Consider the following 54,612-nt stretch of genomic DNA (forward strand, 5'->3'; position numbering starts at 1 on the left):
TATTGACGTGTTTACTGTTCAGTTTTCAATGTCCCTGTGCCCTCTCGTCGAGTGCTCATCTATAATACCATCTATCCTCTACCTTTGCAAGTCTTTTTTTTACTTTTTTTCGTTTTTTTTATTCCTCTTTTTACAAAATTCTATTTTTCATTGGATTTATCAATGTTTTTTTATTTGTAATTTTATAAAGATTCACTCATAAATTTAAAAAATAAAACCCCATTAACTGAGTTAATCCTCCGTCATTGGGGTTTTGCTTGAATCACTAATCTTTTAATTATTTGATTTTTTTATAAAGATCAATAAATTCTTGTGCTAAATCAATAACAACTAATGCAGTCATTAAATGATCTTGAGCATGTACCATTAATAAGTTTAATGGAGCTTTTTCTCCTCTAATTTCAGCCTGAATTAATTCAGTTTGTGCATGATGTGCTTCATTTACAGTTTCTTTTGCATTTTGTAATGATTCATCAGCCTTATCTAAATCACCAGCTTTTGCATATTGAATAGCTTCGATAGCAGAGCTGCGTGCACTTCCACTGTTTACGATAAGGTTAATAACTACTTGTTCTTGTTCATCCATTTTCAATTTCTCCTTTAACAAACAAATTCAGAATTACTCTGTATATTTATTTTATCAAATCAACTTTATAATTTCAACTATAAACACTAAAGAAAAGAAAAATGTTTAAGTGCTTTCAATATACCATCGCAATCAACATTATCCGTAATATAATCGGCAACTGCTTTTGTTTCATCAGCAGCATTACCCATGGCAATTCCTAATCCAACAAAAGAGATCATTTCAATATCATTTCGTCCATCTCCAAATGCAATCGTATCTTTAATATTTTTGCCTAAAGCTTCAACAAGCTTTTGAATTCCTTTTGCTTTAGATTCACCTTTTAAAGTTAAATCAAAAGATAATCCACTTTGATGCTGTTGAATATCAAAATAAGGTGATAATGTTTGATACATTATTTCTCTATCATCAAGAGAATTTAAAACAATCATCCCAATATATGTTTCAATCTCATCAATTTGATATGAATCAATAATAATTTCATCTTTCATTCCCCAATTATTCTTAAACTCAATATGTTTAGGATTTTGTTTATTTAAAACATAAATATGATCATTGCCCTCAAAATAGTATGCCAGGTTTCTTTCAACACATAGCTGATGTGTTTTTTCAATAGCTTCTTTTGGAACAACCTTTTTATATATTTCTTTCCCTTTATATTCTACATAAGCACCATTACAAGTTACATAACCACTAAAAGGATAATCCATAACTCCATCCACAATAAAGCATTTACATCTTCCAGTCGCTAAAAAAACATCATGCCCCTGTTTCTTTAGTTGATTCATCCCATAGCGGACATCATTTGGGATACGATATATACCTTTATTACATTCAATAAGTGTTCCATCTATATCAAAGAAAAATAATTTTTTCATACTCCACCTCCATACCCTAACATCATAACCTTTTTATAAAAAAGTGTAAACAAAAAAGGTATCATGACGATACCTTTTGTTTCAATTATTCGATAACTTCAGTAACTGTTCCAGAAGCAACAGTTCTTCCACCTTCACGAATTGAGAATTTAGTACCATTTTCAAGTGCGATAGCATGGATTAATTCAACTGTTAATTCTACGTTATCTCCTGGCATAACCATTTCTACACCATCTGGTAATTCGATAACACCAGTGATGTCAGTAGTTCTGAAATAGAATTGTGGTCTATAGTTAGAGAAGAATGGTGTATGACGTCCACCTTCATCTTTTGATAAAACGTAAACTTGGCATACGAATTTTTTGTGTGGATGTACTGATCCTGGTTTAGCTAATACTTGTCCACGTTGAATTTGATCTCTGTTGATACCTCTTAATAATACCCCTACGTTATCTCCTGCTTCAGCGTAATCTAATAATTTACGGAACATTTCGATACCAGTAGCAACTGTATTTTGAGTTTCATGAATACCAACGATTTCGATTGGGTCATTTAATTTTAATTGTCCTCTTTCAACACGTCCTGTAGCAACTGTTCCACGTCCAGTGATTGTAAATACGTCTTCAACTGGCATTAAGAATGGTTTATCAGTATCACGAGTTGGAGTTGGAATATAAGTATCTACAGCATCCATTAATTCATGAATAGCTGGTACCCATTTTGGATCTCCTTCTAATGCTTTTAAAGCTGATCCACGAATAATTGGAGTGTCATCTCCTGGGAATCCGTATTCATTTAATAATTCACGAACTTCCATTTCAACTAATTCGATTAATTCGTCATCATCAACCATATCACATTTATTTAAGAATACGATGATGTAAGGTACACCTACCTGACGAGATAATAAGATGTGTTCTCTTGTTTGTGGCATAGGTCCATCAGTAGCAGCTACTACTAAGATAGCTCCATCCATTTGAGCAGCACCAGTGATCATGTTTTTGATGTAGTCAGCATGACCTGGACAGTCAACGTGTGCATAGTGACGAGTTGCTGTTTGATATTCAACGTGTGCAGTGTTGATTGTGATTCCACGTTCTTTTTCTTCAGGTGCAGCATCGATTGCAGCATAATCCATTGCTTGAGCATTTCCTTCTTGTGCTAAAACAGTAGTGATTGCTGCAGTTAAAGTTGTTTTACCATGGTCAACGTGACCAATTGTTCCAATATTAACATGCGCTTTAGAGCGGTCAAATTTTTCTTTAGCCATTTAAGCTTCCTCCTATATAAATTTCATTAAATTTTTACATATACATTCTAAATGATTTATCTCAAAAATGCAATACTTTTAGTGGATTAATTATTTCCACCATTTTTCTTAATAATACTTTCTGCAATTGACTTAGGAACTGGTTCATAACGATCAAATTGCATAGTGTAATTTCCACGTCCTTGTGTAAATGATCTTAAATCAGTAACATATCCAAACATTTCAGATAAAGGTACACTTGCTTGTACTAAAACAGCGTTTCCTCTTTCTTCTTGTCCTTCAATCATACCACGTCTAGAAGAGATATCTCCCATAACGCTTCCTAAGTATTCAGAAGGTGCAGTGACTTCTACAGCCATAATTGGTTCCAAGATAACTGGATCACATTTTTTACCAGCTTCTTTTAATGCTAAACTTGCAGCTACCTTATATGCCATTTCTGATGAATCGACATCATGGTAAGACCCATCAAATAATGTTGCTTTAATATCTAATACTGGATATCCAGCAATCATACCATTATCTAATGCTTCTTCAAGACCAGCTTTAACAGAACCAATGTATTCTCTAGGGACAGTTCCACCAACTACAGCATCAACGAATTCAAATCCTTTACCTTCATTTGGTTCGAATTTAATCCATACATGTCCGTATTGTCCACGTCCACCAGATTGACGTACGAATTTACCTTCACAATCAGCAGTTTTTCTAATTGTTTCACGATAAGCAACTTGTGGTGCCCCAACATTAGCTTCAACTTTGTATTCTCTCTTTAAACGATCAACGATAACGTCTAAGTGTAATTCCCCAACTCCGGCAATAATTGTATCACCAGTTTCAGGATTTGTAGTGACTCTAAATGTAGGGTCTTCTTCAGCTAATCTTGCTAAACCGTTACTTAATTTATCTTGGTCTTGTTTTGTTTTTGGTTCAATTGCTAATTCAATAACTGGTTCAGGGAATTCCATTTTTTCTAAGATAATGAAATTCTTTTCATCACAGATAGTATCCCCAGTTGTTGTATTTTTAAATCCAACAGCTGCAGCAATATCTCCAGCATAAACTTCGCTAATTTCTTTACGTGTATTAGCATGCATCTGTAAGATACGTCCTAAACGTTCTTTTTTATCTTTAGAAGAGTTTAAAACATATGATCCAGATTCAATATGTCCTGAATATACACGGAAGAATGTTAATTTACCAACAAATGGGTCAGCCATAATCTTAAATGCTAATGCAGAGAATGGCTCATCATCACTTGCATGTCTTTCGATTTCGTTACCATCTTCATCTTCACCTTTAATTGATGGAACATCAGTTGGTGCAGGTAAGAAGTCGATAACAGCATCTAACATTAACTGTACACCTTTGTCTTTATAAGCAGATCCACATAATACTGGGAATAATTCAACAGCTAATACTCCTTTACGGATTGCTGCTTTAATTTCTTCTTCAGTAACTGGTTCTTCTTCTAAGACTTTCATCATTAAATCATCATCAAAAGATGCAGCTGAATCAATCATTTTTTGACGATATTCTTCTGCTTGAGCTTTCATATTTTCAGGAATTTCAGAATAAACAACGTTTTCACCCTTAGCTCCTTCAAAATGAACAGCTTTCATTTTAATTAAGTCAATAACACCTTCAAATGTATCTTCGGCACCAATTGGTAATTGAATAGCTACAGCGTTAGCATCTAATCTTTTTCCAATAGATTCAACAGACATTAAGAAATCTGCCCCAGTTGCATCCATTTTGTTACAGAAGACAATTCGAGGAACTCCATAAGTTGTTGCTTGACGCCAAACAGTTTCTGTTTGTGGTTCAACACCAGCTTTTGAGTCTAATACAGTAACAGCACCGTCAAGTACACGTAAAGAACGTTCTACTTCAACAGTGAAATCGACATGGCCTGGAGTATCAATGATGTTAACACGGTATCCATTCCATTGTGCAGTTGTTGCTGCTGAAGTGATTGTAATACCACGTTCTTGCTCTTGTTCCATCCAGTCCATTTGTGAAGCACCATCATGTGTTTCACCAATTTTATGAATTTTTCCAGTGTAATAAAGAACACGTTCAGTTGTTGTTGTTTTACCAGCATCAATGTGAGCCATGATTCCAATATTACGAGTTTTTTCTAACGAAAATTCACGAGCCATATTTTTCTCCTTTCAAATATTTCCTCTAAATCATATATTACCAACGGAAATGTGCAAATGCTTTATTAGCTTCAGCCATCTTATGAGTATCTTCTTTCTTTTTCACAGAAGCACCAGTTCCATTAGAGGCATCAATAATTTCATTAGCAAGACGATCAATCATGCTTTTTTCGTTTCTTAAACGAGAATAGTTAACTAACCATCTTAATCCTAATGTCATTCTTCTTTCTGGAGATACTTCAACAGGTACTTGATAGTTAGCTCCTCCAATACGTCTTACTTTTAATTCAAGTACAGGCATGATATTGTTGATTGCTTGATCAAATACTTCCATTGCAGGATTTCCAGTTTTTTCTTCAACTTTTTTAAATGCTTCATATAAGATGTTTTGAGCAACACCTTTTTTACCATCAAGCATGATATTGTTAATTAATTTTGTAACTACCTTAGAATTATAAATTGGATCAGGTAGTACATCTCTTTTTGCTACGCGTCCTCTTCTTGACATCAGTTTTTCCTCCTATCTCTTATTTTTTAGGTTTTTTAGCTCCATAACGAGAGCGTCCTTGCATACGATCTTTTACACCAGCACAGTCCATAGTACCACGAATAATATGATAACGAACCCCTGGTAAGTCCTTAACACGTCCTCCACGAATTAACACAACGCTGTGTTCCTGTAAGTTGTGCCCAATTCCTGGAATATATGCAGTTACTTCCATTCCGTTTGATAAACGAACACGGGCATATTTACGTAAAGCCGAGTTAGGTTTCTTTGGTGTCATAGTGGCAACACGAGTACAAACACCACGTTTTTGAGGTGAACTAATATTAGTTGGTTTCTTTAATAATGAGTTGTAACCTCTATTTAACGCAGGTGATTTTGATTTAGATGTTTTTTCACTACGTCCTTTTCTGACTAATTGATTAATTGTAGGCATGTTTTTCTCCTTTCCTTTCTTCTTAACACACAATTCCGGGTGTTTCATTTTTTGATGAGATAAAATGCACTCTTAGTCGAGTACCGAAAGCAATTATATACGACAAAATTTATAAAGTCAACACTTTTTACTCTTTTTATCAAAGAAAAACAAGATCTTTTTTAAGACCTTGTTTCTTTATTTTATTCTGTTGTTGAAAATTCTTCATCAATTTCAGTACTGCTTAACAAACTTTCTGATAAAGTTTCAGCTTGTAAATGTTCAGCTTCTTCTAATTCCTTTTCTTTGCGTGCTTCTTCTAACTCTCTAGCAATCGTTTCAGGTGATTTTAAAGGTCCTCTTAATCCTGTACCAGCAGGTAATAATTTACCAATAATAACATTTTCTTTAAGACCTCTTAATTCATCAACCTTACCTTTAATAGCCGCATCTGTTAAGATTTTTGTTGTTTCCTGGAATGAAGCAGCAGATAAGAATGATTCAGTTTCAAGTGAAGCTTTTGTAATACCTAACAAGATTGGTCTTGCAACAGCAGGATGTTTTCCAGCTTTTAAGGCTTCTTTATTTAATTCAGTAAATTTTTGAACATTAATATGAGTACCAGGTAATGCTCCAGTATCTCCACCTTCAACAATTCTCATCTTCTTCAACATTTGATGAATAATAACTTCAATGTGTTTATCTGAAATTTCAATACCTTGTAAACGATAAACTTTTTGAACTTCTTTCAAGATATAATTTTCTACAGCTTTGACATCAGCAACAGCTAATAATTCTTTTGGATCAATTGATCCTTCAGTAATTTTAGAACCAATACTAACTTCATCACCTACAGAAACTCTTAATTTTGCACCATAAGGTGTTAAATAACTCTTTGTTTCAAGTAAGTTAGAAACCACAACTTCAGCTCTACCATTGTTATCAATGATATTAGAAACTTCACCATCAATTTCAGAAATAATAGATTTTGCTTTTGGATTTCTTGCTTCAAATAACTCTTGAATACGAGGTAAACCTTGAGTGATATCGGCACCACCAGCAACTCCACCCATGTGGAATGTACGCATTGTTAACTGTGTACCAGGTTCACCAATTGATTGAGCCGCCATAATACCAATAGCTTCTCCTAATTCAACTTGTTCACCAGTTGCTAGATTACGACCATAACATTTTCTACAAATTCCATTTTTCGCTTTACATCCAAAAATAGAACGAATTTCAACTTCTTTAATACCTGCATCAGTAATATTCTTAGCAATCGCTTCATCAATCATTTCGCCAGCTTTAACAAGCGTTTCACCTGTTTCAGGATGAACAATATCCTTTTGAGAATAACGTCCCACTAAACGGTCATATAATGGCACAATAACTGAATTATCTGAAGTATTGTACAATTCTGTAACAACAAATCCCTGATCTGTACCACAATCATCTTCAGTAACAATGACTTCTTGAGCAACGTCAACCAAACGTCTTGTCAAGTATCCTGAATCGGCTGTCTTTAAGGCTGTATCAGTAGATCCTTTACGAGCACCATGTGTAGAGATGAAGAATTCAGATGCAGTTAAACCTTCTCTAAATGAAGATTTGATAGGCAACTCAATTGTTTCACCTTTTGGATTAGACATCAATCCACGCATACCTACTAACTGTGTAAAGTTAGAAATATTACCACGGGCACCTGAATCAGACATAATGAAGATTGGATTACGGTCATCAGCTTCAAACTCATCTTTAACGACAGCCTGAACCTGATCTTTAACAGATTCCCATAACTTAATAACGATATTATGTCTTTCTTCATCAGTGATTTTCCCTTTACGATATAATTTCTTGATTACTTCAAGTTTTTCATCAGCTTCATCAAATAAAACGTATTTACTTTGTGGAACCTGAATATCATAAACAGAAACTGTAATACCCGCAATTGTAGAATAATAGAATCCTTGATCCTTTAATTTATCCAACATCGCTGTTGTATCACTAATTTTTGTAGGATCAAACATTTCATTGATAATGTTTCCTAAAGCTTTTTTACCCAATGGTTTAATTAAAGGTTGTGCTTTAATATGTGCTTTAATATCAGTACCCATTGGTACGAAATATTTATCTGGTGTTGCAACTAAATTTTCTTTACTAGAATCATTGATAAATGGGAATGCCCCATCAAAAATCTGGTTAAAGATAATTTTACCAACACTTGTAATTAAATAGCTATTATTTTGTTTTTCAGTAAATGTCTTATTCTTTAAAGATTTTCCTCTAATCGCAATTCTTGTGTGTAAATGTACAGTTTTTGCATCATATGCCATTAAAACTTCATTCACATCTGCAAAAACAGTTCCTTCACCAACAGCCCCTTCATCTTCTAATGTTAAGTAATAGTTACCTAACACCATGTCCTGAGAAGGTGTAACGATAGGTTTTCCATCTTTTGGTCCAAGGATATTGTGAGAACCTAACATTAACTGTCTAGCTTCTTGAATAGCTTCTTCCCCTAATGGAACGTGAACTGCCATCTGGTCACCATCAAAGTCAGCGTTGAACGCTGGACATACTAATGGATGCAAACGAATAGCACGTCCTTCAACCAATTTAGGTTCGAATGCCTGAATACCTAATCTATGCAATGTAGGCGCACGGTTTAATAAGACTGGATGTTCTTTGATGACTTCTTCAACGATTGGCCAAATCACATCATCCATCTTATCAATTAATCTTTCAGCAGCTTTGATATTTGTTGCAATCTGCTCTCTCACTAATCCACTAATCACAAATGGTTTAAATAAATTCAATGCCATTTCACGTGGAATACCACATTGATACATTTTTAAGTCTGGACCAACAGCGATAACTGAACGTCCTGAATAGTCAACACGTTTCCCAAGTAAGTTTTGACGGAAACGTCCTTGTTTTCCTTTTAACGTATGGCTTAATGATTTTAATGGTCTTCCTCCAGCACCTGTAATTGGTTTAGAACGACGTCCATTATCAATCAAAGCATCAACTGCTTCCTGTAACATACGTTTTTCATTTTGGACAATGATTGATGGTGTTCCAAGTTCTAATAATTTCTTTAAACGATTATTACGTGTAATCACACGACGATATAAATCATTCAAATCACTTGTCGCAAAACGCCCACCATCCAACTGTAACATTGGTCTTAAATCAGGTGGAATAACTGGAAGCACATCAAGAATCATCCATTCAGGCTGATTATGTGAAGTTCTAAAAGCTTCAATAGCTTCTAGTCTCTTCAATAATTTAGAACGTCTTTGTCCCTGTGCTTCTTTTAAATCTTTTGTTACTGATTCAAATTCTTCATCTAAATCAACTTTTTGAAGTAAGATTTTAATCGCTTCTGCCCCAGTTTTGGCTTCAAACTGATGACCAAATTTTTCATAACAGTTACGATAATCTCTTTCAGATAAAACTTGTTTATATTCTAAAGGTGTACTTCCTTTATCAGTGACAACATAAGAAACGAAATAAATGATTTCTTCAAGTTGTTTTGGTGACATATCAAGAATAAGCCCCATTCTTGATGGAATACCTTTTAAATACCAGATATGTGCGACTGGAGTCGCAAGTTCAATATGTCCCATACGTTCACGACGTACAGAAGATTTTGTGACTTCGACACCACAACGATCACAGATTACGCCTTTATATCTGACTTTCTTATATTTTCCACAGCTACATTCCCAATCCTTAGATGGTCCAAAGATTCTTTCACAGAATAGACCATCTTTTTCAGGTTTTTGAGAACGATAATTAATAGTTTCAGGTTTTTTAACTTCACCATAAGACCATTCACGAATTTTTTCTGGAGAAGCTAATCCAATCTGGATTGCTGAAAAGTTATTGACATCTGCCATTCATTGTTTCCTCCTATTCTTCGTTACTTTCTTCTTCATCATCAGTGAAGAGTTCATCAATTACAGAATCCAAATCATCAAATGATTCTTCATCTTCAGAGAAATCACCTTCTACCTCAGCCACTTCTTCTTCAGTGACTTCTGGTTGTTCAGGAGTTGTATCAATTGAAGTTGGGAAACGACGTTCTTCATCTTCAATCTTTCTTGCATCTATTTCTTGACCATCTTTATCTAACATACGAATATCTAAAGCTAATGCCTGTAATTCTTTTGTTAAAACTCTAAATGATTCTGGCAAACCAGGTTCAGGTAATTTTTGACCTTTTACAATGGCTTCATAAGTTTTGACACGACCAACAACATCGTCAGATTTAACCGTTAAGATTTCTCTTAATGTATAAGCTGCACCATATGCTTCAAGTGCCCAAACTTCCATTTCCCCAAATCTCTGTCCACCGTTTTGAGCCTTACCACCTAAAGGCTGTTGTGTAACTAATGAGTATGGACCTACTGATCTGGCATGTAATTTATCGTCAACCATGTGGGCTAATTTAATCATATACATAACCCCAACTGAAATATTAGAATCAAAATATTCTCCAGTCATACCAGAAATAACTGGTTGTTTTCCATCAACTGACATTCCAGCTTCTTTCATGATATCCTCAAGATCTTTTGAGTTAATACCATCAAATGCAGGAGTTGCAAAGTACATTCCTAACTCTCTAGCAGCATATCCTAAATGTAATTCCAATACCTGACCAATGTTCATACGTGATGGTACCCCTAATGGATTTAACATGATATCAAGAATTGTACCATCTTCCAAATGTGGCATATCTTCGATAGGTAAGATCTTAGAGATAACCCCTTTGTTACCATGACGTCCGGCCATTTTATCTCCTTCAGAAATCTTACGTTTTTGAACGATATACACTTTAACAACTTTATTAACACCTGGTTGTAATTCATCACCATTTTTTCTAGAGAAGATTTTAATATCATGAACAATACCAGCACCACCATGAGGAACTCTTAATGAATTATCTTTGACTTCTCTTGATTTTTCACCAAAGATTGCTAGTAATAATTTTTCTTCAGCAGATAATTCTGCCTGTCCTTTAGGTGTTACTTTACCAACTAAGATATCCCCTTCTTTCACTTCAGCACCAATCATAATGATACCTTCGCTATTCAAGTTTTTACGGGCATCTTCCCCAACGTTTGAAATATCACGCGTAATTTCTTCAGGACCTAATTTTGTATCACGACATTCAATACTATATTCTTCAATATGAATAGATGTATAAACATCTTCTTTCACTAATCTTTCAGACATGATAACAGCATCTTCGTAGTTATAACCATTCCATGTCATGAAACCAACCAATACGTTTTGCCCAAGGGCTAATTCACCTTGCTCCATAGATGGACCATCAGCTAAAATTTCCCCTTTGACAACTTTATCTCCAGCTTTTACGATTGGTCTATGATTAATACAAGTTCCCGCATTAGAAATCGCGAATTTTGTTAAACGATACTTATGTGGACCTGTATCTTCTTCAACAATAATCTTTTTCGCATCAACATATGTGACAATACCATCTTTTTTAGCCACAACTGCAGCTCCAGAATCTCTAGCAGCCTGATATTCCATACCAGTTCCTACAAGAGGTGTGTGTGGATTTAATAATGGTACGGCCTGACGTTGCATGTTGGCACCCATCAAAGCACGAGTCGCATCGTCATTTTCTAGGAAAGGAATACATGAAGTGGCTACAGAAACAATCTGTTTTGGAGAAATATCAATAAAATCAATTTCTTCAGGCTTAGCCATAATATTTTCTCCCAAATGACGGGCAATAACTTGTTCATCCAAGATTTTTCCATTTTCATCATGTTGAACTTTTGCTTGTGCAATGACATAATTCTTTTCTTCATCGGCTGTTAAATAACGCACATCATTTTCGTCAATCACACTATGATTCACTTTACGATATGGTGTTTCAATAAATCCATATTTATTGATTTTTGCATAAGAAGCAAGTGTAGAAATTAACCCGATATTTGGACCTTCAGGTGTTTCAATTGGACAAATACGACCATAGTGAGAGGCATGAACGTCACGGACTTCATAACCAGCACGATCTCTTGATAAACCACCTGGTCCTAATGCTGATAAACGACGTTTATTTGTTAACTCGGCTAATGGATTAATCTGATCCATAAATTGAGATAACTGAGATGATGAGAAAAATTCTTTCATAGCGGCAGTTAATGGACGAATGTTAGTTAATGACTGAGGAGTGACACTATCAATTTCAGATAATGACATTCTTTCTTTAACGACTCTCTCCATTCTTGATAAACCAATTCTAAATTGATTTTGAATTAATTCACCAACAGAACGTACACGTCTATTTCCTAAATGATCAATATCATCTAATAAACCAATACGACTCATTAAGTTGACTCTATCGTCACTTGCTAAATCTAATGAATCATAAATATCAACAAGATTCAACATATATGAATAGGCAGCAATCATATCAGAAATTGTAATATATTTACAATCTAATGATAAATCTGTCCCAACAACTCTCATTTTCTTTGATTTTGTTTCATCAACATAGACTTCAAGCACTTGAATACGTCCATGTGATTTTAAGAAATCATTTGTTTTAATGTCCATTGTATGAGCTCCAGCCTGGAAAACAGGAGCTAAAAGGTCAACTTTATCTTTTGTTAATAAAGTTCCTTCTTTCATGACAACATTTCCATCTATATCTATAACATCCTGAGCTAAAACACGGTTTGTAATTCTATCTAATAAACTCAATTTTTTGCCAAGTTTAAAACGTCCTGCACGCGCAAGATCATATCTTTTTGCATCAAAAAATCTTGTATATAATAAAGTATTAGCACCTTCTAGCGTTGCAGGTTCTCCTGGTCTTAATTTATTGTAAATTTCAATTAAAGCTTCATCAGTATTGTGAGTTGTATCTTTGGCTAGAGTATTTCTAATAAACTCATGATCACCTAACACTTCAATAATATCTTCATCACTGCTTAAACCTAAAGCACGTAATAAAATTGTACCAGGAATTTTACGTGTACGGTCAATACGTACATTTAAAATATCTTTTGCGTCATTTTCAAATTCAAGCCATGTTCCTCTTGAAGGAATCATGCTTCCTGTAAAGACTGTCTTACCACTTTTATCCATGGCATCAGCAAAATATGCACCTGGTGAACGCACTAATTGTGAAACAATAACACGTTCAGCACCATTAATGATAAAAGTACCAGCATCAGTCATTAATGGAAAATCTCCCATAAAGACTTCGTTTTCTTTAATTTCGCCAGTTCCATTATTCACTAAACGTAAAGTAGCACGAATAGGAGCAGAATAATTTGCATCTCTATCTTTAGCTTCATCTACTGAATATTTTGGCTCATCAAAACGGCAATCAACAAACTCTAAAGTTAAAGTTTCATTAAAATTGCTAATAGGATAAACATCGTTAAAAACTTCTTTGATACCTTCGTTCTTAAACCATTCATAAGAATTTGTTTGGATTTCTACTAAATTTGGTAATTCTAAAGACCCACTAATTCTTGAATAATTACGACGATTAATACGACTTTTTGCCTGAGTTACATTTTTTTCCAAGCCCGCTTCACTCCTTATCAATTATCTCTATCTCCTTATTTAAAGCACGCAAAAAACACTGCTTTTTATATATGAGTAGGCATTTTATTATACTAGCATAGAGGCCAGTTGAAGTCAATACCAAATCATAAATTTCAAAATAACTTTTGAAACAGTAAAAAACAGTGTTATTTTACAGATTTTAAGATAAAGTATCCTTTATCACGTTTTATAATTTCACAATTTCCAAAAACATCTTCCATTTTTTTCTTAGCTGAAGGAGCGCCTTGTTTTTTTTGAATAACAACAAATAATTCTCCTTGATTATTTAAATGATCATATGCTTTTTCTAATATTTCAAAAACAATCTTTTTCCCTGCACGAATAGGCGGATTAGAAACAATAATATCAAATGTATCTTTCACATTTTCATAAACCGAGCTTTTATAAGCAATAATATCATTTTCCTGATTATGTTCAATAGACTCATTAGCCAATGCAATAGCACGTTCATTCACATCAACCATTTCAACATGTAACCATGGATAGACTTTCTTTAAAGAAATACCTAAAGTCCCATAACCACAACCAACATCCAATAATGTTTTTTGATGAGATTGTATATTCATGCTTTCCAATAAAACACGCGAACCATAATCAATACGTTCTTTTGAAAAAACGCCACTATCACTTATAAAAACCAGATGATGTCCTCTATATTGAAAAGAAATTTGTGTTTTTTGAGATTTTAAATCAATATTATTTGTATAATAATGTGTCATCTTCTATTCTCCTAAGATAAAAAGCCCTTTGACAAGGGCTTTTTTATTCCAAGAAATTATTTAACTTCTACAGTTGCACCAGCAGCTTCTAATTGTTCTTTAATCTTAGCTCCTTCTTCTGCAGGAATATCTTTCTTAATTTCAGCTGGAACTTTGTCTACTAATCCTTTAGCATCAACTAATCCTAAACCAGTGATTTCTCTTACTGCTTTGATAACAGCAACTTTAGTAGCACCAACATCAGTTAATGTTACAGTTACGTTAGCAGGTGCAGCATCTGCAGCAGCTTCTCCACCAGCAACAACAGCTACAGGAGCAGCAGCAGTTACATCAAATTTTTCTTCGATTGCTTTTACTAAATCATTTAATTCTAAAATTGTAGCTTCTTCTAAATAAGCTAAGATATCTTCATGTGTTAATTTTGCCATTTTATTTTCCTCCGTTCATTTTTAACTATTCAGCAGCAGCTTCTTCAGCTGCATCTCCACCTTTTGCATCAGCAACAGCTTGAATAACTCTTGCCACTTTTGCAACAGGTTCTTTCATACATGCAAGTAACATTGAGTACATACCTTCACGATTAGGTAATTTTGCCACTGCCATAACTTCTTCTTTTGGTAAGAATTTACCTTCGATATAAGCAGCTTTAATTTGTAATGCTTCATGGTCTTTTGCAAAATCAGCTAAGATTCTTGCAGGAGCCACTGCATCATCTTTACCAAACGCTAAAGCATTTGGACCAACAAGGTATTCTTCTAATTCGTTCATACCTTCTTGTTCAACAGCTCTTTGAACTAATGTGTTTTTATAAACTTTAAATCCCACATTTTCAGCTCTTAAAGCTCTACGTAATTCAGTAACTTCAGCCACTGTTAATCCACGATATTCTACAACAACTGTTGATTGTGAAGCTTTTAATTGTTCACTAATTTCAGCAACAACCTGTTGTTTCGCTTCTAAGATTTCTTTTGACATTGTTACACCTCCTATTGATTTTATATATGCAACAATATATCCGTGAAAAACTCCCTCAGTAAACACGAGGGAGTTGTCAATTCTTTGACAATATCACCTCGGCAACTTCATTAAGGTTTCCCCGTTGCTGTCTACGGTATATTGATTGCGTCTTTTTGTTATGACTTCAATTACATTGAAGCAACTTTTACTGAAGGACCCATAGTTGAAGAAACAACGATGTTCTTCATATAAGTTCCTTTTGCAGAAGATGGTTTAACTCTTAATAATAAGTCGTAAACTGTTTTAAAGTTTTCTGCAAGTTTTTCATCATCGAAAGATACTCTTCCGATTGGCATATGAACATTACCATCTTTATCAGTACGGTAAGTCACTTTACCAGCTTTTGTTTCTTGAACAGCTTTTGCTACATCCATAGTGACTGTTCCAGTTTTAGGGTTAGGCATTAATCCTTTAGGCCCTAAAATACGTCCTAATTTTCCTAATTCAGCCATCATGTCAGGTGTTGCAATCATAACTTCGAAATCAAGCCATCCTTTTTGGATATCTTCAAGAATTTCTTTTCCACCTACAACATCTGCTCCAGCAGCTTTAGCTTCTTCAACTTTAGCTCCTTGAGTGACAACTAAAACTTTTTTAGTTTTTCCAGTTCCGTGTGGTAATACAACTGCACCACGTAATTGTTGATCAGCATGTCTTGTATCTAATCCTAATTTAAATACAACATCCACACTTGCATCAAAATTAACTTTACTTGTTTTCTTTACTAAAGCAACTGCTTCATCAATTGGGTAAGCTTTACCTTTTTCAATAAGAGCAGCGGCTTCTTGATATTTTTTACTTCTTTTAGCCATTTTCTTATCTCCTCTTCATTAAATTAAGCATCTAAGCCTTCAACTTTTACACCCATATTACGAGCAGTACCAGCTACGATTTTCATAGCTCCTTCTAAATCGTTAGCATTTAAATCAGGCATTTTGTATTCAGCGATTTCTTTTAATTTTTCAGCTGATAAAGTTGCAACTGTTTGTTTAGAATCAGAAGCAGCTTTCTTAATTCCACATGCCTTTTTGATCATTTCTGCAGTTGGAGCAGTTTTTAATACGAAATCAAAACTTTTATCTTCATAGATTGTCAAAACAACTGGTACAGTTTCTCCCATACGATCTTTAGTTTGATCGTTGAAAGCAGTACAGAATTTTGGCATCTGAATTCCAGCACCTGCTAAAGCTGGCCCTGGTTTTGCTCCCCCAGCAGGGAATTGAATTTTCATAACTCTTGTGACTTTTTTACTCACGCGACACACCTCCTATAAAAATTTGTCCGTGCTGTGGTACAGGACAGTCAATCCTCCCACGCATAGTAACACATATTGCGTCGTTTAATTATTATACATAATCTATTAAGGAATGCAATAGTTTTTTATTGAATAAATCAACTTTTTTATCAAAAAAAGACCATATTTCAGGTCTTTTCATTATAATTCAACTTTTTCTAACTGAACAAGCCCAATTTCCATTAAATTTTGATTACCTAAGAAATCAATCAAAACAGAAGCTTCTTCTTTTTCATGATCAATAGATTCCACTTTTCCCTGTTTTCCAGCAAATGGACCAGAAACAACACGAACTTCATCACCAACACCAAAATCAACTTCAACTTGAGATGTTTTGATACCCATACTTTTTAAAATAGGATCAATTTCTTCCTTAGGTAATGGGAATGGTTTCGCTCCACCACCAGAAGATCCAATAAACCCAGTTACTCCTGATGTATTACGAACAATATACCATGCTTCATCTGTCATGATCATTTCTACCAGTACATAACCAGGAAACATATTTTTCGTTTTATTAATTTTTTTACCATCTTTGATTTCAGTTTCTACGTGTTCAGGAATCACAATATTAAATAAACAGTCCTGTAATCCCATTGATTCAACACGTTTTTCTAAATTTTCTTTAACTTTATTTTCATGACCTGAATATGTATTCACAACATACCAGCGTCTTCCTTCATCATTCATTCCAGACATCTTAATTCAACCCCAATGCTTTTAAAATTAATGCAATAACTGCATCGCTACCATAAAAGTAAATTCCAAACAAAAAGCAAAAAGCCAAAACAACAACTGAATTATAAGCCAATTCTTTTTTTGTTAACCAATGAATATTCTTGATTTCAGCACGAATACCCTTTAGTGTACACCATTCTTTGATTTTCATGTCTACCTCCTATTTTGTTTCTTTATGGATTGTATGTTTTCCACATTTTTTACAATATTTTCTTAACTCAAGTCTTTCTACATTTAATCTTTTATTTTTAGTGACTGAATAATTACGTGATAAACACTCACTACAAACCAAGATTACTTTTTGTTTCATGTTCATCACTCCTTTACCGTTAATATAATTTAACATATTTATTTTAGCTCGTCAATGGCAACTATTTTCTTTGAATAGCGATAAACCGCATTATAGACACTTTTTACTGAAATATGAAGCTTTTTTGCAATTTCTACTTCGTCATAACCAGCCTTTTTGTAATTCATAACCATCTTTTCACGTTGTGATGTTTTGGCATCAATCTGTAAAGCATAGTAAGTAGCTGTTTCTTTAACAATCAGATGAACTTCAGGCTGATAACGTTCATGAATATCAGCGACCAGATCTATATAGCGTGTATCTTCATCTTCACTCGTATAACTATCCAAGGAAAGAATTGTCATTCCTGCACGATAACAAACATCCTTATTCACACGCATTAAACTTAAAATACGTTTGGTAATAGCAATCTTCATAAATGTCGATAAGCTTGCTTTTTGGTCATCACGATAACTATCCAGAATATCATGAAAACCCATCATAGCCATTTGAATAAAATCTTCATATTCATAACCATTTATAAAATATTTTGTAAAAGCTAATACCCATTTTGAAACTCTGCGATAATAGCGTTTATAAAGTATATCTTGAGCTTCCTCACTGCCACATCGCATTAAATAAACCAATTCATCATCATAGTTGTAGCCTTGCATGCTACCTCCTTTCTACTTTAAAGGATGACGTGAATTGTAAATCTGATAAAGTATAATCGCTGAAGCAACAGAAGCATTTAAAGACGTAACATGTCCCGTCATAGGTAAAACAACATTCATATCACAATGCTTTTTAACCAGACGTGATATACCAAACCCCTCTGAGCCAATCACAACGACAAGAGGCATATTGTAATCAATGGCACGATAGTCCTGTGATTCATCTAAGTCACAACCAACAACCCAAAAACCTTTTTCCTTTAAATCGTCTAAAGTTCTTGATAAATTCGTCACTTGTGCAACTTTCACATAATCAATGGCTCCAGTAGATACTTTAGCTACGGTTGCAGATAATCCTACACTCCTATTTTTACCAATAATAACACCATCGACTTCAATAGCATCACAAGTTCTTAAAATAGCTCCTAGATTATGTGGATCTTCCAAACCATCAAGCATCAGCAACAATGGTTGTTTCCCTTGTGGAATAGCATTTAAAATTTCTTCAAGCGTATAATAACGATAATCTTGTACTGCTGCCACAATACCTTGATGAACAACAGATCCAACAAGTTGATTTAACTCATCTTTATGACGCACCATATGCACCTTCACATGTTTAGCTTTTGCAAGGGAAAGAACTTTATCATCTTTTGCATTTTTCATCAAATAAACCTCATAAACTGGTTTATTTCCCTTTAAAGATTCTATAACTGTGTTTTTTCCATAAATATATTGTGTCATATTTTTCACTCCATGCGTCTCAAATTTTTCTCATGTTTTTCTCATTTTCACAAACAAATAATTTAAATAACTCAAAAATTTCTGTTATTCTCTCTTGCTTCTTTAATAAATACAAATGTCCTATCAACGCTTCAAAACCTGTCGACTGATTATAAATAAATACTGATGTATTTTTCGGTACATGTCGACTCTTCGCATTTCTCCCTCTTTTATAAATACTTATTTCTTCTTCACTTAACCATTGTTTCAAAATAGCTTCCTGCATAAATGCCGCCTGAGCTTTGGCACTGACAAATGACTTAGAGGCCTGCTGTAATAAATCTGGCTTCATGATGCCTTTTTCAACCAATAGATATTCTCTCACATAAACCTCAAAAACACTATCACCTAAATACGCTAAAGCTAATACATTTATTAATTCTGGTTTCATTATAAAATTCCTTTATTCTGTAATTCTTGTCTTAATAAATCTGCCTGTTCAAAATTCTTTGCACTTTTTTCTTTTTGCCATTGCTGATATAAAGCAATTTCACTATCACTTAACTGTTTTGGATTATAAACAAATCCCATTGTATCTAACATACACAGCAACGTCTGATAATTCTTTGATATTTCTAAATCATCTTTTTCTTTGACTCTCATCAATTGATTCAAAACTTTCACTTGTCCTAAAATTTGTGACAATGCTAATGAAGTATTCAAATCATCACTCAATGCTTCCACCATTTGATCCACAATATTTTTATAATAATCTTTATGATCAATATGTTGAATCTGTAAATATAAAGACACTTGTTTAATAATATTTTCTACTTTTTCAACTTCTTTTTTCACATTATTCAAAACTTCATCTGTAAAATTCAATGGATTACGATAATGTGTAGAAAGCATGAGCCATTTATAAACATTGCAGCCAAGCTGTTCTAATAAATCTTTAGCCCATAAAACATTTCCTAAAGATTTTGACATTTTCTGATTATTAATATTAATCATCTGATTATGCATCCAGATATGTGCAATCGGATGATGATGACATGCCATAGACTGTGCAATTTCATTTTCATGATGTGGGAATTTTAAATCCTGTCCACCACCATGAATATCAATGCGTCCATTTTCAAAGATATCATTAATCATAACAACACATTCTGTATGCCATCCTGGTCTTCCTTTAGACCATGGACTATCAAATTGAATTCCTTCATCTGTTTTTTTCCATAATGCAAAATCTGTTGAGCTTTCTTTTTTATCATTATCATCCACACGTTCACTTGCTCCAGCAATCAAATCTTCAATTTTAATCCCTGATAACATCCCATATTCATGTATTTTTGTAACTCTAAAATAAACATCGCCATCAACTTCATATGCATATCCCTGTTCAACAAGACCAGCAATAAAATCAATAATAGGCTGCATCGTTTCAGTTACACGTGGAGCATAAGTTGGAAACAACAAATTTAAACCTCTACGAACATCTTCATAGGCTTTAATATATTTATCTGTTAATTCTTTTTCACTGACACCTTCTTCTTTAGCAGCTTTTATGATTTTATCATCTACATCCGTAAAATTAGAAACAAATGTCACCTTATAACCTAAATATTCAAAAGTTCTTCTCAATATATCAAACACAATCATTGGACGTGTATTACCAATATGCACATAATTGTAAACCGTTGGTCCACAAACATAAATACTGACTTCTCCCTTTTTAATTGGAACAAACTCTTCCTTTTGATTTGTGAGTGAATTAAACAGCTTCATTTCCTTTCCTCCTTAAATAAAAAAGCATATGATAAAGATTTCACTTCTATTAACCTTATCAAATGCTTTATTAACTCTTTATCTATCAATACTATAACAAATTCATATGAGTTAATCAAGATTAATGATGAACTGTCAAAGATTCTAAATACTGTAAAGCCACTCCACTTTGTTCATCATATACATTTTCTGGAGCTTGATAACTATAAATATAACTTGCTTCCTCAGTAAAATATACCATTTGTACAAATTTCATACCCGAAGCCTGATAAGTCCCTGTAAACTGATAACACTCGATACCACTTGGAATAACTTCCTTATAATAATAAACATCAATGGCACCTTCTTCTTCCAATTGTCCTCCATATAATTGAGGCAATTCATTTAAAACATTATCCGTATCATCAATGATTGTTGCGTAAATATACATTTCATCATTTTTTGTAAATCGAACATCTTTTTGATTTTCATTGTTCACATTTAATTGAAAATCTTTAGGGTAATAGAAGGAAACCTGATCAGCGACTTCATAAAGAGTTCCATCTCTTTCTAAAGATATATCTGTTTTCTCCTTTTCACATGCAAAAAGAGTCACAACCAATAATAAAACCGCCAAAATTTTGATTGAGATCTTCATTTTCCTCCCTCCTTATGGAAACATTGTACTAAACTCAACTCTGAAAATCAAATAAAATTTCTTTATCAAACAAAAGAGATAGGTTTCCCTATCCCCTTTATTAATCTAACAATGAATTAAAAACTTTCAAATAGGCATCAGCACTTTTATCCCAATCAAGTTTCGCTTCCATTGCACGATGAACCAATCCTTGCCATTTTTCTTTATCCTGATAAACCTTTAATGCATAGTCAATAATGTCCATCATTTCATGTGCATTATAATTTTTAAAGCTGAATCCATCACCTGTATTTTCATACTCATTATATGGTTCCACGCTATCCTTTAATCCACCTGTTTCTCTGACAATTGGTATTGTTCCATAACGAAGTGACATCATTTGTGATAAACCACAAGGTTCAAATAATGATGGCATCAAGAACATATCACAACCAGCATAGATACGACAAGATAAACCAAAGTCATATTTAAGATTTAATGATAACTTTTGATTATGATAAGCTGCTATTCCTTTAAGTGGTTCTTCATATTTTTGATCACCAGCACCTAAAATCACAACTTGAACATCACGTTTCATCAATTCTTCCATACGATTAATAATTAAATCTAATCCCTTTTGCCAAGTCAATCTTGTGACAATACCAATTAATGGGACATCTTTATTTTCTGGCAATCCACATTCTTTTTGTAAAGCTAATTTATTAATAACTTTCTTTTCATCAACATTTGTAATGTCAAAATGTTCTACAATTTCAGGATCTGTGGCAGGATTGATTGTTTCATAATCAATACCATTTAAAATACCATACAAATCATGACGACGCATTTGTAAGATATTCTGTAATCCTTCACCAAAGCTATCTGTTAATATTTCTTTAGCATAAGTTGGTGATACAGTCGTAATAATATCACTATAATAAATAGCCGCTTTCATCATATTGAAACATCCATCATTACGGCAGTTACCATTATAATAGAGATAATTATCTAATCCAAAATGATCACTTAACAATGCAGGATCACATTTTCCCTGATATGCAATATTATGGATTGTGAAAACAATTTTAATACCTTGATAATATTCATAATATGCATATCTTTCTTTATATAATGTGGCAATCATGGCCGTTTGCCAATCATGTAAATGTAAGATGTCTGGTTTAATATCAATGTGTGATAACAATTCTAAAACTGCAAAGTCAAAAAATGCAAATCTTTCATTATCATCATCATAACCATATAAACCAGGTCTTCTAAAGTATTGTTCATTATCAATGAAATAATAAGTGACACCATCATATTCAGCTTTAAAAACACCACAATAGCATTTTCTCCAACCAACCCAGATATCATAGTTTGTCACATATTCAATTGTATCTGCCAATTTCATATCCTGATATTTAGGCAAAACAACAATACATTCATGTCCTTTTTGAACAAGTGCTTTTGGAAGTGATCCTAAAACATCTGCTAAACCACCTGATTTAATATAGGGATTCGCTTCACTTGTTGCAAATACGATTTTCATTATACAACATCCCCTTCTTTAACATAAAGTGGTTCTCCTTCACCAATAAGCTCTGTTTTCTTTTCTACACGAGCATCTTTATCAATAACTACATTTTCCAAATGAGCTCCTGCGCAAACTTTAGAACCATTTAATATAATACAATTTTTCACAACGGCATTTTTACCAATTGTAACATTTCGTGATAAAATACATCCATCAACTTCACCATCAATGATAGCCCCATTAGCCACAAATGATTTTTTAACAACAGCATTCTTTAAATATTTTGTAGGTGGTGTATCATTTGTATTGGTAAAGATTGGCCAAGTACTCTTAAAGACTTGTGTTGAAACATCCATATCCAAGAATTCCATGCTCACTTTATAATAAGCTTCATAAGAATCAATGCATCTTGCAAAACCTTTATATTCATAAGCCATGATTTTTCTTTCATCACATAAGTAAGCAAGTGTATCTCTTAAATTAAAGAATGAACTAATCTTTTGAGCATAGCTAATTAATTTTAATAATGTCTTTTTATTAATAACATATGTTTCTAAAGAAATATTTCTCTCTTTTCTATTTCCTTTATTATTCTTGATTTCCATAACTTGTTTACCTTTTAAACGTAAGAAATCAGAACCAACAAATGTTTCATCAGCATTATCGATTTTTTGATAAACCATTGTAATTTCAGCACCAGATTTTGCATGTGCATCAACAACATCAGCATAATTCATTGTTGTAATAATATGAGCTGGTGCAATCACAACATAATCTGCTTTTGATTTTTCAAGAAAAGCAATATTTTCCACAATATTATTAATATCATGATTATACATTGAACTATTTGCATATTTTTCATTATATAAAAGTGAAACTCCTCCAGATTTAGAGTTAAAATTCCAAGAGTTTCCATTTCCTAAATGTTTAAACAATGATCTTGGTTTTTCTTTAATAAGAATACCTACTGTATCCACATTAGAATTTGACATATTTGATAAAACAAAATCAATAATTCCATAACGACCTAAAAAGCTTACTGAAGCTACTGGTCTTTTTTCTGTTAAACCTTTATATGAAACATCAGAGTGTAAATTTATATATCCAACTACTTTTGCCATCTCGTTAACCCCCTCTTATTATGCATTGTCACTGACAAGTTCCACTTCTTTAGCTTCTTTATTGATGACGTCAGTTGATTTAATGACAACACCTTCATCAACAATAGCTTTGTAGATTTCTGCACCCTCTTCTACCAATACACCTGGCATTAAGACAGAATCAACAACCTTTGCACCTTCACCGATATATACATTGTTGAATAAGACAGAACCTTCTACATCGCCATTAACGATACAACCTTGAGTAACAAGTGAATGCTTAATTGATGCTTCTTCACCAATAATTTGAGGTTTACTCAATGTATCTTCAGTATAGATTTTCCAATCCTTTTTCACATTATAAAGATCTAACTCTTTATCATCTAACAAGTCCATATTGGCTTGCCATAAACTTTCCACAGTTCCAACATCTTTCCAATAACCAGAGAATTCATAAGCATATAATTTTTTCTTATCTTCTAACATCATTGGAATGATATTCATACCAAAATCATGTTTACTATTTTCATCTTTTGCATCTTCAATCAAATATTTTCTTAATTCTTTATAAGTAAAGATATAAATACCCATAGATGCCAAAGTTGATTTTGGTTTTTCAGGTTTTTCTTCAAATTCATAAATTGAACCATCTTTATTTGTATTCATAATACCAAAACGACTTGCTTCTTTTAAAGAAACATTTAAAACAGCCACTGTTAAATCAGCACCTTTTTCTTTATGTGCTGCCAACATTTCAGCATAATCCATCTTATAAATATGGTCTCCTGATAAAATCAAAACATATTCAGGATCATATTGATCTAAGAAACTGATATTCTGATAAATGGCATCAGCTGTTCCTGCATACCATGTTGCTCCAACTCCACCTCTTTCACGAGCTGGTAAGATAGCAGCTAATGAGTTATTTCCATCAAGTCCCCACTTAGTTCCAGCACCTACATATGTTCCAAGCAAGACTGATTCGTATTGTGTCAAAACTCCAACAACATCAATTCCAGAGTTCGCACAATTACTTAAAGGAAAGTCTATAATTCTATACTTTCCTCCAAAATGTACAGCAGGTTTCGCTACTTTTGCAGTTAATGCTTCAAGACGTGTTCCACGTCCTCCAGCTAAAATCATCGCAACAATTTCTTTTCCCATAATTTTTCCTCCTCAATTGTGATTGTGAAAGTGCTTACCTATACCTCTATTTTATCACAATCTTTTTTAAAAAAATACTATTTCATGTCAATTTTAATTAAAAATTTTTATCAAATTTTTATCAATTTCATCCTATTTTTAAATAATATTGAACTCATCAATATTTTTTTATTTTTAGCAACTTTTCTAAATTTTTTCATATAGTGAATAGAGGTGATTAGAATGTCTCCTAGAATCTTATACAACGATTCTGATGTTGATTTACTGGCACGCATTATGAAAGCTGAAGCATTAGGTGAAGGTGAAGAAGGTATGTTGATGGTCGGTAATGTTGTCGTAAATCGTGTCGTAGCTAACTGCGATGTTTTTAAAGATACACGCACAATTTCTGAAGTTGTTTATCAAAAAAATGCTTTTTCTGGGGTCGGACAACCATTATTCAATCAACCTGTTAACGCCAAAGAAAAAGAACTGGCTTTACGCAATATTGATGGTTATCGTATTGAACCAGCTACAAATGCCTTATGGTTTAAAAATCCTGGCAGCAATGTCTCATGCCCCCAACAATTTTATGGCGAACTCAGCGGACGTTACAAAAATCACTGTTTCTATGCACCTGGTGCTAAATTAAATTGCGACTTATAGGAGGATATATGGATACAAACAATCAAACAATCGTTCCCGGATCTCAAACTTCATCTCTACCAACTCCCATTTCTGAACAGACTTATTTAGAAAATATTTTACGTTTAAATATCGGAAAACTTGGTACTTTTTACTTCACATATACTGGCAGTGAAGACTGGCGCGATCGTATATACAAAGGTATTATCGAAGAAGTAGGACGTGACCATTTTGTCGTACGTGACCCAAAAAATCAAAAATATTATATTTTTCAGTTTGTCTATTTCGTTTGGGCCGAATTTGATGAACCTATCAATTTTAATACACGATAGCAATTAAAAAAACCAATAAAGTTTCGTTCTTTATTGGTTTTTATTCACTTACTTTCTTTAATTCCTGATTTTTTAATTCAATCAGATATTTTCTCACTTTCGAGATAAAATGCAATGACCCCGTTACCACAATATGCTGTTTTTTTATATAAGCTGTCTGCATAGCCTCAATATAACTTTTAACAATTGTTAATTGAGGACGTGGTTCTATGGTCGATAAATCAATAGCTCTTTCATCCTGAAACGTTGTCACATAGACAGGATAACCTGCTTTTAACATTTCATCAATCATCTCATCAACATCACGATCATTCAAACAAGAAAAGACAATCGCTACATCCTTTTCTTTTTTGACTCTTAATGTCTGCAACAAAGCTTGGATTCCAGGCATATTATGTGCTCCATCAATATCAACCTGTACATCATGATAAGATAATGTTTCATAACGCCCTTTCCATGAAGCCTGTTCAATCGCTGGTTGTGTAACAACAGGATCAAACTTAATAAGTTTTGAAGCAATAGTTAAAGCAAGTCTGGCATTTGTTACCTGATAGATTCCTTGATTTTCCAAGGTAAATGCCATATCACGATATCTAAAATGAAATGGATAACGTGACACCTGATATTCTGGAACGACATACATCACTGCTCCCATAGCATCACATTGTTCTTGAAATCTTGCTAGAATTGTTCCCTTTGTCTCACTGGTAATAAACATCTGATTCGGTTTTATGATACCCATTTTTTCATTAATAATATCATAAATATCCCCTAATTGTTTTTGATGATCAAGCCCTATATTCGTAATGGCACTGACAATAGGATCAATGACATTCGTTTTATCATTCAAACCGCCAATACCCGTTTCAATGATACGATAATCCAAATCTAAAGATTGAAAATAAGCCAACATGATTAAGACATCAATTTCAAACATAGATAACTGATCTTCTTCAATGATGCGATAATATTGATTCACGTATTTCAATAAATCTTCATCACTTATAGGAATATCATCAACACGAATACGATCATTATGACTGATCAAATAAGGTGATGTAAAAGTTCCAACTTTATACCCATGAGCATTTAAGATACTTCTTAAATAATTCACAGTTGAACCTTTTCCATTGGTTCCAGCAATATGTATCATATTTTTTTGTTTCATTAAAATGTGACATTTATTTAAGGTTTCTCGAAATTGATCAATTGTTCTTTTACTTCTTTTTGATTCTATATATGCAATGGCATCATTCACATGAGTAAACATTAACGAATCCTCCAATCTATCGGTTCTATCCCTTGACTTATTAAAAACTGATTCGTTTTAGAAAAAGGTTTCGAACCAAAAAAACCACGATAAGCTGATAAAGGTGAAGGATGAGGGCTAGTAATGACACAGTGTTTGGTCTGATCAATCATTTTCGCTTTATCAATAGCCTGTCTTCCCCACAATATAAATACTAATGGCTTCTCTCTTTGATTCATAGCCTCAATAATATGATTGGTGAAAATTTCCCATCCTTTTTCTTTATGAGAATTAGCACGATGAGCTTGTACTGTCAAAACAGTATTTAATAATAACACACCCTGATGTGCCCACGCAGATAAATCACCATGACGAGGAATATCAATTCCAACATCATCATGTGCTTCTTTATAAATATTAACCAGACTCGGTGGAATTTGCACACCCTTTGCGACACTAAAAGCCAAGCCATTAGCCTGATGTTCTTCATGATAAGGATCCTGCCCAATAATGACAACTTTAATATCATCATAATCTTTAAAATTAAAGCAATGAAAAATACGATTGCGAGGTGGATAAACCGTATGTATCTGATATTCATGATTCACAAAAGCTTCTAACTGCTGATAATAAGGCTGTTGACGTTCATGATCAATAATTGTTTTAAAATCCATTAAAGAATAAACCTTTCTACAATTTCAGCAATGACACCTTCATTATTGTCTGCTTTTGTGACAACATCACAAACTTTTTTCACATCTTCCACAGCATTACTAGCTGCAACTGATAAACCAGCAACTTCTAACATTGGTAAATCATTATAATTATCCCCTACAGCAATGCATTCAGATAAATCAACACCAATGATTTGAGCTAAATGTTTTAATCCCTGTCCTTTATCCACACCAATCTTATTAAATTCCATATAACGATTAGAAGAATAGCTCACTGCACACATTCCCTCAGTGATAGCTTTCATTTGAGGTTCCAGACTCATTAAATAAGGTACATCTGTATTTTGGAAAAGGATTTTTGAGATAGGCTCATTCTTTAGAAAATCCATTGTATTTTCAGTCATGATTTCACATTCAACCTGTTGTTCACGAATACGCTTCGCTTCAGATTCAGATAAATTATAAACATATACTTTATCCTTTGTATAAATATGCTGGCAGACATCTTGCTGTAAACCAAATTCAAAGATTTCTTTTGTCTTTTCAAAAGAAAGTCCTTCAAAATATAAAAGCTTATTATCTTTGTTTTCTGTTAAAGCTCCACCATTGAAAGATAAGACATATTCTTGTGGTATATCATACAATCCTAATAATTTTAAATCACGTTGAATAGACATGAAACCACGCCCAGTTGCTGGGACAAATTTCACTCCTTTTTCTTTCGCCATTCGTATAAAATCAATATTTCTCTGACAGATCTTATGTTGATCATTCAACAATGTTTCATCCATATCACTTGCGATCACTTTATATTTCACTTTTATTTTTCCCCCTTTAAAATAAATTTTTCAATCACTTCTTTAACAGCTCCCTGATCATAGTCCACCGTTGTAACATAATCACTGATGGCTTGAATATCTTGAGCTCCTCCAGCCACACAAACACCTAAACCAGCTTCCTGAATCATCGAAACATCATTATAATTATCACCAATCGCAATCACATTTTGTTTATCTATATGAAGATAATTAGCTAACCATTTCAATGCTGCCCCTTTACTGACACCTAAAGGATTAAATTCCAGATAACGATATGATGAATAACTGATTGAAAACTGTTTTTTGATATCCTCTGGTAAATCTTGTTCAACACTCTTTAAATAATCCATATCAGGTTTGACATATAAAAATTTCGCAATCTTTTCATTTTTTAAAAAATCCATATGATAATCATCTATAACCGTAAACGCTGCTTTTTGAGCTTTTTTTCTTGCAATCTCCGTTGGATCTGGTTTAAATAAATAACAATGATTTAATGTAAAAATCATAATACATACATCATAATTTTCTCCTAAGTCAAAAAGTTGTTTAGCCTGATCAAAAGTTAATCCCTGAAAAGACAATATTTGAGCATTTTGATTTTCTACAATCAGCCCACCATTAAAACAAATAGAATATTCATGGGCTTGCTTGGCTGTTCCAATTTCTTCAAGAATATCTTCAATCATTGAAAATGAGCGTCCCGTCGCTGGAACAAACTTAACATCCTTAAGCTGTCTGATAGCTTCCTGATTAAACTTAGGAACATGATGATTGACTAACAATGTTTCATCTAAATCGGATAAAATCATTTGATACATGATCATTCCTCCCCATATAAAAATGCCATGAATAGAGGCACTCTTTGACGCCATTCGCTTTCATTATGTCCAGCCCCTTCAAAATAATGGGCTTCCAGATGTTCTATTCGAGATTGTAATTGCTCGTAAATGATTTGATTGCTTTCTATGTACCATTGATTAATCTTTTGATCATCACCACTTTCAAATTCACCCAAGTCCAAATAAAAACGATTATCCTGACTATATTGTTGATGCCTGATCACATCTAAAAATTCATCAACATAAAACCAGAAAGCGGTAGATAAAGCCGCACACTTTTTAAAAACATCAGGATAACGAAGAGCCCCATAAGCACTAATGACTGCCCCCATAGAGCTACCCACAATACCAGTATTTTCTTTTTGGGTACGGAAACGTTGATCAATATAAGGTTTAAGCTCATCTTTTAACCAATCAATATAAGCTTTTCCTTCTCCACCAATAATCATGCCTTTTTGACCCGTTTCCTGATAAGACAATGCTTCATTAATCTTCCATGGACCATACTCATCCATACGTTTAAAACCTGTTTCATTGCATGGAATGGCGACAAGGATGATTTCTATTCCTGTTTGTTTGACATACTCTAAAAATCCCCAACTTATACCACAATAAGAGGAATAATCAAAGAAAGCATTTTGTCCATCTTGAATATAAAGAACAGGATAATCTTTATTTTGTTGATAATAATCATCTGGTAAATATACAATAATTTCACGTTCTCGCTGTAATGTTTTCATGGGAAAACAAAAAGATACAAACATTTCACAACCTCCTTTGATAAGACAAAAAAATAAGCCCGAGCTTATTTTTTTGTTTCTGGTAATTTAATAACCTCTTCTCCATCATCAGGAAAAATATATTGCTCTCTGGCATATCTGGCAACATAATCATCATCCGCTAAAAGTTCCACTTCTTCAGATAATTCTTTCTTTTCCTTTTCTAATTCTGCCTTTCTTTCTTCTAGTTGTGCGAGCTGCTGCTTTTGACCTATGACACGATAAGCATTCACTCCTAGGGTATAAATCAGCAAAGCAGAAAGACCAATATAGACAAAGCCTAAGAGTTTTTTATATCTTGGTGTTTTCTTTTTTGCCATTTTCTCTTCATCCTTCCTATTCTTTTTTGTATTATACCATTAATACAACGAAAAAAGAAGATAAAAGGTGAGAATATTCTTTTGAAAATAGATACAATCTTTTCTAAAAAGTACAAAAGATAATACGCATAATAATGACTATATAACAAATATCCCATCAACATAAAAATAAAAAAATAAAGTCTTAAAATTCCTTCATTCAAGAACACCAAACCATAGAAATAAAGCATTCCAAAACAGATACCTATCAGACATTGACAAATGTATCTTAAAAACATGGGAACACCATACAACAAACGATTCATGATATGATAAACACCCGTCATGACAAAACCAAATAAAAAGGAATAAAACAGACATTGAAACTGTACAATTAAAGACATTATTTCAAGAGTTTATTAAACATTTTTTCTTTAGGATGTTGCTTTTTCTTATCTGAAACATAACTGATACTATCAATATTGCCACGAATACTGACTTCATTTTGATCTTGATCTAAACGCACTAACGTCAGTTCACTTCCTGTAATATTTAAATAACCTAGGGATGTTTCAATCAAAAATTCATATGCATCAAAACTTTCTATTTTTTTAACTCCTGTTAACTCTAAACTTTTACGATCTTTTAAACATACATGATGATAAGGCGTCTGTTCAAAATGTAAACTATTATCCATATTCAACCCTCCTACATCAACATATGTATATCAAAAAGAATTATGCTAAAAAGAGGTCTACAAAATTGTAACCTCTGGCTTTTTCTTCTCTTCTATAATTTCATATAACATATGACTATCATCTTTTAAAACATGTTCTCTTAATTCTTTGACTTTCACCGCAAGAATACTACGTCCAAATTCTACTTCAATGATGTCATCTATCTTTAATTGAGTGGATGGTTTTGCGACCTTTCCATTCACTTTAACACGTGAAGCTTCACTCATTTCTTTGGACAAAGTTCTTCTTTTAATAATTCTTGATACTTTTAAAAATTTATCTAAACGCACGATTCTATTTCCTCCTCAATAATATCTTTCACAAAATCCAGCAAAGTCTGATCCATTAAATAATAAGGTGTCTGATGACTTAACATAATCAAAGCCCCTTGTATTTCCTGTTCACAAAGCAATGGATAAATAGTCACTTGTTCCTGTTTACCATAAAATTCCATCGTCGTTTCAATATGCTGTTCTTTTTGATCTAATAATAATAGAAAATCTTTTGTTAAATCACGTCTTTGATATTTAGCCAGTCCATCTGATGAACAGACCACAATACATCTTTTATCACACAGTAAAAATGTATTATGGTACTTACTATAAAGACGTTCTAATAAGATTTGAATTGTGGGACTTAATTTATGCAAGATAGAAAATTTTGTTAAAACAATGTGATTATGTTCTACTGCAAACGAAACACTTTCTCCTTCTTTCAACATTAACTGTTTTCTAATTTCTTTAGGAATAACAATTCTTCCCAAATCATCAATTCTTCTAACCATTCCAGTTGTTTTCATGACTCTTTCACCTCAAATATTCATTTGATATTAGTATATCCACTCCCAATTCTTTTAATCTTTGATATTCTTTAAAATCAGGAATTGTCCATGAAGCAACAAGAATATTGTGTTGTTTTAATTGTTTGATTCTTTGGCTATTTAAAAAATCATAACGTGGATGAAAAGCACCAATATGATATTTGAGAAGCTCCTGATATTTTTTATCATAATTTTCTTCCATTAAATATCCTACATATCCTTGTGGATAAAGACTTTTCATTTTTAATACTGATGGTAAATAAAATGATGAATAATAAATTTTCTTTTCAACACCTAACTGACAGACCAGCTGATGCACTTTTTCTTCAAGCTCAGTATAATGAATAACATCTGTCTTAAGTTCAATATTGACTAAAAAATCTTTATCTTGAATAAAAGTCAGCAAATCTTTTAATAATGGTAAAGGATAATAACCAGCAGATCCATGAGAAAATGAAAATCTTTTTAATTCATCATATGTGTAGTCTTGAATATATCCTTTTCCATCACTTGTTCGATCAATGGTTTCATCATGAATCAAAACCAATTGACCATCCTTGGTCATATGAACATCTGTTTCCACGCCATCAAAACCTTTTTGGTAAGCTTGAATAAAAGCTTCCATGGTATTTTCTGGATACTGAGCACTATATCCTCTATGAGCGAATAATTTCATATCTTTATCACCTGCACTATGCTATAATATTATACTATAAATGTGAGGTGTTACAAATGATTAAAGCTATATTTTTTGATATTGATGGAACTCTTTTATCACACTCAACACAAAGTGTTCCTGAATCTACTAAATTAGCTCTACAACTATTAAAAGAAAAAGGAATTTATACTTTTATCGCAACAGGAAGACATATTTCTGAAATCAGGGATTTACCTTTAGATGATTTAGAATTTGAAGGATATATTACACTTAATGGTCAATACTGTTACAACAAAAACAAAGTGATTTATGATTTACCAATTGATCCACAAGATATTCAACAAATTCTTTCTTTCATTGATCAAAAACCATTTCCATGTATTTTTGTTGAAGATGATAAAATGTATATCAATTACCACAATCAAGCTGTTGAAACGGTTCAAAAGGCCATTTCTACTCCTTTACCTGAATTAGGTGATTTAAAACGTGGTTTGACTTATCCTATTTATCAAGTCATTCCTTATGATATTACAGTTGAACAAGAACAAGAAATTCTCCAACAGATGCCCCACTGCCAATATACACGTTGGCATGATTTAGCCATTGATATCATTCCAAAAAAAGGTGGTAAACAAAATGGCATTTTAGAAGTTTTAAAAAGCTATCATATCTCACTTGAAGAAACAATGGCATTTGGTGATGGGCATAATGATATAGACATGTTAAAGTTAGTTAACATTGGTGTTGCAATGGGAAATGCAAAGGATGAAGTCAAAGAAGCCGCTGATGAAGTCACTGATGATATTGATCATGATGGTATTTATCAGGCACTCAAAAGACATCATATCATCTAAATATTCATTTATCATTTTTGATAAAAGGACAAGGCATGAAAACCTTGTCCTTTGATTTATTGTGTTAAAACTTCAGTAATCACAGGTACAACTTGTTTCTTTCTTGAAATAACACCAGGTAAACTTGCCTGCTGATCAACAAGTTCAACATGGAAAGCTGTTTCCACATAATCTTTACGAGGCCCTGCGACTAAAACTTCACTTGTCGCATTAATAACATCAGTTAAAAGCAACATTGTAAATTCCATATGATTATCTTTTGCAACCTGTTCCATATAATCAAGCATATCTTTTTTATATGGAGCAAATCCTTCAATATCCATTGTATTGACTTGTGCAACACCTGCTGATAAATCACCAAATGTAAACTTCTTATAATCCTGATTGAAGATTTCTTCAACAGTTTTACCAACCAATGAAGTTCCTGCTTTAAACATACTCATACCAAATTCTTGAATATCTACTCCAGCTATAGCTGCAAGTTCTTTAGCTATTTTGGTATCGGTTGGTGTACATGTCGGAGATTTAAATAACAATGTATCACTGATAATAGCCCCTAACATTAAACCAGCCATATCTTGAGGAATCTCAACACCAGATTCTTTATAGCATTTTGCTACAATTGTTGCAGTACATCCAACTGGTTCAGCTCTAAATAATACTGGTCCAACTGTTTGAATATCAGCAACTCTATGATGGTCAATGATTTCTAAAATTTCAGCTTCTTCAATGCCATCAATAGCCTGACTTCTTTCATTGTGATCGACTTGAATGACTTTCTTCTTCATTCCATTTAACACCTGATAACGTGAAATAGATCCAACAACTCTACCCATAAAATCAATAACTGGGTAACTACGATAACGTGTTTCACTCATGACTTCTTTAACATAATCGACTGTATCATCAGTTGAAAAAGTTGTTAAACCACCTTTTTGCATAACATATTCTACTGGCACAGCCTGAATAATTTGTTGTGATGCCATGAATGTATTAAATGGTGTTGAAATGACACTCATATGTGCATCTGCACAACGCTGTAATAATTCTTTAGAGATAGAAAGTGATCCAGTTAAAATAATCAATGATATCTTTTTATTCATTAAATGTTCAATCGCTTCATCACGATCTCCACCTACAATGACAACATCATTTTCATGCACACGTTTACTAGCTTCTTCGCCAGTCATAGCGGCAATATGAATTTCACCTTTGATTGTCTTTAACTGTTTATCCAAATAAAGAATACTTGCATCCAATGTATCAATCACATTTTCAATTGGTGTATTTGCTTCTTTTAGAATTTGACTGTCCCATTGGTCCATATATCCTTCAATAATATTAGAAGTTGATAATAATCCCAATAACTGACTATGATCATCTAATACAGGAGCACTTTTTAAATTCTGCTGTTTCATTAATGACCATGCTGTTTTTAATGTTAATTCTTTTGAAAAGACTGTCACTTTATCATATTCTAAGTCTTCAACTGTCTGTTTAACAGTTTTTAATAAAACTGGAATCTCTGTATGGAATCTTTTTAAAATATATTCCGTTTCCTTATTAATTTTTCCTAATCTGACTGGTACCGCATTATAACGTCCAATTGTAAATAAATAATTGGCATAAGCAATCGCACTACAAATAGAATCACTATCTGGATTTTTATGCCCACTGACAAAAACAATGTCTTTCATGTCTATCCCCTTTCTCTACATTTTCTTTAAATAACGATAAATTGTCGGTTCACTAACAGCCAATTTTTCAGCAACAAGTACAATTGCACCCTTGACTTTAAATGTTCCTTTTTCCTGTAAGTATTTGACAACCTTGATCTTTTCTTCAACATTTAATCTTTCAACTAGAAAATAACTTGGAAAGCCCATTTTTTCCAGGCATTCTTTAATATATTTATCAATCATTTCATCCAATGGTGATGATAAAATCTCAATTGGATTATCAAGCTTAAATTCTACGTCTTTACGTTCTTTGATACCAAGAATTCTTTTTAATGTCGTTTCTATATATTCATAATCAGAAATATTGACATTGACACAAAGCATTCCTACAGGCATTTCCTGCCCATCTTCTTTGATAAAGTATGTTGCTGAACGAAGTAATTTTCCATCACTACCTGTTGTTTTATAATTCATGACATAATCATGATCTTTATATTGTTTTGTTTTTAAGTAATGAATAGATAAATTAGATAATTTAGCACCTATTTCTCTACCAGAAATATGACTATTCGCAATCGCAACAATTTCCTGTTCTTTGGAAGTGAGATCATGAAGTGCTACTTCCACATTATCACCTAAAGCCTCTCCTAAAAAATCAACTAACTTTGCATAGGGTTCTAATAATTTATACATGAATTTCGCCTCCAATGTGATTATACACTATATTTTCAAAAAGAGATAGCTTTTTTATCATGATAAAAACTAATTATGAAATTTCTATAGATGCATCAATCATATATTGATGATCACTCCCATTATATTCTGTGAAAGATAGCTCATCAAAAAGATTGTGACAAGAATTTCTGCAATGATACCACATATCATACCATTCATACAGGACTTCGCTTTTTGAGGAAAGTCTTTACGCCAAATGATATATAAAACCAATCCTGCAAGTGGCGCAAAAAAGGATATCAGAGCAAATAAAAAACTGGGTGCATCTGTTTCATGATAGACATATGGTGAATTTTGTAAGGGATAGCCACAATTTGGACAATACTGCATATCCTCCTGAACCACTTTTCCACAATGATGACAATACACAAAAACCACTTCCTTTTCTACAATCTTTTCATGACATCATTATCATATTCAATTTTTTAAAATAACTCTTCTTCATATTATTATATCATTTTAAATTCAATAACAAAACAAACATAATCCAAACTATAAAACAAAAGACTTAACTTCTTTTATAGAAATTAAGTCTCCTATCATTTTAATCAATAACTTTCATACCACCATATTTTCTGATTTTTAAAATATGACAGCTTCCTTCACCAAAATATTTTTCAATTCCCTGTTTATATGCTTCAACATAATCATCTTCTACAAAAGCTTGAATTGTTCCAGCAAAACCACCACCATGAACACGACATACTCCATGTGCTCCTAATAAATTTTCAGACAATGCGAGAGCTAAAGAAACAGCCTGTTGTCCAACATAATGATTAGAATAAATATTTTGAAGATATTTAAACGAACTTTCTCCTGAAGCTTTGACAATTGTCTTAAAAGTATCAAAGTCTTCCTGTTTTAATGACTGAACAGCCTGTTGAACACGTTTATTTTCTTTAAAGACATGAATGGCTCTTAAAACAGCACGGTCATTGACTGCTTCTCTGACTTCAGTTAAATGTTCATAAAATTCTTTTTCGTCCACATCTCTTAAGTATTCCTGATGGAAGAAATGATCGACTTCTTTCAATTCTTCAGGAATAGACGCATAATCTTCTGTTAAATCGGCGTGTGAAGCATGGACATCAACAATACACAAACTATGATGGAAACGTGGAAAATCAACATTTATTTTTTCTACAATAGGATTTTCATTATCCTTGAAATCAATATGAATCAAACTTCCCACTGAGCAGGCACATTGATCCATTAATCCACATGGTTTTCCAAAATAAACATTTTCACTATATTGACCAATTTTCGCAATTGTGACAGGATCTACTTTCATATCATTATACATACCAGAAAGAACCGTTCCAATCATCACTTCAAAGGCAGCTGATGAAGATAATCCAGAACCTTGTAAAACATCACTTGTCATATATCCAACAAAGCCACCAATTTTATGTTGAAGTTGTTGGAATCTAGCAAGAATACCACGAATCAATCCTTCTGATGACTCTTTTTCATTTTCTCTTAATGTCAAATCATCAATGTGAATAGCTTCAATATCATAATCATCAGATAAAATTTTAATCTTTGTATCATCTTTTGCAACGACTGCAATGATATCTAAATTAATAGCTGCAGCTAAAACTTCACCATGTTGATGATCAGTATGATTCCCACAAACCTCGCTTCTTCCAGGTGTGCTATAAATGCTGACTTCCTGATCACCATATAAATCAATGAATTTTTCAATAGCTTGAACATATCTTAATTTTTGATGTTCTAATTGTTCCTGATCAACATAAATATCTAAAAATGTATCATTATAAACATTATTTTGAATATCTTGAATAATTAAACTTGCTTTTTTCATTATTGAATAACTTTAAACTGATATGATGTTATTTCATCATATGTTTCTCCTTTCTTTAATAGTGTTGTTGGATGTTCTTCTAAATGAATCGCATCAGGCATATTCTGTGTTTCAATACATACAGCATCTCTTGCATAATAGCGTTCTCCATATTTTCCTAATCTTCCATCCAAATAATTAGCTGTATAAATCTGAGCTTGTGGTAAAGTCGTTGACACAATCAATTGTCTTCCTGTTGGCTCATGAGTTAAAATCACCTGATTGCTTTGCGTATCAAAAAGAAATGGATGATCAAATCCTTTACCAATTTTTAACTGTTCATCATCCTGTTCTACTCTTTCACCAATAAGTGCAGGTTGTCTAAAATCAAATGGTGTTCCTTCAACATCTTTCAATTCACCAGTTGTTAAACCATCAGAGTCAACGCAGGCAAATTGGGATGCATGAATCTGTAAAGTATGCTGATAGATGTTTTCTTTGTGTCCTGACAAATTAAAATATGAATGATTTGTAATATTAATAAGTGTATCTGCTGATGATGTTGCCTGATAATGAGCTGTTAAAGTATCATCTTTTAATGTATATATGACTGTTAAATCTAAATCACCTGGATAACCTTCTTCTCCATCTTTTGATAAATAGTGAAGTTTTAATGTGTGTTCATCTTCAATTGTATAATCAAAAACCTGATAACTAAATCCTTTGATCCCACCATGTAAATGGTTAGGACCGTTATTAACAGCCAAATGGTAATCTTGACCATTTAAACTAAATTGTCCTGCTTTAATTCTATTAGCAACTCTTCCTACCAACGCTCCTAAATAAGCATCTAATGTCTGGTATTGTGTAAAATCATCATAACCTAAAACGACATCATCTTTATGTCCATTTTTATCTGCCATGATAACTTTGATAATTGTACATCCATAATTGGATACAACAACTTCTAATTGTTCATTTTTCATAGAAATCAAATCAATTTGATCATCTATATGTTTGATCACTTCAATCATTATTATCCTCCTCCTTACATAATGACTCTACAAAACTACAAAACGCTTCAATACCTTCATCGTTCATTTTAAAAACACCAGCATCTTCTAAAACTTCTACAAACTTTATTGTGAGAGCTGTTTTCAAAACATCATCAACCGTATCTTCTTGAATCTGATAGTTTTCTTTGATTTCATTATACCATAATTCATGTTTCTGTAATTCAGGATATTCACTGATTTCTTTTTTTCCTAATAGACAGTCTTTTAATAATTCCAATTCCACTTTCAAACGTGCTGGTAAAACTGCTAAGCCCATCACTTCTATTAAACCAATATTTTCTTTTTTAATATGATGCAATGAAGCATGAGGATGAAAAATACCATCAGGATGTTCTTGAGAAGTTCGATTATTTCTTAAGACAAGATCCATTTGATAGTCATGATTTTTCATTCTTGCGATTGGAGTGATGGTATTATGTGGTGTTTGATCACTGTGTGAAAGAATATCTAGAGATGAATTAGAATAATTCTTCCATGCTTTTAATGTTTTTGTCGCAAATTCAACAATTTTTTGTGAATCTTGGCAAGTTACTCTGATTGTTGAAAGTGGCCATTTTAATATTTCAATCTTTAAATCAGGATATTTATCCCATGACATTGTTTTAATAACATCTGCATTATTCATTGGAAACTCATAACATCCACCCTGATAATGATCATGTGTTAAAATTGATCCTCCTACAATTGGTAAATCTGCATTAGAACCTAACATATAATGAGGAAACTGTTCAACAAAGGATAAAAGATGTTGAAACGTATCTTGATTAATCACCATAGGAATATGTTCCTTATTTAAAACAATACAATGTTCATTATAATAAACATAAGGTGAGTATTGTAAATAATAATCCGTAGCATTTAATTTCAATGGAATAATACGATGGTTTTGTCTGGCAGGACGATTAAAATCACCGCTAAAACCTACATTTTCCTTGCATAGTAAACATTGAGGATATCCACTTGTTTTGACTAACTTTGCTTTTGCAATATCTTTAGGATCTTTCTCTGGTTTAGACAGATTAATCGTAATATCTATATTGCCATATTTATAATATTTTTGAAATTTAATATTCTGGTCCGTTCTGTTTTTACGAATATAATGAGAATCAATAGAAAGCTGATAAAAATACTTTGTCGCATCCTGAGGAGAACGGGCATAGCGTTGACGAAATTCTCGAATCACCTCACTAGGTCTAGGCATCAGACAATCCATAATGCGTGTATCAAATAAATCTTTTTCCACAATACTATCTTCAATAATCCCCTTATCCACTGCATAGTCTAACATCTTTTCTAAAATACCTGTACTGTCACTAATCGTTTCATGAATATCTTCTTTATAAAATTCATTCATTTTTAATAAATCCAACAGTAAGTTGACTGTATAGTCCACATCTTCCTCTTGAATCAGATGATGATCTAACCCAAATTGTATTAACTGATTAATCTCATGGTTCATATTTTGACCCTCCCTTTTCTTACCTATACCATACCACGCTTCCAACAAAACTTCAAACATTATTTACTTATTTTTAAGTAAAATTTTACTTATAAAGTTATTCTATGAATTTCATGGCTTTTTATAACATTTTCCTATATAATATAGAAAACAAGGAGGTAATTATGGCCACTTTAAAAGATATTGCCCAAATGGCTCAAGTTTCAATTGCGACAGTTTCCCGCATCTTAAACAATGATCCTACATTAAGCGTTCCTCAACAAACAAGAGAAAATGTCTTAGAAGCCGCAAAAGCACTGCAATACCAAAAGAAAAAGAAAAATGACCCTGGTATTCATATTTGTCTGATTCAATGGTATTCTTTACAACAAGAAATCAATGATCCCTACTACTTAACTTTACGTCATGGTGTAGAAGACTATTGTGCCAAAAACGGAATTATTTTAAGAAGAATATTTAAAGATGATGTGAACATTGAAAAGTCTTTAAAGGGAATTGATGGGATTATTTGCCTAGGTAAATTTAGTAAAAGTCATATTGAAACTTTAAAAAAATATAATGATGCTATTATTTTATTGGATATGGATTATGAAAATTTAAAAGAATGTTCGATTGTTTTAGATTTTGATTTAACTTTAAAACAAGCTCTGACATATTTAACAGATCTAGGTCATCAAAAGATTGGTTATCTTGGTGGTGTTGAATATTTAGATGATGGACAAGCTTATGATGATATAAGAAAAAAATCTTTTATCAAATATGCTAAAGAATATCAAATAGAATATGAGGATTATATGATTGAAGGAGAATTTACCAGTGAATCAGGTTATGCTATGATGTCAAACATGATTCAATCTCATCATTTACCAACAGCTCTTTTTGCTGCCAGTGATCCAATTGCGATGGGCGCAATGAAAGCTTTGAATGATTATGGTTTCCATATTCCTGACGATATTTCTATTATTGGTTTTGATAATATTGATGCCAGCAATTATACATATCCGCCTCTTACAACTTTTTATGCTCCTGCATTTGATATGGGACAATTTGGGGCCAGATTACTTCATCAGGCTATTAAAGATCATACCAAACTCTTACCAATGCGTATTCAACTCCCATGTTATTTAGTAGAAAGAGAATCATGTCAAGCTTTATAATTTCTAACAAAAATCATATGATAAACTTCGTGTTTATCAACTGAAATCTTTATAAAAAATCAATTTTTTAAAATCTATATATCTTAGATAAATAAAAAAACAGGATTGATGAAGCAACCCTTATGACTTGGATAATCCGATCATAAAGATCACTTCATTTTCCTGTTTTATTTTTGTTTTAATGCTTCATCAATCGCTTGAGCTGCTTTTTTACCAGCGCCCATAGCCAAAATAACTGTAGCTGCTCCAGTGACAACATCGCCACCAGCATAAACACCATCTTTAGATGTTTTCATCGTTTCTTCATCCACAATGATTCCACCCCATTTTTGAGTATCTAAACCAGGTGTTGTCTGTCTGATTAATGGATTAGGACTTTGACCAATAGAAACAATCACTGTTCCCGTTTCAATAACAAAGTTAGAACCTTCCTTAACAACTGGTCTTCTTCTACCACTTTCATCAGGTTCACCAAGTTCCATTTCTACACATTCCATAGATTTAACCCAACCATCTTCACCTTCAATTTTGACTGGATTTGTAAGTAACTTGAAAATAATACCTTCTTCTTTAGCATGATGTACTTCTTCAGCTCTGGCTGGAATTTCTTGTTCACCACGACGATAAACAATATATACATTTTTTGCTCCTAAACGTTTTGCGGTTCTTGCAGCATCCATTGCGACATTTCCAGCCCCAATAACACAAACTGTTTCAGTAATTTTCACTGGTGTCGGATGATTTGGGAATTCATAACCTTTCATCAAATTGACACGTGTTAAAAATTCATTAGCTGCATAAACACCATTTAAATTTTCACCAGGAATACCTTGGAAACGAGGAAGTCCAGCGCCACTTCCAACAAAGATAGCTTCATAACCTTCTTCTTGTAATTCATCAATTGTTATAGAACGTCCAACAACAACGTTTGTTTCAAATTTGACACCTAAATCAGCGACCCCATCAATTTCCTTTTGAACCAAATCTTTAGGTAAACGGAATTCAGGGATTCCATATGATAAAACGCCACCTGTTTTATGCAAAGCTTCAAAAACAGTCACATCATATCCTTTTTTCGCTAATTCTCCTGCACAAGTCATACCTGCAGGTCCACTTCCGACAACGGCAACCTTTTTTCCATTCTTTTCAATATGATTGTCTTTCTTTTGACCATGATCTCGATGATAATCAGCAACAAATCTTTCTAATCGTCCAATTCCTACTGATTCTCCTTTGATGCCACGAACACATTTCCCTTCACATTGATTTTCTTGAGGACAGACACGTCCACAAATAGCTGGAAGAGCATTTTCCTGTGTAATAATGTCATATGCTTCTTCAAAGTTTCCTTTTGCAACTTCGGCAATAAATTCAGGAATAGGTACACCGACTGGACAACCATTCTTACATGGACTATGTTTACAATTTAAACATCTTGTAGCTTCTTCCATAGCCTGTTCTTTTGTATATCCTAATGCAACTTCCTTAAAGTTCTGATTTCTAATCTGAGGTTCCTGTTCAGGCATTTTCACCTTTTCTAATGACATATTAGGCATTATTGAACACCTCCCATTAAATTACACATACGATTTGCTTTTTCATCCATTTGATGTTCTTCTTCTTTAAACATTCTTTGACGTGCCATCAGTTCATCGAAATCAACTTGTAACCCGTCAAAATCTGGTCCATCAACACAAGCAAACTTAATTTTACCATCAACAGTTACACGACAACATCCACACATACCTGTTCCATCAATCATAATTGGATTTAAAGAAACAGATGTTTTTATATTATGGGGTTTTGTAACACCTACAACTGCTTTCATCATTGGCACTGGTCCAATCGCAATCACTTCATCAATCTCTTCACCTTGTTCAATCAAATCAGCTAACACTTGAGTTACAAAGCCTTTTCTACCAAGTGATCCATCATCTGTTGTTATATAAACATTTTTACAGAACTTTCTAAATTCATCAGCCCATAAAACATATTGTGCTTCTCTTCCACCAATAATCACATCAACCTCAACACCCATTTGTGCTAAAGCTCTTAACTGTGGATAAAGTGGTGCACTTCCTACACCACCAGCAACACCAATAACATGTTTTGAAGCATGTAATTTTGTTGGTTCTCCTAAAGGTCCTACAAAATCTGTAATTTCATCACCTTCATTTAATAAAGATAATGCTTTTGTAGAATATCCAACAATTTGATAAATAATCGTAATTGTTTCTTTTTCTCTATCATAATCAGCAATTGTCAATGGGATTCTTTCTCCATCATCACCCACTCTTAAAATGATAAACTGTCCTGGTTCACATTTTCTCGCAACATGGGGTGCATGAACAACCATTAACTCTACAACATCATTTAATTTTTCTTTGTGTAAAATCTTATACATTTCGATCAACCCCTCTCGTAGTTTAAAAAATTATATCACAGGGATAATTTTTTCGCAATACAACATCATCATTATCTCTTGACCACTATAGGATTCATAGCTTATGATATGAAAAAAGGAGAAATGTTTTATGAATAAAAAACTTATATTTTTTGATATAGATGGGACTTTGTTGGATGAACAGAGTGGATCTGTGCCAGCTTCTACAATTGAAGCTATTGAAAAAGCTCAAAAAAATGGTCATCTTTGTTTTATTAATACCGGTCGTCCTATTTCTACAATTGATAAGATCATCACTGATCTTCCTTTTGATGGATATGTCTGTGGTTGTGGAACCTATATCGAATATCAACAAAAAATATTATTTCATACTGAATTAGATTTTGAACTAAGAAAAAAAGTGATTCAAAGCATTGATCAATATCAGGTCGATGCAATGTTAGAAGGAAAAAGTGGTGTTTATTTTTCACAACATTTAAAGCATCCTTTTATTCAAGCTATTAAAAAGAAATATCAGGATCTTCATTTTCAAGTTCACAGTTTTTCTAGTCATGAGGATGTTCCTTTTGATAAACTCACTGTCTGGTATCAACCTGACACACAGATTGAAGCCTTTAAAAAAGCATTAGAAAACGACTTTCTTATTATACAAAGAGATATTGATTTCTTAGAAATTGTGCCTCTTCCATATTCTAAAGCAACTGGTATTCAATACTTGATTGATTATCTTGGATATACCTTAAAAGACACTATAAGTATGGGTGATTCCCTTAATGATTTACCTATGTTAACTTATACACATGAATCAGTTGCTATGGGAAATAGTCATCCTCTTTTATTGGGCCAAGTCACTTACATAACAACCCCTGTTAACCAGGATGGTATTCAACATGCTTTAGAACATTTTCATCTTATATAAAAATAAAAAGAACGTGGGGAAACGTTCTTTTTGCTTTTATAGACGAATTTGATATATAGGGAGAGGGGTCGTCTATATTTTATCATATTATATGTCTTGTCTTAAGACACTTATATATTAACCCAGCCATATGAATTCATTGTGAATTTCATAAGAACTTTATGTGAACTTTTTTAATATTGCCATTTTAAACACAAAAAAAGAACGTGGGGAAACGTTCTTTTTACTTTTATAGACGAATTGGTATATAGGGAGAGGGATCGTCTATATTTTATCATATTATATGTCTTGTCTTAAGACACTTATATACTACCGAGAACTTATGAATTCTCTATGAACAATTTCTTAATTCACAGTTTTTCTTGATTAGTATTGTGCTTCTACATTTGCTTGTACAACATAAATCTGATTTGGTACACATATAATACTTTTTGAACTTCCTTCTTTAACCCAACCAACTTTTTCACAATCATGATTAGGACAATCAACATTGACTGCACGATATTGATGATCTTGCACTTCTAAATGAAATTCACCATAATCTCCTTTAAAAGTATATGTCTGATTCTTTGATATATCTATTGTTTCAATCATTTCATCATGATAATGGATTTCTATAATACCACCTTTTTTATCTTGAGTCAGTTGATAAATAAAATAGATTGCGCCAATCACAATACATAAGCCAATAATAAAAATAATATCTTTCTTTTTCATATATGATTTCCTTTACTTTTATTTTCTTTATTATGGTAATCAAGAGTGTCACATAAGTCAATAATTTTATGAAATTTAATCTTTGTTATTTCATAATTGATAAGATAGGTGTATAATATTTATATAGAAATTTTATAAATAAGGAGGAATCTTGATATGGTTAAAATCATGTTAGCATGTAGCGCTGGTATGTCAACTAGCTTACTTGTCACAAGAATGCAAAAAGCTGCAAAAGAAAGAGGTTTAGAAGCTAAAATTTGGGCTGTTAGTGAAACTGCTCTTACAACAGAATATGCTGCTGATCCATGTGATGTTTTACTTATTGGACCTCAAGTTCGTTTCCGTTTAAATTCTATCAAAGAACAAGTTAAAAACGCTATCCCTGTTGATGTTATTGACATGCGTACTTATGGTATGATGGACGGTGAAAAAGTTTTAGACCAAGCTTTAAAAATGCTAGAAGATTGGAAAAAATAAGCGTTAAACATTCGCTAACATATGAATACTTAAAAAGGACATTTCTAAATGTCCTTTTTTTACTTAATCTAAATCTTCTCCATTAGATGCAATAACTTTTTTATACCAATAAAATGAGTCTTTACGACTTCTAGAAAAATCTCCTGTTCCATCATCATGTCTATCCACATAAACAAATCCATAACGTTTTGCATATTGTCCTGTTCCTGCTGAAACCAAGTCAATTGGTCCCCAAGTTGTATAACCAATTAATGGGACACCATCTTCAATAGCTTCTTTCATAGCAGCAATATGTGGTCTTAAGTAGGCAATACGATAATCATCATGAATAGAACCATCTTCTTCAACCTTATCAAATGCTCCAAGTCCATTTTCAACAATCATTAATGGTGTATGTGGGTAACGGCCATTCAATAATTTTAATGTATAACGTAAACCATCTGGATCAATTTGCCATCCCCAGTCACTTGCTTCTAAATAAGGATTTTTAGCACCAACTGTCATATTACCTTTAGCCATTTCTACATCCTTATTTACAGTGATACAGTTAGATTGATAATATGAGAATGTATAGAAGTCAACTGTTCCTTCTTTTAAAATTTTCTTATCTTCTTCAGTAATATAAGAAGTATCAATACCGTTTTCTTTAAAATAGCGCCACATATATGATGGATATTCACCTCGAACCTGAACATCACCACAGAAATTGTTCTTGAAATCATCTTCATCATATGCAGCTAAAATATCTTTAGGATTTGGTGTCAATGGATAAACTGTTGTATGAGCAATCATGTTTCCTATCATAAAATCAGGGTTAATTTCATGTCCTGCTTTCACAGTTAATGCACTGGCAACAAATTCATTATGTAATGCTTCAAACATTTTTTGTGGATCACTCTTTAATTCATCCAATGGAATACGATGATCTGAATTGACATCTTCAGGATCCATCATTCCTAAACCATAAAGATTTCCAATTCCTCCTTCACCCATACATGCAATATTGATTTCATTAAAAGTTAACCAATATTTCACTTTATCCTTATATCGTTTAAAGCATGTTGTTGCATACTTTACAAATAAATCAATCACTCTTCGATCAGTAAACCCATTATATTTTGTGACAATATTCCATGGAATTTCATAGTGACATAAAGTAATCAAAGGTTCCATTCCATGTTTATGACATTCATCAATCACATCATCATAAAACTTCAAACCTGCTTCATTTGGTTCTTCATCATCACCATTAGGGAAAATACGTCCCCAGTTAATTGAAAATCTAAAAACATTCCATCCCATTTCAGCAAACATAGCAATATCTTCTTTATAATGGTGATAGAAATCTACAGCTTCATGACTTGGATAAAAGGCTGTAGGATCTGTTTTTGGTAAAAATGTTCTTGGTGTATTCACATCTCCACCTAATAACATATCAGGCACACATAAACCTTTTCCATCTTCTAGATAAGCACCTTCACATTGGTTGGCAGCAACTGCTCCACCCCATAAAAATCCTTTAGGAAAACCCATTTTTTATTACCTCCATTTCCTTATAACTTTATTATACAATATTTTTTTCTATTTGTAAGAAAAAAGAGCATAGCCATAAGGTTATGCTCGATTTATATTATTTTGCATCTTTAGGTGCAAATTTTGATTCATAATCGTAAATAGTACGTAAGATTTCTTCCATATCTTTTACGATTGGCATTCTTGGGTTAGCTGGAGTACATTGATCTTCATATGCGTTCATAGCAATTCTATGAATTGATTCTTCCCAAGCAGCTTTATCAATACCTTGAGATTTAACGTTAGTTGCAACACCAACTTTAACACATAATTCTTCACATGCATCAGCGAACATTTGAACACCTTCTTCAGGAGTTTTTGGTTTTAATCCAATTAATTGTGCTAATTCCATGTATTTAATATCAGCTTTATAGTTTTCAATTTTTGGCCAGATATTTAATTTAGTTGGAACTGTACCATTGTATTTAATAACATGTGGTAATAAGATACCATTTGTACGTCCATGAGGAATATGCCATTCTCCACCAATCTTATGAGCTAATGAGTGGTTCATTCCTAAGAATGCGTTAGCGAATGCCATACCTGCGATAGTCGCAGCATTGTGCATTTTTTCTCTAGCGATTGGAGTTCCTTTTGTAACTGATTCTTCTAAGTAATCAAATACCATCTTAACAGCTTGTTTAGCCCATCCATCAGTAAAGTCAGAAGCTAAGATTGAAACATAAGCTTCAACAGCATGAGTTAATACGTCAATACCAGTATCAGCAGCAATTGCTGGTGGTAAACTCATAACGAATTCTGGATCTACGATAGCTACAGTTGGAGTTAATGCGTAGTCAGTTAATGGATATTTCTTATTAGCTTTCTTATCAGTAATAACTGCGAATGGTGTAACTTCTGAACCTGTTCCTGAAGTTGTTGGGATACAGATTAATCTTGCTTTCTTACCTAATTCAGGGAATTTGAATGCACGTTTTCTGATATCCATGAATTTTTGTTTGATATCATCAAAGTTAACTTCTGGATGTTCATACATTAACCACATAACTTTTGCAGCATCCATTGATGATCCACCACCTAATGCAATGATAACATCAGGTTGGAATTTTCTCATTAATTCAACACCTTCGTTAACTGTATCAATACTTGGATCTGGTTCTACATCGAAGTATAATTCTAAGTCAACTTTATTACGTCTTCTTCTGATAACGTCTTCAATCTTTTCAACATATCCAAGATTGTACATACCTCTATCAGTAATAATCATGGCTTTTTCCATGTATTTCATATCTCTTAAATATCTAATTGAATTTCTTTCAAAGTAGATTTTTGGAGGAAGTTTAACCCATTGCATATTGTTGTTACGTCTCCCTATTCTCTTAATATTTAATAAATTTACAGCACTAACGTTATTAGATACTGAGTTGTGACCATAAGATCCACATCCTAATGTTAATGATGGAATGAAGGCATTGTAAACTGAACCAATTCCACCGAATGTAGATGGAGCATTTTCGATAACACGAATTGCTTTACATTTTAAACCAAATTCTACTGAAATATCATGATTTTGTGTATGAATAGCAGCAGAGTGTCCTAAACCGTTGAATGCTACCATAGCAGCAGATTTAGCAATACCATCTTCAGTTGAAGTTGCTTTTAATACAGCTAATACTGGAGATAATTTTTCTCTTGTTAATGGTTCATTTGGACCAACTTCTTTACATTCAGCAAGTAAGATTTGAGTATCTTCTGGTACTTTAAATCCAGCTTGTTCAGCGATCCAAGTTGCTGCTTTACCAACAACTGCAGCATTAACAGTTCCAACTTCGTTAACTTTATCACTGTATGCTTCAGCACCAAACATATATTTTTCAAGTTTAGCTTTTTCTTCAGCATTTACCCAATATACTTTAAAACGAGAAATTTCTTCTTTAAATTCATTATAAATTTCTTGGTCAACGATTGCAGCTTGTTCAGAAGCACAAATCATACCATTATCAAATGATTTTGATAATACGATATCATTAACTGCTCTTTTTAAGATACAAGATTTTTCAACATATGCAGGTACGTTACCAGCACCAACACCTAAAGCAGGTTTACCACAAGAGTAAGCAGCTTTAACCATTGCGTTACCACCAGTTGCTAAGATTGTTGCAACACCTGGATGGTTCATTAATGCGCTAGTTGCATACATTGATCCACGTACACCAATCCATTGAATACAATCTTCTGGAGCTCCAGCAGCAATTGCAGCATCTCTCACTACTTTTGCAGCTTGAACTGAACATTCATATGCAGATGGATGGAATGAGAAGATGATTGGGTTTCTTGTCTTTAATGAAATTAATGATTTGAAGATAACTGTTGAAGTTGGGTTTGTTGTTGGAACAATACCACAGATAACACCAACTGGTTCAGCAATTTCAGTAATTCCAGTTAAAGGATCTTCATTAATAATTCCTACAGTTTTCAAGTGACGAAGATTACTTGTTACATATTCGCAGGCGAATAAGTTTTTAACAGCTTTATCTTCAAAGACACCTCTTCCAGTTTCTTTGACAGCTGCTTCTGCTAAAACACCATGTTGATCTAATCCAGCAACAGAGCATTTTGCAACGATGTAATCTACAGCATCTTGATCAAAAGATTCAAATTTGTCTAATGCAACTAATGCTTTTTGTACTAACTCATCAATATGAGCATCAACTTGTTCATTAGTCCATTCAGCCTTTGGGGCTTCTTTTTTTACAGCTTTTTTTTCTGCCATAACATTTCCTCCGACATCATAAAATTATTTACACGTCTAATATACTATATTCCTTGTGAAAAAACAAGCAAGAGTATATATTTTTCATAATAAAAACTTACTAAATTTCTGATTATCTTTTCATAAGCTGGTAAATGTCGGTATAGCCTGTATTTTAGGGCTTTATCGGCATTTTCCGTTTGGAAGATACATTGCAAAAGCTGGCATTTACCAGCATGAAAATGCAACCAAAAGTAGTAAATGAGTAGTACAATCACCGATTTAAGAAGCAAGAGCCAGTCTTTCAAGTTCTGCTTTTGCTGAATTGAAAGTACCGTGTGCGTAGTACCCTAATGTCATGGTGATGTTTGCGTGTCCCATGATGTATTGCAGGGTGTTCGGGTTCATTCCTTTGTTTGCCATGTTCGTGCAGTAGGTATGTCTGAATGAGTGTGGTGTGATGTTTGGTAGCTGGTCTTTATGTGTCTTGTTGTATTTCTTCACAAGCCCACGCAACATACTTTCGTAGTTCCCAGCCACTTTAGGGAAGCCCTTTTGGTTTAGGAACAGAAAATTGCTGTAACCGCCTATGATGATAGGCTCTGCCTTTCCTCTGTTCTGTAACACTCGCTTAAAGGCTTGATAAGCTCTTTCTGTCATTGGAAGCTGACGTTCTCCTTTTTTGGTCTTAGGTGTTTCAACATAGTAGCCGATTTCACTATCTTTCAATAGCTGGTGGTCTACATTGATGATACGGTTTGCCATATCAATATGGACTGTCAGACCGCAAAATTCAGAAATACGAAGCCCCGTTTCCAGAAGAATGACCACTTCATCATAATACTTGCTGTACGTCTTGTCCTGTTCCATAAAGGCAAGCATTTTTTCTTCCTGCTCTGGCGTGAGAATGACTTTAGGCTCTGAATTATCTTCCAGAACGTCACTCAATTTGAAGTTGAAAGGATTTTTTCTGATACAGTCGTCCTCAATCGCCATATAGAATGACGCTTTCAGAGAACGCTTGTAATTGCTAATCGTCTTGTAGGAAAAGCCATTCTCATACATTCGCATAGCCCATTCCTTACCGTCCGATAACTTCACCGTATCAATGCTCCTTGCACCCAGAGGGTCGTTTTCCAGAATTTTCATAAGGTACTGGCGACCTTTTTCTGTGTTGCGTTTCACATTTTTTCTCTGGCTGTTCTTCTTTGCGTAGAGCTGGCAGACTGTCATTTTCCCGCCTATGGTATTGAGACCGTCGGCAAGGTCTTTCTTAATCTGCTTTTCTTTTTCTCTCAACGACAAATCTTCACGTTTCCCAGCAGGTGTCTTGTCTGTCGGAACAAGTTTCCAAGCATACTTAAACTGTGGTTTCCCGTATATATCGGTATATTTGTAAACGTATCTTCCGTCTTTTCTCTGGCTCTCTCCAAGTCGTAAATTGCGTCCCTTATTGTCTTTTCTCTTTACATTAGACATAGTGCGAAGCTCCTTTCCGTCAAGGAATGAGCCGTTGATACGCTATACTATATTATACCATATCTACGGCTCGCTGACATTAGATTTCGTCCAATGTATCAATGATTTTCTCAAACTGTTTTCGCTTAATCTGCACACGGTTTCCATTGACAATCACCCAGCCAGCGTCGAGATTTTCCTCTGCCAGCTTACGCAATTTCTTTTCCCCGATACGGAAGTATTTTGACGCTTCCTCAATCGTCAGCGTGTACTTTTCCCAGATAGGCACATCAGTATTGTTTGTCATATATAAGCACCCCCTTTACTGTGTGTCTTTTGGAAGCAGACAGACGGCTCTGGAAAAGCTCCGCTGGTATCTCAACCAATCTCATTCCTATGAGCAAAACCACCTCTGGGACGTATCATTATCCTGTGAATACAGGTCATGGCGGGGCGACTTTTCCAAAGGTCGCTCTCGGATCACTGCGTGGGTCGCTCGCTCTCTTTTGGAAAGGTCATGGCGTACAGTCCCCGTGGCTCGCTGTATCACAAACGTATCTGTCTGCTTTATTCAGTTGTCAAAGACCGCAACGGCTTATACGCCTGTCAAAGCCCATATGAGGTCATATAGACTTTGATAGATATACAAGCCCCAGAGAGGACGCAGGAAAGGGGATAATGCGTCACTCTGCAATAGGACGTTGGTTTATGCTACTTTGAAATTAAGTACCTGCTCAATCAGTTTTGCTTCTAGACGGCTACGCATATCCTCGTCAACGCTGGTGTGAGGATTGCCGTATTCGTCAATACTTGTTCGCATGGACAAGCGGGCAATGTATGGCTCGTAATGGCATAACACAACATTCATAGCCAGAATATCGCCCTGTGAAGCGGAAACGATAACAGGGTAAGGCAATAAGCCATTGCCTTTATGTACCGCTTTATTCTTCATGCTGTTTTTCCTCCATTCTTTTTCTGACTTTTTCAAATCCTCTTTGACGCTTATAGTTCACTGTACGGCGTACAATTTTCAGCAGGTCGGCAATCTCGCCGTCGTTGAAGCCTAAACCGTAGAGCAACAAGATAAAGCGTTCTTCCTCAGAAAGTTCCTGCAATGCTTCACTCAACAGCTCATTCTTGATTTTCACGTCATAGCCCATGACTTTGTAAAGGTCATAGTTTGTGGAGTAATCATCATAAGTCGAGAGTTCCGCAAGCTGTTCTGGCGTGAGTTCTGAAAAGGAAATCTGCAAATCGTTCATACGCTGGTAGTGCTTCTGAATATTGATTGCTTCATTCTTCAAAATCTTCTTGCAGTAACAGTCAAAGACTTTCTGAACATCTTCCGGAGAAGTGGGTCTTTTCACATTTTCACCTCCTTTCGCTTGTCAAAAGGCGGTGATTGTAACCGTTCCTTCCCCCTTTCCGTCATTAATACAAATGAGAGGATACGAGCTGGCAAAGTTTGAAAAAGAAATCCAGAAAAAACAAAAAAGCCCAAGAAGTTGTAATAACCTCGTTGAGCTTTAGTGAATATAATCGACAGATAGTGAGGAAATTCCACACGGAAATAGCTGTAAACTCCCTTAACATGGATTAAATTTTTTTTGATGATTTTCTTTTATGCGCTCCTGTCATTCGTAATCCTCCCGTGAAGAAACCGCCTTGCCAAAATAAGGCAAATTTCAACAGGATAAGCATAAAAGATAAATCCGTCCTAATTCCGTCCAAATCCCTGTTTTTCAGCAGGAACTAAAAAAGACTATCACACCCAGCATAAATGCCGTGGTTGCGATAGCCTGTGTATCAAATACTCTCTGTATTTTCTTTGATGAGCCGGCGTATCTCATCCCGTTTTTCTGGTGGTAGTTGACTAATGAAGTCCTCTATCCATTTATCAATCTGTTCATAAACATTTTCATCTTCATAGTATTCTGGATAGCCTTTCAGAATATCGAACTCCCTGTCTGTGCGTTCAGCTTCCTTACACGCTAGTTCTAAATGTTCGCTAATCAATTCCTGCGTGTAGGAAGAATAACCAAGAACGGTTGTGATGTATGTGATACGCTCAAAATCTACTTGTGTCATGGCTTCCTTGCCTGTCAGTAAGTTGTAGTCATGCTGTCCGCATAGAGACAGAAACACTTCCTTTTGCTTCTCCGCTTGAACCATAATAGCCACTCCTAAATCCTTAAAATTTTAGCTGTCTGCTGGCAGTACAGATAAATTCCTCTGGTGTAGGTGTACTGTTGCCAAACATACGCCTAAACTCCGCCTGCTGGTCTGGGTCGTCACTATTCATTACCGCTATGATTTTATCCTGTATCTGTTCACGGACTTCTGAAACAGAAAGCCCATGCAGACGAGCCATTTCTTTTATCATTTTCCTGCTGTCCCTTTTACTGAATTTCATCATACGGTCAGAACACCTCTTTTCTCAAAATTGATGATATATTTCAAAAAAATCCGCTAAAAATATAGTACATAAATGTTTCATCTATACAGACTATTATATTACACTCTGTGAATAGTTACAATAATGAAAAGCAAGTGTTGAATGCCAAATTAAATAAAAAGAAAAATAAAGAAAATAGTCAAAATAAAAGAAAAAGTCTTATCAAAGTGAATGAATAAGAAATAATCACTTTAAATGATAAGACTATTTTA

58 protein-coding genes and 1 other annotated feature are annotated in these 54,612 nt (G+C 33.5%); of the genes, 6 read left to right on the top strand and 52 right to left on the bottom strand.

Annotation, left to right across the window (positions count from 1 at the left end; translation table 11 throughout):
• Positions 1 to 277: 277 nt before the first annotated feature.
• The 24 genes from B5E87_RS07355 to B5E87_RS07470 form a co-directional block, all read right to left on the bottom strand.
• The gene (locus B5E87_RS07355) at positions 278 to 586 is read right to left on the bottom strand and encodes a PTS lactose/cellobiose transporter subunit IIA (RefSeq protein ID WP_087244283.1); all 309 of its coding nucleotides are present in this window, start codon (positions 584 to 586) and stop codon (positions 278 to 280) included.
• Positions 587 to 672: 86 nt separating this feature from the next.
• Positions 673 to 1,464 carry a Cof-type HAD-IIB family hydrolase gene (locus B5E87_RS07360; protein WP_087244284.1) on the bottom strand — a complete coding sequence of 264 codons (792 nt, stop codon included), beginning with the start codon at positions 1,462 to 1,464 and terminating at the stop codon, positions 673 to 675.
• A gap of 85 nt (positions 1,465 to 1,549) precedes the next feature.
• A complete protein-coding gene (gene tuf / locus B5E87_RS07365; RefSeq protein ID WP_087244285.1) occupies positions 1,550 to 2,734 on the bottom strand; it encodes an elongation factor Tu in 1,185 nt (394 codons plus the stop codon).
• Between the two features lie 86 nt (positions 2,735 to 2,820).
• Positions 2,821 to 4,896: an elongation factor G gene (gene fusA, locus B5E87_RS07370; RefSeq protein ID WP_087244286.1), complete on the bottom strand. Its 2,076-nt coding sequence runs from the start codon at positions 4,894 to 4,896 to the stop codon at positions 2,821 to 2,823.
• A gap of 37 nt (positions 4,897 to 4,933) precedes the next feature.
• Positions 4,934 to 5,404 carry a 30S ribosomal protein S7 gene (gene rpsG, locus B5E87_RS07375; RefSeq protein WP_087244287.1) on the bottom strand — a complete coding sequence of 157 codons (471 nt, stop codon included), beginning with the start codon at positions 5,402 to 5,404 and terminating at the stop codon, positions 4,934 to 4,936.
• A gap of 19 nt (positions 5,405 to 5,423) precedes the next feature.
• Complete coding sequence (gene rpsL, locus B5E87_RS07380; RefSeq protein WP_087244288.1) at positions 5,424 to 5,837, bottom strand: 30S ribosomal protein S12; 414 nt, start codon at positions 5,835 to 5,837, stop codon at positions 5,424 to 5,426.
• 182 nt (positions 5,838 to 6,019) lie between these two features.
• Positions 6,020 to 9,718, bottom strand: coding sequence for a DNA-directed RNA polymerase subunit beta' (rpoC, locus tag B5E87_RS07385; protein ID WP_087244289.1), 3,699 nt, complete (start codon positions 9,716 to 9,718; stop codon positions 6,020 to 6,022).
• 13 nt (positions 9,719 to 9,731) lie between these two features.
• Complete coding sequence (gene rpoB / locus B5E87_RS07390; RefSeq protein WP_087244290.1) at positions 9,732 to 13,391, bottom strand: DNA-directed RNA polymerase subunit beta; 3,660 nt, start codon at positions 13,389 to 13,391, stop codon at positions 9,732 to 9,734.
• 167 nt (positions 13,392 to 13,558) lie between these two features.
• Positions 13,559 to 14,152 carry a class I SAM-dependent methyltransferase gene (locus B5E87_RS07395; RefSeq protein ID WP_087244291.1) on the bottom strand — a complete coding sequence of 198 codons (594 nt, stop codon included), beginning with the start codon at positions 14,150 to 14,152 and terminating at the stop codon, positions 13,559 to 13,561.
• Positions 14,153 to 14,208: 56 nt separating this feature from the next.
• A complete protein-coding gene (gene rplL, locus B5E87_RS07400; RefSeq protein WP_087244292.1) occupies positions 14,209 to 14,580 on the bottom strand; it encodes a 50S ribosomal protein L7/L12 in 372 nt (123 codons plus the stop codon).
• A 25-nt stretch (positions 14,581 to 14,605) separates the two neighbouring features.
• Positions 14,606 to 15,127, bottom strand: a complete 522-nt coding sequence (gene rplJ / locus B5E87_RS07405) for a 50S ribosomal protein L10 (protein WP_087244293.1) — start codon at positions 15,125 to 15,127, stop codon at positions 14,606 to 14,608.
• 35 nt (positions 15,128 to 15,162) lie between these two features.
• Positions 15,163 to 15,282: a sequence feature (ribosomal protein L10 leader region), on the bottom strand.
• A gap of 15 nt (positions 15,283 to 15,297) precedes the next feature.
• Positions 15,298 to 15,981 (bottom strand): 50S ribosomal protein L1, encoded by a 684-nt coding sequence (gene rplA / locus B5E87_RS07410; protein ID WP_087244294.1) that lies wholly within the window; start codon positions 15,979 to 15,981, stop codon positions 15,298 to 15,300.
• A 23-nt stretch (positions 15,982 to 16,004) separates the two neighbouring features.
• Positions 16,005 to 16,424: a 50S ribosomal protein L11 gene (rplK, locus tag B5E87_RS07415; protein WP_087244295.1), complete on the bottom strand. Its 420-nt coding sequence runs from the start codon at positions 16,422 to 16,424 to the stop codon at positions 16,005 to 16,007.
• Between the two features lie 180 nt (positions 16,425 to 16,604).
• Positions 16,605 to 17,162 carry a transcription termination/antitermination protein NusG gene (nusG, locus tag B5E87_RS07420; RefSeq protein ID WP_087244296.1) on the bottom strand — a complete coding sequence of 186 codons (558 nt, stop codon included), beginning with the start codon at positions 17,160 to 17,162 and terminating at the stop codon, positions 16,605 to 16,607.
• Position 17,163: 1 nt separating this feature from the next.
• Positions 17,164 to 17,352, bottom strand: a complete 189-nt coding sequence (gene secE / locus B5E87_RS07425; RefSeq protein WP_087244297.1) for a preprotein translocase subunit SecE — start codon at positions 17,350 to 17,352, stop codon at positions 17,164 to 17,166.
• Between the two features lie 9 nt (positions 17,353 to 17,361).
• Positions 17,362 to 17,511, bottom strand: coding sequence for a 50S ribosomal protein L33 (gene rpmG / locus B5E87_RS07430; RefSeq protein ID WP_087244298.1), 150 nt, complete (start codon positions 17,509 to 17,511; stop codon positions 17,362 to 17,364).
• A 38-nt stretch (positions 17,512 to 17,549) separates the two neighbouring features.
• Entirely contained in the window at positions 17,550 to 18,164 is a 615-nt protein-coding gene (locus tag B5E87_RS07435) for a sigma-70 family RNA polymerase sigma factor (RefSeq protein WP_087244299.1), read from the bottom strand.
• Positions 18,165 to 18,176: 12 nt separating this feature from the next.
• A complete protein-coding gene (gene rlmB, locus B5E87_RS07440) occupies positions 18,177 to 18,908 on the bottom strand; it encodes a 23S rRNA (guanosine(2251)-2'-O)-methyltransferase RlmB (protein WP_087244300.1) in 732 nt (243 codons plus the stop codon).
• A 19-nt stretch (positions 18,909 to 18,927) separates the two neighbouring features.
• Positions 18,928 to 19,338 (bottom strand): Mini-ribonuclease 3, encoded by a 411-nt coding sequence (locus B5E87_RS07445; protein ID WP_087244301.1) that lies wholly within the window; start codon positions 19,336 to 19,338, stop codon positions 18,928 to 18,930.
• Entirely contained in the window at positions 19,338 to 20,675 is a 1,338-nt protein-coding gene (cysS, locus tag B5E87_RS07450; protein ID WP_087244302.1) for a cysteine--tRNA ligase, read from the bottom strand. The genes B5E87_RS07445 and cysS overlap by 1 nt, the downstream gene beginning before the upstream one ends.
• 121 nt (positions 20,676 to 20,796) lie before the next feature.
• On the bottom strand, positions 20,797 to 21,312 hold the full coding sequence (locus tag B5E87_RS07455; RefSeq protein ID WP_087244303.1) for a hypothetical protein: 516 nt from the start codon (positions 21,310 to 21,312) through the stop codon (positions 20,797 to 20,799).
• Between the two features lie 100 nt (positions 21,313 to 21,412).
• Positions 21,413 to 22,840 carry a glycogen synthase GlgA gene (gene glgA / locus B5E87_RS07460; RefSeq protein WP_087244304.1) on the bottom strand — a complete coding sequence of 476 codons (1,428 nt, stop codon included), beginning with the start codon at positions 22,838 to 22,840 and terminating at the stop codon, positions 21,413 to 21,415.
• Complete coding sequence (gene glgD / locus B5E87_RS07465) at positions 22,840 to 23,946, bottom strand: glucose-1-phosphate adenylyltransferase subunit GlgD (protein WP_087244305.1); 1,107 nt, start codon at positions 23,944 to 23,946, stop codon at positions 22,840 to 22,842. Before glgD ends, glgA begins: the two co-directional genes overlap by 1 nt.
• Before the next feature lie 18 nt (positions 23,947 to 23,964).
• Complete coding sequence (locus B5E87_RS07470) at positions 23,965 to 25,089, bottom strand: glucose-1-phosphate adenylyltransferase (protein ID WP_087244306.1); 1,125 nt, start codon at positions 25,087 to 25,089, stop codon at positions 23,965 to 23,967.
• A gap of 222 nt (positions 25,090 to 25,311) precedes the next feature.
• Here B5E87_RS07470 and B5E87_RS07475 point away from each other — a divergent pair, with 222 nt between their 5' ends.
• Together B5E87_RS07475 and B5E87_RS07480 are read left to right on the top strand one after the other, a co-directional pair.
• Complete coding sequence (locus B5E87_RS07475; protein ID WP_087244307.1) at positions 25,312 to 25,734, top strand: cell wall hydrolase; 423 nt, start codon at positions 25,312 to 25,314, stop codon at positions 25,732 to 25,734.
• 8 nt (positions 25,735 to 25,742) lie between these two features.
• Positions 25,743 to 26,045 carry a spore coat protein GerQ gene (locus tag B5E87_RS07480; RefSeq protein ID WP_087244308.1) on the top strand — a complete coding sequence of 101 codons (303 nt, stop codon included), beginning with the start codon at positions 25,743 to 25,745 and terminating at the stop codon, positions 26,043 to 26,045.
• A gap of 40 nt (positions 26,046 to 26,085) precedes the next feature.
• Here B5E87_RS07480 and B5E87_RS07485 read toward each other — a convergent pair whose 3' ends face one another.
• The 11 genes from B5E87_RS07485 to B5E87_RS07535 all read right to left on the bottom strand — a co-directional run bounded on the left by B5E87_RS07485 (position 26,086) and on the right by B5E87_RS07535 (position 32,939).
• Positions 26,086 to 27,315, bottom strand: coding sequence for a bifunctional folylpolyglutamate synthase/dihydrofolate synthase (locus B5E87_RS07485; RefSeq protein WP_087244309.1), 1,230 nt, complete (start codon positions 27,313 to 27,315; stop codon positions 26,086 to 26,088).
• The gene (locus B5E87_RS07490) at positions 27,315 to 27,968 is read right to left on the bottom strand and encodes a uracil-DNA glycosylase (RefSeq protein ID WP_087244310.1); all 654 of its coding nucleotides are present in this window, start codon (positions 27,966 to 27,968) and stop codon (positions 27,315 to 27,317) included. Before B5E87_RS07490 ends, B5E87_RS07485 begins: the two co-directional genes overlap by 1 nt.
• Entirely contained in the window at positions 27,968 to 28,786 is an 819-nt protein-coding gene (locus tag B5E87_RS07495) for a Cof-type HAD-IIB family hydrolase (RefSeq protein ID WP_143746886.1), read from the bottom strand. Before B5E87_RS07495 ends, B5E87_RS07490 begins: the two co-directional genes overlap by 1 nt.
• Positions 28,787 to 28,788: 2 nt before the next feature.
• Complete coding sequence (locus B5E87_RS07500) at positions 28,789 to 29,607, bottom strand: HAD family hydrolase (protein ID WP_087244311.1); 819 nt, start codon at positions 29,605 to 29,607, stop codon at positions 28,789 to 28,791.
• Positions 29,608 to 29,609: 2 nt separating this feature from the next.
• Entirely contained in the window at positions 29,610 to 30,368 is a 759-nt protein-coding gene (locus tag B5E87_RS07505; protein ID WP_241147147.1) for an alpha/beta hydrolase, read from the bottom strand.
• A gap of 65 nt (positions 30,369 to 30,433) precedes the next feature.
• Positions 30,434 to 30,727, bottom strand: a complete 294-nt coding sequence (locus B5E87_RS07510; RefSeq protein WP_087244313.1) for a septum formation initiator family protein — start codon at positions 30,725 to 30,727, stop codon at positions 30,434 to 30,436.
• Complete coding sequence (gene yabQ, locus B5E87_RS07515; RefSeq protein ID WP_087244314.1) at positions 30,688 to 31,110, bottom strand: spore cortex biosynthesis protein YabQ; 423 nt, start codon at positions 31,108 to 31,110, stop codon at positions 30,688 to 30,690. The genes B5E87_RS07510 and yabQ overlap by 40 nt, the downstream gene beginning before the upstream one ends.
• Entirely contained in the window at positions 31,110 to 31,403 is a 294-nt protein-coding gene (gene yabP / locus B5E87_RS07520) for a sporulation protein YabP (protein ID WP_087244315.1), read from the bottom strand. The genes yabQ and yabP overlap by 1 nt, the downstream gene beginning before the upstream one ends.
• Positions 31,404 to 31,460: 57 nt before the next feature.
• Positions 31,461 to 31,733 carry an RNA-binding S4 domain-containing protein gene (locus tag B5E87_RS07525; protein WP_087244316.1) on the bottom strand — a complete coding sequence of 91 codons (273 nt, stop codon included), beginning with the start codon at positions 31,731 to 31,733 and terminating at the stop codon, positions 31,461 to 31,463.
• Entirely contained in the window at positions 31,724 to 32,242 is a 519-nt protein-coding gene (locus B5E87_RS07530) for an AbrB/MazE/SpoVT family DNA-binding domain-containing protein (RefSeq protein ID WP_087244317.1), read from the bottom strand. Before B5E87_RS07530 ends, B5E87_RS07525 begins: the two co-directional genes overlap by 10 nt.
• Positions 32,243 to 32,249: 7 nt before the next feature.
• Positions 32,250 to 32,939, bottom strand: coding sequence for a glycerophosphodiester phosphodiesterase family protein (locus B5E87_RS07535; RefSeq protein ID WP_087244318.1), 690 nt, complete (start codon positions 32,937 to 32,939; stop codon positions 32,250 to 32,252).
• A gap of 56 nt (positions 32,940 to 32,995) precedes the next feature.
• Between B5E87_RS07535 and B5E87_RS07540 the strand changes: the two genes are divergently transcribed.
• Positions 32,996 to 33,775: a Cof-type HAD-IIB family hydrolase gene (locus B5E87_RS07540; RefSeq protein ID WP_087244319.1), complete on the top strand. Its 780-nt coding sequence runs from the start codon at positions 32,996 to 32,998 to the stop codon at positions 33,773 to 33,775.
• Between the two features lie 56 nt (positions 33,776 to 33,831).
• Here B5E87_RS07540 and B5E87_RS07545 read toward each other — a convergent pair whose 3' ends face one another.
• The 6 genes from B5E87_RS07545 to B5E87_RS07570 all read right to left on the bottom strand — a co-directional run bounded on the left by B5E87_RS07545 (position 33,832) and on the right by B5E87_RS07570 (position 40,528).
• Positions 33,832 to 35,472 (bottom strand): putative manganese-dependent inorganic diphosphatase, encoded by a 1,641-nt coding sequence (locus tag B5E87_RS07545; protein WP_087244320.1) that lies wholly within the window; start codon positions 35,470 to 35,472, stop codon positions 33,832 to 33,834.
• A gap of 15 nt (positions 35,473 to 35,487) precedes the next feature.
• The gene (locus B5E87_RS07550; protein WP_087244321.1) at positions 35,488 to 36,147 is read right to left on the bottom strand and encodes a helix-turn-helix transcriptional regulator; all 660 of its coding nucleotides are present in this window, start codon (positions 36,145 to 36,147) and stop codon (positions 35,488 to 35,490) included.
• A gap of 99 nt (positions 36,148 to 36,246) precedes the next feature.
• Positions 36,247 to 36,558 (bottom strand): zinc-ribbon domain-containing protein, encoded by a 312-nt coding sequence (locus B5E87_RS07555; RefSeq protein WP_158095571.1) that lies wholly within the window; start codon positions 36,556 to 36,558, stop codon positions 36,247 to 36,249.
• Positions 36,559 to 36,733: 175 nt separating this feature from the next.
• Positions 36,734 to 38,014: a galactokinase gene (locus B5E87_RS07560; protein WP_087244323.1), complete on the bottom strand. Its 1,281-nt coding sequence runs from the start codon at positions 38,012 to 38,014 to the stop codon at positions 36,734 to 36,736.
• The gene (locus B5E87_RS07565) at positions 38,014 to 39,027 is read right to left on the bottom strand and encodes an aldose epimerase family protein (RefSeq protein ID WP_087244324.1); all 1,014 of its coding nucleotides are present in this window, start codon (positions 39,025 to 39,027) and stop codon (positions 38,014 to 38,016) included. Before B5E87_RS07565 ends, B5E87_RS07560 begins: the two co-directional genes overlap by 1 nt.
• On the bottom strand, positions 39,020 to 40,528 hold the full coding sequence (locus tag B5E87_RS07570; protein WP_087244325.1) for a UDP-glucose--hexose-1-phosphate uridylyltransferase: 1,509 nt from the start codon (positions 40,526 to 40,528) through the stop codon (positions 39,020 to 39,022). Before B5E87_RS07570 ends, B5E87_RS07565 begins: the two co-directional genes overlap by 8 nt.
• 164 nt (positions 40,529 to 40,692) lie before the next feature.
• Between B5E87_RS07570 and B5E87_RS07575 the strand changes: the two genes are divergently transcribed.
• Positions 40,693 to 41,685 carry a LacI family DNA-binding transcriptional regulator gene (locus B5E87_RS07575; RefSeq protein WP_087244326.1) on the top strand — a complete coding sequence of 331 codons (993 nt, stop codon included), beginning with the start codon at positions 40,693 to 40,695 and terminating at the stop codon, positions 41,683 to 41,685.
• A 167-nt stretch (positions 41,686 to 41,852) separates the two neighbouring features.
• Here B5E87_RS07575 and gltA read toward each other — a convergent pair whose 3' ends face one another.
• Positions 41,853 to 43,241 carry an NADPH-dependent glutamate synthase gene (gene gltA, locus B5E87_RS07580; protein WP_087244327.1) on the bottom strand — a complete coding sequence of 463 codons (1,389 nt, stop codon included), beginning with the start codon at positions 43,239 to 43,241 and terminating at the stop codon, positions 41,853 to 41,855.
• Positions 43,241 to 44,089, bottom strand: a complete 849-nt coding sequence (locus tag B5E87_RS07585) for a sulfide/dihydroorotate dehydrogenase-like FAD/NAD-binding protein (RefSeq protein ID WP_087244328.1) — start codon at positions 44,087 to 44,089, stop codon at positions 43,241 to 43,243. Before B5E87_RS07585 ends, gltA begins: the two co-directional genes overlap by 1 nt.
• Before the next feature lie 130 nt (positions 44,090 to 44,219).
• Between B5E87_RS07585 and B5E87_RS07590 the strand changes: the two genes are divergently transcribed.
• A complete protein-coding gene (locus B5E87_RS07590; protein ID WP_087244329.1) occupies positions 44,220 to 45,008 on the top strand; it encodes an HAD family hydrolase in 789 nt (262 codons plus the stop codon).
• A 366-nt stretch (positions 45,009 to 45,374) separates the two neighbouring features.
• On the opposite strand, the gene B5E87_RS07595 is transcribed toward B5E87_RS07590, so the two are convergent.
• A complete protein-coding gene (locus B5E87_RS07595; protein ID WP_087244330.1) occupies positions 45,375 to 45,725 on the bottom strand; it encodes a NusG domain II-containing protein in 351 nt (116 codons plus the stop codon).
• A gap of 156 nt (positions 45,726 to 45,881) precedes the next feature.
• Here B5E87_RS07595 and B5E87_RS07600 point away from each other — a divergent pair, with 156 nt between their 5' ends.
• Entirely contained in the window at positions 45,882 to 46,202 is a 321-nt protein-coding gene (locus B5E87_RS07600; protein WP_087244331.1) for a PTS sugar transporter subunit IIB, read from the top strand.
• Between the two features lie 63 nt (positions 46,203 to 46,265).
• Here the strand turns inward: B5E87_RS07600 and B5E87_RS07605 are convergent, their stop codons facing one another.
• The 8 genes from B5E87_RS07605 to B5E87_RS07650 all read right to left on the bottom strand — a co-directional run bounded on the left by B5E87_RS07605 (position 46,266) and on the right by B5E87_RS07650 (position 54,361).
• Positions 46,266 to 47,735, bottom strand: coding sequence for a glycoside hydrolase family 1 protein (locus B5E87_RS07605; protein WP_087244332.1), 1,470 nt, complete (start codon positions 47,733 to 47,735; stop codon positions 46,266 to 46,268).
• 97 nt (positions 47,736 to 47,832) lie between these two features.
• Entirely contained in the window at positions 47,833 to 50,508 is a 2,676-nt protein-coding gene (adhE, locus tag B5E87_RS07610; RefSeq protein WP_087244333.1) for a bifunctional acetaldehyde-CoA/alcohol dehydrogenase, read from the bottom strand.
• 261 nt (positions 50,509 to 50,769) lie between these two features.
• Entirely contained in the window at positions 50,770 to 51,966 is a 1,197-nt protein-coding gene (locus B5E87_RS07620) for a tyrosine-type recombinase/integrase (protein WP_010817917.1), read from the bottom strand.
• Between the two features lie 79 nt (positions 51,967 to 52,045).
• Positions 52,046 to 52,252 carry an excisionase gene (locus B5E87_RS07625; RefSeq protein WP_010817916.1) on the bottom strand — a complete coding sequence of 69 codons (207 nt, stop codon included), beginning with the start codon at positions 52,250 to 52,252 and terminating at the stop codon, positions 52,046 to 52,048.
• 399 nt (positions 52,253 to 52,651) lie between these two features.
• Positions 52,652 to 52,897, bottom strand: a complete 246-nt coding sequence (locus B5E87_RS07635; RefSeq protein ID WP_010817915.1) for a helix-turn-helix domain-containing protein — start codon at positions 52,895 to 52,897, stop codon at positions 52,652 to 52,654.
• Positions 52,887 to 53,312 carry an RNA polymerase sigma factor gene (locus B5E87_RS07640; RefSeq protein ID WP_087244335.1) on the bottom strand — a complete coding sequence of 142 codons (426 nt, stop codon included), beginning with the start codon at positions 53,310 to 53,312 and terminating at the stop codon, positions 52,887 to 52,889. Before B5E87_RS07640 ends, B5E87_RS07635 begins: the two co-directional genes overlap by 11 nt.
• A 439-nt stretch (positions 53,313 to 53,751) precedes the next feature.
• Positions 53,752 to 54,117: a hypothetical protein gene (locus B5E87_RS07645; protein WP_010817913.1), complete on the bottom strand. Its 366-nt coding sequence runs from the start codon at positions 54,115 to 54,117 to the stop codon at positions 53,752 to 53,754.
• A gap of 19 nt (positions 54,118 to 54,136) precedes the next feature.
• Complete coding sequence (locus B5E87_RS07650) at positions 54,137 to 54,361, bottom strand: hypothetical protein (RefSeq protein WP_025189641.1); 225 nt, start codon at positions 54,359 to 54,361, stop codon at positions 54,137 to 54,139.
• Positions 54,362 to 54,612 lie beyond the last annotated feature (251 nt).

Source organism: Massilimicrobiota sp. An142 (genome assembly GCF_002160725.1).
In the GTDB taxonomy this organism is placed as follows: Bacteria; Bacillota_I; Bacilli_A; order Erysipelotrichales; family Coprobacillaceae; genus Allocoprobacillus; species Allocoprobacillus merdigallinarum.

Coding starts and splice junctions, on each gene's coding strand:
- secE (WP_087244297.1), bottom strand. CDS start 17,352: ATGAAAATCAAAGAATGGTGTACACTAAAGGGTATTCGTGCTGAAATC.
- B5E87_RS07490 (WP_087244310.1), bottom strand. CDS start 27,968: ATGGATTTTAAAACAATTATTGATCATGAACGTCAACAGCCTTATTAT.
- B5E87_RS07550 (WP_087244321.1), bottom strand. CDS start 36,147: ATGTATAAATTATTAGAACCCTATGCAAAGTTAGTTGATTTTTTAGGA.
- B5E87_RS07565 (WP_087244324.1), bottom strand. CDS start 39,027: ATGATTGAAGTGATCAAACATATAGATGATCAAATTGATTTGATTTCT.
- B5E87_RS07635 (WP_010817915.1), bottom strand. CDS start 52,897: ATGAAGAATAAAGCGGTACATAAAGGCAATGGCTTATTGCCTTACCCT.
- B5E87_RS07600 (WP_087244331.1), top strand. CDS start 45,882: ATGGTTAAAATCATGTTAGCATGTAGCGCTGGTATGTCAACTAGCTTA.
- B5E87_RS07395 (WP_087244291.1), bottom strand. CDS start 14,152: ATGACACATTATTATACAAATAATATTGATTTAAAATCTCAAAAAACA.
- rpsG (WP_087244287.1), bottom strand. CDS start 5,404: ATGTCAAGAAGAGGACGCGTAGCAAAAAGAGATGTACTACCTGATCCA.
- rpoC (WP_087244289.1), bottom strand. CDS start 9,718: ATGGCAGATGTCAATAACTTTTCAGCAATCCAGATTGGATTAGCTTCT.
- fusA (WP_087244286.1), bottom strand. CDS start 4,896: ATGGCTCGTGAATTTTCGTTAGAAAAAACTCGTAATATTGGAATCATG.
- B5E87_RS07360 (WP_087244284.1), bottom strand. CDS start 1,464: ATGAAAAAATTATTTTTCTTTGATATAGATGGAACACTTATTGAATGT.
- B5E87_RS07480 (WP_087244308.1), top strand. CDS start 25,743: ATGGATACAAACAATCAAACAATCGTTCCCGGATCTCAAACTTCATCT.
- B5E87_RS07470 (WP_087244306.1), bottom strand. CDS start 25,089: ATGGGAAAAGAAATTGTTGCGATGATTTTAGCTGGAGGACGTGGAACA.
- B5E87_RS07455 (WP_087244303.1), bottom strand. CDS start 21,312: ATGAAGATCTCAATCAAAATTTTGGCGGTTTTATTATTGGTTGTGACT.
- rpmG (WP_087244298.1), bottom strand. CDS start 17,511: ATGAAACAAAAAGTAATCTTGGTTTGTAGTGAGTGTTTATCACGTAAT.
- B5E87_RS07500 (WP_087244311.1), bottom strand. CDS start 29,607: ATGTATCAAATGATTTTATCCGATTTAGATGAAACATTGTTAGTCAAT.
- B5E87_RS07605 (WP_087244332.1), bottom strand. CDS start 47,735: ATGGGTTTTCCTAAAGGATTTTTATGGGGTGGAGCAGTTGCTGCCAAC.
- B5E87_RS07590 (WP_087244329.1), top strand. CDS start 44,220: ATGAATAAAAAACTTATATTTTTTGATATAGATGGGACTTTGTTGGAT.
- B5E87_RS07625 (WP_010817916.1), bottom strand. CDS start 52,252: ATGACAAACAATACTGATGTGCCTATCTGGGAAAAGTACACGCTGACG.
- glgD (WP_087244305.1), bottom strand. CDS start 23,946: ATGGCAAAAGTAGTTGGATATATAAATTTACACTCTGATGTTTCATAT.
- gltA (WP_087244327.1), bottom strand. CDS start 43,241: ATGCCTAATATGTCATTAGAAAAGGTGAAAATGCCTGAACAGGAACCT.
- B5E87_RS07650 (WP_025189641.1), bottom strand. CDS start 54,361: ATGATGAAATTCAGTAAAAGGGACAGCAGGAAAATGATAAAAGAAATG.
- B5E87_RS07585 (WP_087244328.1), bottom strand. CDS start 44,089: ATGTATAAGATTTTACACAAAGAAAAATTAAATGATGTTGTAGAGTTA.
- rplL (WP_087244292.1), bottom strand. CDS start 14,580: ATGGCAAAATTAACACATGAAGATATCTTAGCTTATTTAGAAGAAGCT.
- B5E87_RS07435 (WP_087244299.1), bottom strand. CDS start 18,164: ATGCAAGGCTACAACTATGATGATGAATTGGTTTATTTAATGCGATGT.
- B5E87_RS07560 (WP_087244323.1), bottom strand. CDS start 38,014: ATGAAAAAAGCAAGTTTAATTATTCAAGATATTCAAAATAATGTTTAT.
- B5E87_RS07485 (WP_087244309.1), bottom strand. CDS start 27,315: ATGTTTACTCATGTGAATGATGCCATTGCATATATAGAATCAAAAAGA.
- B5E87_RS07545 (WP_087244320.1), bottom strand. CDS start 35,472: ATGAAAGACATTGTTTTTGTCAGTGGGCATAAAAATCCAGATAGTGAT.
- rpsL (WP_087244288.1), bottom strand. CDS start 5,837: ATGCCTACAATTAATCAATTAGTCAGAAAAGGACGTAGTGAAAAAACA.
- B5E87_RS07535 (WP_087244318.1), bottom strand. CDS start 32,939: ATGAAATTATTCGCTCATAGAGGATATAGTGCTCAGTATCCAGAAAAT.
- B5E87_RS07645 (WP_010817913.1), bottom strand. CDS start 54,117: ATGGTTCAAGCGGAGAAGCAAAAGGAAGTGTTTCTGTCTCTATGCGGA.
- B5E87_RS07505 (WP_241147147.1), bottom strand. CDS start 30,368: ATGAAAACATTACAGCGAGAACGTGAAATTATTGTATATTTACCAGAT.
- glgA (WP_087244304.1), bottom strand. CDS start 22,840: ATGAAAATCGTATTTGCAACAAGTGAAGCGAATCCCTATATTAAATCA.
- B5E87_RS07595 (WP_087244330.1), bottom strand. CDS start 45,725: ATGAAAAAGAAAGATATTATTTTTATTATTGGCTTATGTATTGTGATT.
- cysS (WP_087244302.1), bottom strand. CDS start 20,675: ATGAAGCTGTTTAATTCACTCACAAATCAAAAGGAAGAGTTTGTTCCA.
- B5E87_RS07475 (WP_087244307.1), top strand. CDS start 25,312: ATGTCTCCTAGAATCTTATACAACGATTCTGATGTTGATTTACTGGCA.
- B5E87_RS07540 (WP_087244319.1), top strand. CDS start 32,996: ATGATTAAAGCTATATTTTTTGATATTGATGGAACTCTTTTATCACAC.
- B5E87_RS07620 (WP_010817917.1), bottom strand. CDS start 51,966: ATGTCTAATGTAAAGAGAAAAGACAATAAGGGACGCAATTTACGACTT.
- tuf (WP_087244285.1), bottom strand. CDS start 2,734: ATGGCTAAAGAAAAATTTGACCGCTCTAAAGCGCATGTTAATATTGGA.
- rplJ (WP_087244293.1), bottom strand. CDS start 15,127: ATGTCAAAAGAAATCTTAGAAGCGAAACAACAGGTTGTTGCTGAAATT.
- B5E87_RS07575 (WP_087244326.1), top strand. CDS start 40,693: ATGGCCACTTTAAAAGATATTGCCCAAATGGCTCAAGTTTCAATTGCG.
- B5E87_RS07530 (WP_087244317.1), bottom strand. CDS start 32,242: ATGAAAACAACTGGAATGGTTAGAAGAATTGATGATTTGGGAAGAATT.
- adhE (WP_087244333.1), bottom strand. CDS start 50,508: ATGGCAGAAAAAAAAGCTGTAAAAAAAGAAGCCCCAAAGGCTGAATGG.
- B5E87_RS07445 (WP_087244301.1), bottom strand. CDS start 19,338: ATGAAACCAGAATTAATAAATGTATTAGCTTTAGCGTATTTAGGTGAT.
- rlmB (WP_087244300.1), bottom strand. CDS start 18,908: ATGACACAATATATTTATGGAAAAAACACAGTTATAGAATCTTTAAAG.
- B5E87_RS07510 (WP_087244313.1), bottom strand. CDS start 30,727: ATGGCAAAAAAGAAAACACCAAGATATAAAAAACTCTTAGGCTTTGTC.
- B5E87_RS07570 (WP_087244325.1), bottom strand. CDS start 40,528: ATGAACCATGAGATTAATCAGTTAATACAATTTGGGTTAGATCATCAT.
- yabQ (WP_087244314.1), bottom strand. CDS start 31,110: ATGTCTTTAATTGTACAGTTTCAATGTCTGTTTTATTCCTTTTTATTT.
- nusG (WP_087244296.1), bottom strand. CDS start 17,162: ATGTCTGGAATGAATGATGAAGGAAGACGCTGGTATGTTGTGAATACA.
- B5E87_RS07355 (WP_087244283.1), bottom strand. CDS start 586: ATGGATGAACAAGAACAAGTAGTTATTAACCTTATCGTAAACAGTGGA.
- yabP (WP_087244315.1), bottom strand. CDS start 31,403: ATGGATAATAGTTTACATTTTGAACAGACGCCTTATCATCATGTATGT.
- rplA (WP_087244294.1), bottom strand. CDS start 15,981: ATGGCTAAAAGAAGTAAAAAATATCAAGAAGCCGCTGCTCTTATTGAA.